This is a genomic window from Paraburkholderia sp. USG1 (assembly GCF_031570135.1).
Taxonomy (GTDB): domain Bacteria; phylum Pseudomonadota; class Gammaproteobacteria; order Burkholderiales; family Burkholderiaceae; genus Paraburkholderia; species Paraburkholderia dioscoreae.
The window spans coordinates 57,011-111,368 of sequence record NZ_JAMWXW010000029.1 but is presented as its reverse complement, the minus strand read 5'-3'; the positions used below and the strand labels follow the sequence as shown (position 1 = coordinate 111,368).

Genomic DNA, 54,358 nt, shown 5'->3' with positions numbered 1-54,358 from the left:
AGCCAGAAGCCGCGAGGACGCTGGTATTTGAGTTCATATCGTTGATTTATCAGTGAGTTATGCGATGAAGTTTACAGGGACGATGCCTCGTTTACAAGCTCTTTGGGGCTTAAGTTGAGAGCATTGCCCCGCACAGGGGCAACGCTAATAGACCACCATGAATGCAAGTAAAGGCCAACACCCAAGGAACACAAACACACAAACACACAAACGCCGAGCAGGCCCAAAAACCTTACCCCTCACTCCCGACTGGCAACATCCCGCCGCCCATCGGCGCCACCCGAATTCCCCGCTCCATCATCAGCCGTCTGCGAAGACTGCTCCCCCCAAACAACCGCATTATTCACCGCATACAACCGGCAAGGCGCCGAACTCTGCTTCTGACAATTCGCCACGGCCACCGACATCGGATCATCGCCACCTTCAGCCCAGGACCAGGCCCCCGTGTCAGACACGGCAAACGCCCGGCTAGGATACTGATGCAGGAAATTCCGATACCCATTACGCCCAGCTTCATCGACGAACGGCACGGAGTCGACCGCATCGACGGCGGCAAACCCGCTCGCCTTCGGCGTGGAAGGATCCGCCACGCGATACTGCACGCCAGTCGGCATGCCCACACGCGCAAGGAAAGCCTCGACAGCCGGCCACCACACGTGCACGCCGTCACGGTCGCCGACCAGCCGGTGCGCGTCGTTCTTGTAGTTACCGAAATCCACCATCTTCGTGCTCGCGCCATGCGCCCCATACGCGGCGTACATGCCCGCCACCAGCGGCGCGTTCCAAACCGAATCGTTATCGCCATACATCCACAGCGACGGCACCCTGGTCTTCTCGCCGTATGCGCCGAATGCGCGCGTCAGGTTGCCCTGCCAGTCGCTGCAGGCATCCTGCCGCAAACCGCCCGAGAAATTGATCAGCGCCCTCACGCCCGGCGCGGCTTCCGTGCCGTACGCCATCGTCGCCAGGCCGCCGTGTGAGGTGCCGGCCACCACGATGTGGGTAGCGTCCACGTAAGGCTGCTTCGACATGAAGTCGATCGTTGCGGCAACGTCGCCGGCCTGGCCGATGCCGTTCTTTTCAACGTCGCAACCGTCCTGCTGATAGACGCCGTCCGAGTGGCCGAAACCCTGGCGGTTCGGCGCCACCACCACGTAACCGCGGCGCACGAACTCGCGTGCGAACGGCAGCGGGTCGCTGCGTTCCTGAGTACGCGGGTCGCCGGGAATCTTGCCGTGGTTGAAAACGATCATCGGAAACGGGCCTGCGCCGTCCGGCTTGTAGATCGTCGTTTCGAGGGTGACCGTGCCGGCTGCGTCGACCGGCACGCGGATGATCTGTTCGTTAAGACCTGCGGTGGGCAGATAGACGTCGTCGTCGAGCGCAATGCGCGGCACGCGCGCGCGGGTCAACGGTCCCGCCTGGGTGTCGGCGAGCGGGTCGGCGTGCGCGAGCGCAACCGTGCAGGTAGCCGCTGCACAGATCACCGCACACTTCGTCAGAATCTTGCTGAACACCATTGACCCACCCGCCTCAAAAACTTGCCCTGAACACCGTCATGCCTGTTTGTCGAAAGTCATTTCTGACATTTGCCTTTCGGTCGGGTTTCGACAAACAAAAGCACACTCGCGCACGGAGTGCGCCAAAGGCGTACGCACGCTAATCGAGATCGCACGGGATAAACCCAAACGGCCGACGCGACCCCACGCGCCGATGATGAGCGTCACGCCTGCTGCCTGAAGCCGCCGCCGGACCCACACACTGTCTGGTGCCCGGCAGGGCGCCCTGCGCAATTTGCGGAGTCGGTATGAATCGGCTCTCGCAACGTGACGTCATGAAGCTACGGCCTCATCCTGGCACGACAATTTTGTTTTGTGCAATCAAGGAGAACCCGCGACGCAAAATTTGCCGCGCGCCGATTTGCCGCCTCCGGCCGTTCAATGCGGGGCTCGCGGGTGTTTGGCGCAACGAAGCAATCAGGCGCAGCGCGGGCGTTGTGGCATTGAGCCAACACGAAAAAATGCCCCGCTATCAGGGCCATATGTGAGCGCGGCGTAGGGACGCGCGTCGTCGCGTAAGGGGCGGGAAGGCTTATTCGCTGACGTCGCCGTCCACGTAGCGCCAGCGGCCGTCTTCGCCGCGCACGAAGCGGCTCAGCTCGTGCAGCCGGTGCGCGCGGCCGCCCACCTTGTAACGCGCGACGAATTCGACCGTCGCGTGATGAGCATCGGTTTCGGTGAACGCCTTGATCTGCAGTCCGAGCCAACGCGGCGCATCGGAGGCTGCCGGGTCCACGTCGAGGTCGGCGGGACAGGTGTGAGCTGCCCAAGTGGCGCGCAGATAATCCGTTGCACCCACAACATACGCGCTATAGCGCGAACGCATCAGTTCAAGGGCTCGTGGCGCCGCTTCGCCGCCGTCGATATAGCGGCCGCAGCATTGCGCGAAGCGGGGCGCCCTGGCGCCGCTGCGCTGATCGGGCGCGGCGCCGCCGCAGGGACAATCGGAAGGTCGTTGTAACGGCAACAGTTGCTTATTCATCAGTCTTTCAGCCAAGACCGCGCGCGATCAGGATTTTCTGGATGTCGCTGGTGCCTTCATAGATCTGGCAGACGCGCACGTCGCGGCAGATCCGCTCGACCGGGAAGTCGCTCAGATAGCCGTAGCCGCCATGAGTCTGTAAGGCAGCCGAACAGATGCGCTCGGCGGCTTCGGAGGCGAACAGCTTGGCCATCGCGGCTTCGGTGAGGCAGGGTTGGCCGGCGTCTTTCAACGAGGCTGCATGCCAGATCAACTGGCGTGCAGCCTCGAGTTGCGTCGCCATGTCGGCGAGGCGGAATTGTACGGCCTGGTGCGAAAAGAGCGGAACGCCGAAGCTCTCGCGCTCCTTCGCATAGCTCAGCGCGGCTTCGAACGCGGCGCGCGCCATGCCGACGCTTTGCGCAGCGATACCGATGCGGCCGCCTTCGAGCCCCGACAGCGCGATCCGGTAGCCTTCGCCTTGCGCGCCGATCAGGTTGGCGGCCGGCACGCGGCAATCCTCGAAAATGATCTGCGCGGTATCCGACGAATGCTGGCCGAGCTTGTCTTCAACTCGCGCGACGACATAACCCTGCGTATCGGTGGGCACGATAAACGCGCTGATGCCGCGCTTGCCCGCGGCTTTGTCGGTCACGGCCATGACGATCGCGACATGGCCGTTCTTGCCGCTCGTGATGAACTGTTTGACGCCGTTCAGCACGTACGTGTCGCCCTTGCGTGTCGCGGTGGTGCGCAGCGCGGAGGCGTCGGAACCGGCTTGCGGTTCGGTGAGGCAAAAGGCGCCGAGCATTTCGCCGCGCGCCAGCGGCGTCAGCCAGTCGCGTTTCTGCGCGTCGTTGCCGTAGGTCAGCAGGATGCTGCACACCGGGCAGTTGTTGACGGAGATGGCTGTCGACGTGCCGCCGTCGCCGGCTGCGATTTCTTCGAGAATCAGCGCGAGCGCCAGCGCGTCCATGCCGGCGCCGCCGTATGTTTCGGGCACCAGCACGCCATACGCGCCGAGTTCCGCGAGCTGGCGGTGCACGTCTTTCGGAAACGTGCGTTCGCGGTCCCATGTCGCCGCATGCGGCGTGATTGCTTCACGGACGAACGTGCGCAGTGCATCGCGCACCATCAGGTGATCCTGATCAAGCACCATACGTGTGTCTCCTGTCGACCAGAGTTGCGCTTCAGCGCTTACTCTGGTCCCATGCACGGCGGTCGACCAGAGTTGCGCTTCAGCGCTTACTCTGGTCCCATGCACTCGTTGCAGTCGACCGGAGCCGGCGCTTTACCACCAACTCCGGCCCCATACAAGCCTCTACTCACCAGTCGAGTAACGTACCGTCGTACTGATAGAAACGCCCGTTGAATGCTTCATGCGCGGCCGCCGCCTGCGCGAGCACTTCGCGCATGCCGGTAACGCTGCGCGCCGGATCGATCGCAGCCTGCGCGCCGCCCATGTCGGTGCGAACCCACCCTGGATGCAACGAAATGCACACGGCGCGCTTTGCCTCCAGCGACGCGACTTTCAGCGCATCGTTCAGCGCCGCCTTGCTCGCGCGATACAGCCAGCCGGTCGCGCCGCTCGCGTCGCCGATGCTGCCCATCTTGCTCGAAATCACCGCGAATACGCCGCCGGACTCTTCGACGAGCGGCAGCAGGATCGGCATCAACTGCATCGGTCCGCGCACATTGGTGTGCATGACGTGGTCGAAGTCTTCGGCGGTGATCGTCTCGATGCCTTCGGTGCGCGGGCCGTAGACGCCGGACACCAGGATCGCCGCATCGAGCCGCTCACCGTCGAGCTTCCAGCCGAGCGCGGCGATTTCCTCGGGCATGCTCACGTCGAGTGCGAACGTTTCCGCGCCGAGTTCGTTCAACGCGTCGAGCGCGGCGCCGTCGCGGGCGGTGGCGAGCACGCGCCAGCCGCTCTTTTTGTACTGCCGCACAAACTCCTGGCCGATGCCACGCGACGCACCGACGATCAACACAGTCTTCATCGAACACCTCAAGCCATCAAAACAGAGCGCCGCGAAAACGCGCGTTACACCAGTTCGATACCCATTGCCGTTGCTTCGCCGCCGCCGATGCACAGCGTCGCGACGCCGCGCTTGCCGCCGCGTTTCTTCAGCGCACCGATCAGCGTGACGAGAATGCGCGCGCCCGACGCGCCGATCGGGTGGCCGAGCGCACAGGCGCCGCCGTTCACGTTGACCTTCTCGTGCGGCAGATGGTGCTCCTTCATGGCCGCCATCGTCACGACGGCAAAGGCTTCGTTGACTTCATACAGATCGACTTCGTCGGCGCGCCAGCCGTTCTTCTCGAACAGCTTGCGAATCGCCCCGACCGGCGCGGTGGTGAACTTCGCCGGTTCCTGCGCGAAGGTCGAGTGGCCGACCACGCGCGCAATCGGCTGGACGCCCAGGCGCTTCGCCGTCGACTCACGCATCATGACGAGCGCGGCCGCGCCGTCGGAAATCGACGACGAGTTCGCCGCCGTCACCGTGCCGGTTTTGCTGAACGCGGGCTTGAGCGTCGGAATCTTCTCGATGTTCGCTTTGAACGGCTGTTCGTCGCGATCGATGGTGACTTCGCCCTTGCGGCTCTCCACCTTCACCGGCGCGATTTCCCAGCCGAACGAACCGTCCTCGTTCGCGCGCTTCGCACGAGCGAGCGACTCGACGGCGAACGCGTCCTGCGCTTCGCGCGTGAAGTCGAACGAAGCCGCGCATTCCTCGGCGAAGGAGCCCATCAGACGGCCTTTTTCGTAGGCGTCTTCGAGACCGTCGTAGAACATGTGGTCGATCACCTGGCCGTGGCCCATGCGCATGCCCGCCCGCGCTTTGGGCAGCAGATACGGCGCGTTCGTCATGCTTTCCATGCCGCCCGCAACGATCACGTCGACGGAACCCGCAGCGAGCATGTCGTGCGCGAACATTGCCGCGCGCATGCCGGAGCCGCACATCTTGTTCACCGTGGTGCTGCCGGTGGCGAGCGGTAAGCCGGCGCCGAGCGCGGCCTGACGCGCGGGCGCCTGGCCGAGGCCGGCGGGCAGCACGCAACCCATCACCACTTCGTCGATCTGTTCGGGCTTCAGGCCGGCGCGCTGCACGGCCGCCTGGATTGCCACCGAACCCAATTGCGGCGCGCTCAGCGTGGCGAAGTCGCCCTGGAATGCCGCCATTGGCGTGCGGGCCACGCCCACGATGACGATCGGATCAGCTTTTGTCCCGCTCATGTTTGTCTCACTCATGTTTAAGCTCCTTGATGACGCCTTCGACAATGGCCGGCACGTCGCCGAGCTGCGCCGCGTCGGCGGCCACCACGTCGTTGTCCGCGTTGTGTGCGCCGCCGGCCGACACTGCCCCCACGCACTTCTGATAGGTTGCATCGAGCGCGCCCGGCTCGCGGATCGTCATGCCGAGATTGCGCACCTTGCCGTCATGCACGCCATACGCCCAGCCGTGTACGGTCAACTCCTGGCCGCGGGCCCACGCATCGTTGACGATGGTGGTGCGGCATACGTTCATCACCTGTTCGATCGCGTTCAGTTCGACCAGACGCCGGTGACGCGCCTCGCCGAGCGGCCATTCCTCGATCAGCGCCGCATGCTTGGTACGCACGTCCTGCACGTGATGCAGCCAGTTGTCCGCGAGACCCACGCGGCGGCCGTGCAGCGCCGCGCCGACGCCCGAGCAGCCGTAGTGGCCGACCACCATGATGTGCTTGACCTTCAGCAGATCGACGGCGAACTGGATGACCGACAGACAGTTCAGATCGGTATGCACCACCACGTTGGCGATGTTTCTGTGCACGAACACTTCGCCCGGCGGCAGGCCGATGATCTGGTTCGCCGGCACGCGCGAATCGGAGCAGCCGATCCACAGATACTCGGGCGTCTGCTGATGAGCGAGACGCGAAAAATACTCAGGGTCTTCGGACAGCTTGCGGGCGACCCACGCTTCGTTGTTGTCGAACAGATGCGAGAGCGGATTGTCAGGAGGCGAAGCGTTAGTGTTCATGGTGCGTCTGAGTGGTTGCTCGACCGCTTGACCGGTCGATGTCGTTACATAAGATTAGGACGAGGCATTCAACGCTGCGAGCAGCGTATGAGTCTCATGCCGCCCGCACGCTGCGCCCGGCATCCGGCGCGGTCGATGCAGCGCCGGCGGCGTCGGCAAAGCGCTCCGGATAGCGCATGCAGAAGCGCACGCTGCCGTCGTACGGGAAAAAGTCGGCCAGTTCGCCTTTCAATAGATGATCCTTGTGCCGTTGCCATAGCGCAGGATCGAAGAAGTCCGCGTGATGCCGCATGAAGGAACGGCGCACGCGTGGGTCGCCGAGCAGAAACGTGCCGTACGTCTCCGGGAAAATGTCGTGCGGGCCGACCGAGTACCACGGCTCGCCGGACATTTCGTCTTCCTCGTTGCGTGGCGCCGGCACCGCGCGCACGTTGCAGTCGGTCAGATATTCGATTTCATCGTAGTCGTAGAACACCACGCGGCCGTGACGCGTGACGCCGAAGTTCTTGTACAGCATGTCGCCCGGAAAGATGTTCGCCTGCATCAATTCCTTGATGGCATTGCCGTATTCCTTGATGCCGTGTTCGACGTCCTCGTCGTTGCCGTTCTGCAGGAACAGATTCAGCGGCACCATGCGGCGCTCAATGTACATATGGCGAATCACCAGGCTGTCGCCGTCGTGTTCGATCAGCGACGGCACTTCTTTTTCGAGTTCACGCACCAGCGCTTCGTCGAGCCGCGAGACCGGCAACGCGACGCTCGAATATTCGAGCGTGTCGGCCATGCGGCCCAGGCGGTCGTGCCGTTTGACGAGCTGATACTTTTCCTTGATCTGCGCGCGCGTGGTTTCCTTCGGCGGCGGGAAGCTGTCTTTGATCAGCTTGAACACGTACGGAAACGACGGCAGCGTGAACACCAGCATCACGAGCCCCTTGATGCCGGGCGCAATGATGAACTGATCGCTCGAATGCGACAGGTGATGCAGCAGGTCGCGATAGAACAGATTCTTGCCCTGCTTCTGCAAGCCCACCGACGTGTAGATTTCCGCTTTCGGTTTGCCCTGCATGATGGTGCCGAGAAATTCGACGTAAGCGGACGGCACTTCCATATCCACCAGGAAGTACGAATGCGAGAAGCTGAAAATGATCAGCAACTGGTCGCGCTTGAGCAGCACCGTGTCGAGCGCGAGCACGCCCGGCTTCACATGACGCAGCGGCACCGCGAACGGCATCAGCAGATCGCCGTTGATGATCCGCCCAATGATATACGCCGACTTGTTCCGGTAGAACAGCGACGAGAGCACGTGAATCTGGAAGTTGGGCGCTTCGTCGAATACGCCGAACGCGTCCTGAATTGCCTGCATCACGCAGCCGACGTCGCGTGTCAGGTCTTCAAACGGCGGCTCCAGCTGGAAGTTCGTGACAATGCGTTCGAGCGTTGCCGCGAGCCCATCCTTGCCGGGATAGTACGCACGGTAGGTCGGCTTCGCGGCCGGTTCGTCGTTCTCGATGTACTCGGTCGAGATGGCCGGGCGCACGAAAATGAAATCGTTGTTGAAGTACGAGCGGTGCAGGATCTTGCAGCACACCGAATTGAAAAACGTCTCCGCGCATTCGGGCTGGCGGTGCGTGGTCAAAAGGCCGATGTAGTGCAGCTTGATCTGCTGCCACACTTCGTCGTCGATATTTTCCGCGTCGTATTCGTCTTCGAGCAGTTCGACGCATTCCTCGACGCGCTCGTCGTACGAGGTAATGCGATCGCGCGCGAGTTTTTGCAGACCGTGCCAGTCGGACTGCTCAAAGAGCGTCTTGGCGTGGATCGCGGCGTCGCGAAAAATCCGGTAATGCCGGTCGAATCCTTCGAGCATCGTCTGTGCGACGTCAAAGCCGATTTGCGACGACAGCAGTTTGGGGAAGTGATTCATGTCGACCGTGCATTCGTCTCATGTCGTGAAGACACCCGTGATTGTATCGCCCGGGTGGGCCCGCGACGCGTCGCGCCGCCAATGTTCATGCCGGCCTGGCTTCGCGTGTGCCGGTCTCCAGCAGCGCGCGCGCCTGGGTTTCGTATTGCGCGAGGTCTTCGAGTGTCGCGTTCAGGTCTTCCAGTTGACGCTCCAGCACTTCGCGATGACGCGCCACCGTGGCGAGGAATGCGTGCAATTGCGGCACCGTGTCCGTCGGCGACTCGTACACGTCCAGCAGATCGCGAATCTCCGACAGCGTGAAGCCGAGCCGCTTGCCGCGCAACGTGAGCTTCAGGCGCGTTCGGTCGTGGCCCGAATAGACGCGCCGCAAGCCGCTCGATCCTTCACGGCTCGGTGAGAGTAAACCCTGATCTTCGTAGAAGCGGATCGCGCGCGGCGTGACGTCGAATTCCCGCGCGAGCTCGGTGATCGTGTATTGCGTGTTCATCGGGGCATTCCGTGGCCAGGCAGAAAATCGGATTGAACGATAGAATCAACGTTTACGTTATCGTCAACTTGAGTTGAACGCAACCAGGCGCGGTACGGCCGCAGTACGGCACCAGCACACCGCAACCACGCCGCAATCACGCCAACCGGCATCGCACACCTCGCCATGCCGGACGGCCGACGGAGGAAGACACCCACAATGAATGCACTCGAACACCAACTCGACTACCCGTTCAACGACGCCTTGCCGGACCCGGGTCACGCAATGGAAGTCGCGCCAGGCGTGTTCTGGCTGCGCATGCCGCTGCCGTTCGCGCTGGATCACATCAACCTCTGGCTGCTGCGCGACGAAATCGACGGCCAGCAGGGCTGGACAGTGGTGGACTGCGGCATTGCTTCGGACACGATCAGGGAGAACTGGGAGAAGGTGTTCGACTCGGCGCTCGACGGCCTGCCGGTGCGGCGCGTGATCGTCACGCATTGCCATCCCGATCACATCGGACTTGCGCACTGGATCTGCACGGGCGGCGACAAAAAGCGCTGGGACGTGCGGCTGTGGACAACGCTCGGCGAATACATGCAGGCCCGCGTGATGGCGGCCGGCGAAGGCTCGAATGCGGGCGGCGAGGGCGCTGCGCGGCACTTCGCGCGGCATGGTGTGACGGACGAGGAATCGCTCGAAAAACTGCGCAGTCGCAAGAGCTATTACTCGAGTCTCGTGCCGGAGATTCCGGGCCAGTATCGCCGCCTGCGGGAAGCGGACGGTGTGAAGATCGGCGGCAAGACGTGGCGCGTGGTGACCGGTTTCGGCCATTCGCCGGAACACTGCGCGTTGTTCTGCGAAGAGACCGGCGTGCTGATCTCCGGCGACATGGTGCTGCCGCGCATTTCGACCAATGTGTCGGTGTTCGATATGGAACCGGAGGGCTCACCGCTCGCGCTGTATCTGGAGTCACTCGGCCGCTACGAGACGATGCCGGAAGATACGCTCGTGCTGCCGTCGCATGGCAAGCCGTTTCGCGGCGTGCGCACGCGTATCCGGCAATTGCGCGAGCATCACGACGCGCGTCTGGCGGAAGTGCGCGAAGCGTGCGCGGAGAAACCGCAGAGCGCGGCGGATATCGTGCCGCTCATGTTCAAGCGCCAGCTCGACATTCATCAGATGACGTTCGCTATGGGCGAAGCTTTGGCGCACCTGCATTTGCTGTGGCTTGCGGGCGAGTTGAAGCGTAAGCAGGATGCGGATGGCGTGATACGGTTTTGGCCTGCGTGATCGCGGGTGGTGCGCAGATAAAAAGCCCGGTGCTGACGCAACCGGGCTTTTTCTTGCACGTTCAAACGCAGAAACGATTACTGCACCGATACCGTCCCGAAGTTCTGCCGTCCAAACGGACTCACGTGATAGCCGCTCACGTTCGTTCGCGTGATCGCAGCCGCAGTCGGATATCCCAGCGGAATCCACAACGCCTGATCGTGAATGACCTGCTGCGCCTGTTCATACGCTTTCGCGCGCTTTGACTGATCCGGCGTCGCCTTGCCGTCCGCAATCAGCTTGTCGAGATCCTGATCGCAGAAACGCGCGAAGTTAATGCCCGACTTGACCGCGTTGCAGCTGAACAGCGGCGAGAGGTAGTTGTCGGGGTCGCCGTTGTCGCCCGCCCAGCCCATGAATAGCGAGTCATGCTGGCCTTGCTTGGCCTCCTTGATCAACTCGCCCCACTCGATCACCTTCACCTCGGCCTTCACGCCGATCTTCGCGAAGTCGGCTTGCAGCAGTTCCGCGCCGGCCTTCGGATTCGGATTCAGCACGCTGCCGTTCGGGCGCACCCAGATGGTCGTTTCGAAGCCGTTCGGATAGCCCGCGTCGGCGAGTAGTTTCTTCGCCTTTGCCGGGTCGTACGGCCACGCCTTCACGGACTTGTTGTAGCTCCACGTGTTCGGCGGATACGGGTTCACGGCCGGCGTCGCCGTGTTGTCGAACACGGTCTTCAGATACGTGGTGCGGTCGAACGCCATGTTCAGTGCCGCGCGCACCTTCTGGTTGTCGAGCGGCTTCTTCTGCGTGTTCAACGCGACGAACGCCGTCATGAAGGCGGGCGTCTGCACAATGGCGAGCGACTTGTCGCTTTTCGCTTCGGCAAGATCCTGCGGCTTCGGCGACAAGGCGATCTGGCATTCGCCTGCTTTCACCTTTTGCGCCCGCACCGTGGCGTCCGGCGTGATCGCATAGATCAGGCGGTCGATCTTCGGCTTTGGACCCCAGTAGGTCGGGTTCACGTCGTAGCGGATTACGGCGTCTTTCGTATAGCTCTTCAGTTCGAACGGACCCGTGCCGATCGGCTTCGAATTCAGGTCGGCCTGCTTGCCGGCCTTGAGCAACTGGTCGGCGTATTCAGCCGAATAGATCGAGGCGAAACCCATTGTGAGGATCGACACGAAGGTTGCGTCCGGCGCGTTCAGTTCGAACTTGACGGTGTTGTCGTCGACCTTGCTGATGGATTTGATGAGCTTCGGCAGGCCCATCGACTGCGCATGCGGGAAGCCGCTCGCGCCCGCCACCTTGTGCCACGGATTGCTGTCGTCGAGCATGCGCTCGAACGTGAAGACGACGTCGTCGGCGGTAAGCGGGCGGGTGGGCTTGAAGTAGTCCGTGCTCTGGAACTGCACGTTGGGGCGCAGGTGGAACGTGTACGTGAGGCCGTCGGCACTCACGTCCCACTTGTCGGCCAGCGCGGGCACCACTTTCTTCGCGGCCTCGTCGTACGAGACCAGCGAGTTGAAGATCACGTCGGCCGATGCATTGGTCGTGACGAGCGAATTGAACTGCACGACATCGAAGCCGTCAGGGCTCGACTCGGTACAGACGGTCAGCGGTTTGGCGAGCACGAGCGCGGGCGCCGTGAACAGTACGGCGGCTGCGAGCAGTTTGAAGCGCATAGGATCTCCCATAACGAGCGCAGTCAGGCAGTGCGTCTGGTTGTGTGGTTATGTTCCGTTGACGAGAAATGGGCGGCTGTCCGGCGTAGCCGCCTTCTTTATTGTGATACGTTTCCGGCGCTGGCGCAGGGTTGAGGGAACCGCCTACGCGCGCGTCGGCCTTCGCGAAAGCTTATCGAAGGGTGGTTGCGCCGACAACAACATAATCCGCATATTCATATGGAAGGGTTGGCCGGCCTCGCGGCGCGGAGCCTGCGTTCATGCCGCCGCGGCGCGCCGCAGCAGGTACGCGATGCCTTCGATCGCACGCACGCCGTACCACGACACCATTTCCCCATCGATCAACTCGATGCGCTTGCCGGCCAGCCGCGCATCGCGTTTCAGTGTGTCGCAATGGGTCTGCGTAAAGCGATACGGCTCGCTGGAGAGCAGGACGCGCTCGACATGGGCGAGCCACGGCGCGCTGTCGAAGTCGAGCGTCGGGTAACGTCCGGCGCCTGCCGCACCGCCTTGCACGTCAGGCAGCGTGTGCCAGTTGACGAGCCGCAGCATCGCGGAGATATAAGTATCGCGCGCCACGGTCATCCAGGGCTCGCGCCAGATCAGATACAGCACGTTTTGCGGCGTGAACGCATGCGCGGCCGCCTCGTGCAGACGGGCTTCGAGCGCTTCGCTCAGACGCTCCGCTTCCCGCGCGCGATCGAAGATCGCGCCCAGTAGCGTGTAGAGCGCCAGATTGTCCCGTGGTGTCTGCGGATGAGTCACGACGATATGCGGCACGAACCCGCGCAATTGCTCGACGGTATCACGCTCGTTTTCGTCGATATTGACGATCAGATGGGTGGGGCGCAACGCACGAATAGCATCGAGATGCACGGCCTTGGTGCCGCCGACCTTGCGGACTTGAGGCACCTTGTCATGGGGATGCACGCAGAAACCCGTGCGGCCGACAATCTGCCGGTCCAGACCGAGCGCGAACAGCAGTTCGGTGATGCTCGGCACCAGCGAGACGATACGTGCTGCGGATCCTGCTGGTTCGTGCGCGACGCCGGCTGCATCGACCGCACCCGGTTGCATGGCTTACTCGGCCTCGGCGGCGGTGCGCGGCTTGCGCGGCGCGCGCTCGAACGCACGGTCATAGAGCCAGCGCGGCAGCACATGCAGCAGCATGGCCACGATGCGCATCTGCCAGGGGAACACCGCGAAGGCCGTTTGACGCTCGATTGCCTGCGCCACCTTCACGGCGAAACGGTCGGCATCCATCAGGAACGGCATGGTGTACGGGTTGTGCTCGGTCATGGGCGTGCGGATATAGCCGGGCGCAATGGTGACCACGCCGACGCCGTGCGGCCGCATTTCAACGCGCAACGCTTCCAGATACTTGAGCGCCGCCGATTTCGACGCGCTGTACGCGCCGGAGCCCGGCAAGCCGCGCACGCCGGCGACGCTGGCGATCCCCACCAGCGTCCCGTGTCTCGCGGCGCTCATGGCGGCGGCGAACGGCTCGAACGTGGCGACCATGCCGAAGTAATTGATATCCATCACTTCGCGGAAGGTGCGCAGATCGCCGTGGCCGGTGACCGCACCGCGGCTGATGCCGGCGTTGGCGATCACGACGTCCGGCAGGCCGTGCTGCGCGATGAATTGCGCGGCCGCCTCGGCGAGCGCTTCGGCGTCGCGAACGTCGACGGAATAGATCGAGACGGTATTCTGCGGATGGGACTGCTGGAAGGCGGCGAGGGCTTCGCCACGGCGGGCAACGAGGCCGAGAATCGCGCCGCGCCGCGCATATTCGGCGGCGAGCGCGAGGCCAATGCCGCTCGAGGCGCCGGTAATGAAAACCTTCAGCGGTGAACTCATTCCGGCGCTCGGGCTTTACATCTTCTTGGCGCGGACTTGCGCGACCAGGTAATCCAGCACCTGGATCGTGCCCGGCAGGCTGTTGGTGGCGGCGGGGCCGGTTTCATACTTGCCTTGGACTGCCAGCGTCGGCACGCCGTCGATCTTGTAGTCTTCCAGCAGTTTCTTGTCTTTCTGCAGCGCGCTTTGCGTGGAGAACGAGTTGTACGCGTCCATGTACTTCTTCGGATCGACGCCGTTCTTCGCGAGGAATTTGGCCTGATCTTCCGGCGTCAGCAGGTAGTTCTTGTTGACGTGGATTTCATTGAAGACCTTCGGCGTGAGTTGCGTGGCGAGGCCGAGCGCGTCGAGCGCGTGGTACATCCTGGAATGCGGAATGAAGTCGTCGCGGAAGGCGACCGGCACGCGCTTGAACACCACGTCCGGAGCCTGCTTCTTCACCCACGCTTCGAGGTACGGGTTGAATTCGTTGCAGTGCGGGCAGCCGTACCAGAAGAATTCGGTGACTTCGATCTTGCCGGCGGGCACGTCGGTCGGCTGCGCCGTGGGCAGCACGGTGTAGTCCTTGCCCGACACCGGCGCGGCGGGCGAAGCGTGCGCCGTGGCGGCAACGAGCCCTAGCGAGAGGAACAGAATGCTCAGCAGTTTTTTCATGTTGTGTTGACCCAGGTAGGCGTAAAGCAGTGGCGCCACGCAAATGCCCGCCACCGTCTTCAAGATTCGGCGTTGGACGGTTTCAGCCGTCCGTCGTGCTTGTGACACGCGCCGCGCGCCGATAGTTCGGCGGCGGCGCGTCCCGGCAAATCACCGTTTGTTTCTTTTTGCTTATTGTTTCGTGAAGCGGATCACCGCGGTATCCACGCCCGCGTCGGACAGACGCTGGCGGCTCGAATTCATGTCTTCGAACTTCGAGAACGGCCCGATACGCACGCGGTAGTACGTGACGCCGCCGGCATCGCGCTGCGTGACCTTCGATTCGAAGCCCTGGAAGGCGAGACGCGCGCGCTGCTGTTCGGCGTCTGCCGCGGTCTTGTACGCGCCGACTTGCAGGAAGTAGCCGGTGTTCGCGTCGCCCGCTGCCGGCGCCGCACCCGAACCGGGCCTGGCGTTGGCGGCGGTGGACGAACCACCCTTAGGCGCCGCGCCCGCCGCGGTGGCGGCCGGTGCGCTTGCGGCTTGTGGCTTCTTCACCGGTGCGGCGGCCGTGCCGTTGCCGTTGTCCTGCGCGGGCTTCGGCGCGACCGCCGTGCCGTTCGCGTTGCCGGCGTTGCCGTTGGCGGGCGGCACTTCGACGATCTGGGGCTCTTCCAGCATGCCCGACTGCGTTTGCGCGTTGGTCTGGCCCGGCGCGGTGTTCGGCGGCGCCGGCTGCGCGGCTTGCGGCACCGGCTGACCCGGCGTCTTGCCTTGCAGCGGACGGTTCGGGTCGTACTGCGGCTGGCTCGCGCCGGAATCGGACGCCGCGGGCGGCGCCACCTTCGAGACGAATGGCGTGGGCGCACGGGTGATATACAGCGCCACCACTACCGCGATCGCAAGGCCGACGATCAGGCCCAGCACGATGCCGAGAAAAGTCCCCCCGGTTTGTTTCGATTGCTTTGTTGTGCGGCGTGGTTTTGCCATCGTATGAATCACCTGCAAAAAGAATCCTGGAACGGCCGTCGATTATAACGACGGCCGCATGCATGTTGCGCCGGAGGACTTACATCTTGACGGGAGCGGAGACGCCGATCGTCGCGAGGCCGTTGGCCAGCACCTGACGCGTGGCCGCGAGCAGCGCCACGCGTGCATTGCGCTCGGCCGCATCGTCGACCAGCACGCGCTCGGCTTTGTCATTGTAGAACGAGTGGAATTCCCCGGCGAGGTCGCGCAGATAGAATGCGACCGCGTGCGGCGCGAGTTCGTCGGCGGCATGTTGCAGCATGTCCGGGAATTCGGCGAGCTTGTTCAGCAGGGCCATCGCGCGTTCGCTGGTGAGCGGCGTGACGTCCACGTCCGCCAGCGTGCTTTCGTCCGTGTTGTAGCGCGCCTTGCACTCGGCGATCACCGAGCAGATTCGCGCGTGCGCGTACTGCACGTAATGCACCGGATTCTCGTCGTTCTGTTTCAGCGCGAGGTCGATGTCGAACACGAACTCCGTGTCCGCCTTGCGCGAGGTCAGGAAAAAGCGCACGGCGTCGCGGCCGCGGCGAATCGTTTCCTCGTCGATCAGATCGACATCGACTTCCGAGCCCGGCGTCGCGCCGCCCGACCATTCGATCAGGTCGCGCACCGTCACGTAGCTGCCGGCGCGCTTGGAGATTTTCACCTCTTCGCCGTTGCGCATGACCGTGACCATTTTGTGAAGAATGTAGTCGGGATAGCCCTTCGGAATGCCGATGCCGAGACCTTGCAGGCCGGCGCGCACCCGCGCGATCGTGCCGTGGTGGTCCGAACCCTGAATGTTGATGACCTTGGTGAAGCCGCGCTCCCACTTGGCGACGTGATAGGCGACGTCCGGCACGAAGTACGTATAGGTGCCGTCGGTCTTGCGCATCACGCGGTCCTTGTCGTCGCCGTCGTCGGTGGTGCGCAGCCACAGCGCGCCTTCCTGCTCGTAGGTCTTGCCGGCGGCGATCAGCGCCGCGACAGTCTTCTCGACACGGCCTTCCTTGTACAGCGACGATTCCAGGTAGTACTGGTCGAACTTCACGCCGAACGCCTGCAAGTCCATGTCCTGCTCGCGGCGCAGATACGCCACGGCGAAACGGCGGATCGCTTCGAGATCTTCGACGTCGCGCGCGCCGGTGACCGGCTCGCCGTCGCTCGCCGCCACGGTGACGCCGTTCAGATAGTCTTTCGCGATGTCGGCGATGTACTCGCCGTTGTACGCCGAAGCCGGCCAGCCTTCGTCGCCGGGGGCGAGGCCGCGGGCGCGCGCCTGAGTGGACAGGGCGAGCGTCTGGATCTGCACGCCGGCGTCGTTGTAGTAGAACTCGCGGTGCACGTCCCAGCCCTGGCTGGCCAGCACATTCGAGAGCGCGTCGCCGAGCGCGGCCTGGCGGCCGTGGCCGACGTGCAGCGGGCCGGTTGGGTTGGCCGAGACGAACTCGATCAGCACATGCTTGCCGGCGTCGCGTTGCGAGCGGCCGAAGCGCTCTTTTTCAGCGAACACGGCGGCGATCACCGCCTGCTTGGCAGCGGCGGTGAGGCGCAGGTTGATGAAGCCGGGGCCGGCCACTTCGGCGGCTTCGACGAGGTCCCGGGCTCCCGGTTGCGCGAGCAGCGCGTCGACGATCTGTTGCGCCAGCTGGCGCGGATTGGCGCGCAGCGGTTTGGCGAGTTGCATCGCCACATTGCATGCGACGTCGCCGTGCGCGGCGACCTTCGGGCGCTCCAGCGTGATGGTGGGCGAGACGAACGCGGCTTCGGTCGCGCCTTGCGAAGCAAGCGCGACCTGCTTCACCGTGTCGGCGAGCAGTGTTTCGAGGGTATGTTTATGTGCAGGCAGCATGCTTGTTGCGAGTCCAGTGAGGCAATCCGGTGATGCGGAAGAGGCGCCGGCCGCGCGAGGCCGACCGGTTCGTCAGAAGCGTGGAAAGCGGCACGCAACCGCTACGGCGTATCCGGCGCGCCGGTTGCGCTGAGTGCGACAGCAGGCACGTTGTCTGCGGCACGCCAGACGCAGTGCGCGGCGCCCTGCCGTGGCGTTCATTGCCGCGGCTGACAGCGGTATGACGCGGGGCGCGGCCAACCGGCCCAGCCATGCTACTTGTGCTTCGCCGCGTGCGGCGCATTGCGGCACGCTTTTCCGTCCAGACGGATTTTAGCAGGTGCTAATATGTTCAATGAGATGCCCAGCAAGGGCCGTGGCCGCCACGCCTGATCGGCGAGCCAACGTAACGCGCGCTGGCGGCTGTCTTTGAGCCGCTCGCGCGCCAGTCCAACATAACGAAAAAGGGAACAGTCATGCTGATTACTTTCAAATGCCGCGCCTGCCCGGACGTGATGATGCTGGAAAATCTTGCGCAGTTTCTGGTCGGCATCGTCGGCAAGCGGCTGGGTGAACGCGGTGTCATCACTCACGACGAACTGAGCCCGGCCATCGAGAAACTCGAAGCAGCAATTTCCGTCGACAAACAGGAACGTGCCGAACACGACGGCCATTTCCACGAAGGAGAAGACGGCCACGAGCATCATGAGATTCCGCCGGGCCTCGCGCAGCGCGCGTATCCGTTCCTCGACATGTTGCGCGCGGCGCAGAAGGAAAACGCGGATATCGTCTGGGGTCTCTGATTCCGGGTTGGCCTGCCGGTGGCGCCCGGCGGTCCGAACCTTGACACACCAATGACAAAGAGCCCGCTCGTGCGGGCTCTTTGTCATTCAGAGATTCGAACCGGCTGGCGTTGCCGTGCTGCTTACTGGCTGGCGGCGTCCGCCGGAGCGGCTGCGGGAGCCGACGCACCTTTCTTCACTTTCTTCTTCTTCGGCTTCTTGACGTGTTTCACCGTGGGCGGCGAATACGAGCTGACCGAACTGGAGCCGCCAGGGGCGGCGGTCTGGGCCAGCGCCACCGAGGCGCCCAAGGCAAGCGAAACAGCGGTCAACAACAGCGTCAGCTTCTTCATACGATTTTCTCCGTTGACGATTGCAATTAATGAGCCGACGCGTTTTGGCCGCGTCTGGCGGGGTCAAGCCGCCTCAGTCTACAAAGACGAAAATTACGTTGCCGCAAATATTCAGTCTTTCTGGCCCGATATAGTGGGTTTCCCGCCACGCCTCGCCGCCCGGTGCTTACAGCAAAGGCGCCAGGGCCCGCTCCGCGTCCGTTTTCGACAGTGACATGCGCCTCGCGTAGTCTTCCAACTGGTCCTGGCCGATCTTGCCGACCGAGAAATAGGTGCTGTCCGGATGCGCCAGATAGAAGCCGGAGACGCTCGCTGCCGGCAGCATGGCCAGCGATTCGGTCACGCTCATGCCGATTTCGGTGGCATGCAGCACGTTGAACATATCGCGCTTCACCAGGTGATCCGGGCAGGCCGGATAGCCGGGCGCCGGGCGGATGCCGCGGTACTTTTCCGCGATCAGTTCTTCGTTGGAGAGCGTTTCGGTATTTGCATAACCCCACAGGTCGCGCCGCACGCGCGCGTGCAGTGCTTCGGCGAAGGCTTCGGCGAAACGGTCGGCGAGCGCCTTCAGCATGATTGCGCTGTAGTCGTCGTGGTCCTTTTCGAACTGCTTTTCCTTCACGTCGACGCCGAGTCCCGCCGTCACCGCGAACATGCCGATGTAGTCGGCCACGCCCGAGTCTTTCGGCGCGATGAAGTCGGCGAGCGACCGGTTCGGCCGCATCACGCCGTCCACCACCGGACGCACGCTTTGCTGGCGCAGATTGCGCCAGGTGAGCGCCACTTCCGAACGCGATTCGTCCGTGTAGATTTCGATGTCGTCGTCGTTCACCGTGTTGGCCGGCAGCAGCGCGATCACGCCGTTCGCCTGCAGCCAGCGGCCCTGGATCAGGCGCGCGAGCATCGACTTGCCGTCCGAGAACACGCGCCGCGCCGATTCGCCGACAATCTCGTCGTTCAGAATGGCCGGATAGGGGCCTGCCAGATCCCACGTCTGGAAGAACGGACCCCAGTCGATATAGGTCGCCAGCTCGGCCAGATCGAAGTTCCTGAACACGCGGCGGCCGATGAACTTCGGCTTGACCGGCTGATAGCTCGCCCAATCGACCTTGGTCTTGTTGGCGCGGGCTTCGGCCAGTGTGACCATAGGCAGCGCTTTCTTGTTGGCGTGCTGGTCGCGGATCCGGTCGTAATCCGACTTGAGTTCGTCGAGGTACTTCGCCGCGCCCTCGTCGGACAGCAGGCTCGAAGCGACGGAAACCGAACGCGACGCGTCCGGCACGTAGACCACCGGCCCTTCGTAATGCGGCGCGATCTTCACTGCGGTGTGCACGCGCGAGGTGGTGGCGCCGCCGATCAGCAGCGGAATCTTCTTGATGCGGAAGTAATCGTCGCGCTGCATTTCCGACGCGACGTACGCCATCTCTTCGAGGCTCGGCGTGATCAACCCGGAGAGCCCGATGATGTCCGCGCCTTCGACCTTCGCCTTCGCGAGAATGTCGTTGCAGGAGACCATCACGCCCATGTTGACCACTTCGAAGTTATTGCACTGAAGCACCACCGAAACAATGTTCTTGCCGATATCGTGCACGTCGCCCTTCACCGTGGCGATGACGATCTTGCCCTTCGCGCGCACGTCGGCGCCGGCTTCGGCGAGCTGCTTTTTCTCTTCCTCGATGTACGGAATCAGATGCGCGACGGCCTGCTTCATGACGCGCGCCGACTTCACCACTTGCGGCAGGAACATCTTGCCCTGACCGAACAGGTCGCCGACGATGTTCATGCCGTCCATCAACGGGCCTTCGATCACATTGATCGGACGGCCGCCTTCGGCGGCGATCTTCGCACGCACTTCCTCGGTGTCTTCGACGATGAAGTTGGTGATGCCATGCACGAGCGCATGCGACAAGCGTTTCTCGACCGGCTGGTTGCGCCACTCCAGATTCTCTTCCTTCTTCGCGGCGCCGGTCTTGAACTTGTCGGCGATTTCGAGCAGCCGGTCGGTGCCGTCTTCACGGCGGTTCAGCACGACGTCTTCCACGCGTTCGCGCAACTCCGGATCGAGGTCGGCATACACGCCGAGCTGGCCCGCGTTGACGATGCCCATGTCCATGCCCGCCTGGATCGCGTGGTAGAGGAACACGGTGTGGATCGCTTCGCGCACCGGATCATTGCCGCGGAACGAGAACGACACGTTCGACACGCCGCCGCTCACCTTCGCGTACGGCAGGTTCTGCTTGATCCAGCGCGTGGCGTTGATGAAGTCGACCGCGTAGTTGTTGTGCTCTTCGATACCGGTTGCGATCGCGAAGATGTTCGGATCGAAGATGATGTCTTCCGGCGGGAAGCCGACTTCGTTGACGAGGAAGTCATACGAGCGCTTGCAGATCTGCGTCTTGCGTTCGAACGTGTCGGCCTGGCCCTGTTCGTCGAAGGCCATCACCACGGCGGCCGCGCCGTAGCGGCGAATCAGGTTGGCGTGGTGGCGGAACGCTTCTTCGCCTTCCTTCAGCGAGATCGAGTTGACGATCGCCTTGCCTTGCACGCACTTCAGACCCGCTTCGATCACTTCCCATTTCGACGAGTCGATCATGATCGGCACGCGCGCGATATCCGGTTCCGATGCGATCAGATTCATGAAGCGCACCATCGCCGCTTTTGAATCGAGCATCGCCTCGTCCATGTTGACGTCGATGATCTGCGCGCCGTTTTCGACCTGCTGGCGCGCGACCGCGATCGCTTCGTCGAACTGGTCGTTCAGGATCATTCGCGCAAACGCCTTCGAACCGGTCACGTTGGTGCGCTCACCCACGTTGATGAAGAGCGTCCCGGACGTGACGTTGAACGGTTCGAGGCCGGAAAGGCGCAAGGTGTGATCGGTCATGGCGTATGTGCTCGATTGCTGCGATTAAGTGCGTCGTGTTCGATAGCGGACATGCGGCGGCGGCTCAGAGGCGCTGCTGGGCTCAGGCTGCGGCGCGGTATTGCGTCGGCCATTGGCGCGGCTTGACTTCGGCCAGCGCCTGCGCAATCGCCGCAATATGCTCAGGCGTCGTGCCACAGCAGCCGCCGGCTATATTCACAAGACCGGCCTGTGCGAATTCCTTCAGCAAACCAGAGGTATCCGCAGGCAGTTCGTCAAAGCCCGTATCGCTCATAGGATTCGGCAAGCCGGCGTTCGGGTAGCACGACACATACGTGTCGCAGAGCTTGGCCAGTTCGGCGATATATGGGCGCATCAAAGCCGCCCCCAGCGCGCAGTTCAAACCGAACGTGAGCGGCTTGGCGTGCCGCAGCGAGTTCCAGAAGGCTTCGACTGTCTGGCCCGACAGAATGCGGCCCGAAGCGTCGGTGACGGTGCCTGAGATCATGATCGGCAGACGCTCGCCGGTGTCTTCGAACAGTTCGTCAACTGCAAACAGCGCCGCCTTCGCATTGAGCGTGTCGAAAATCGTCTCCACGAGGAACAGATCGACGCCGCCGTCGAGCAACGCCTTGGCCTGCTCGTAGTAGGCCGCGCGCAGTTCGTCGAATGTCACGTTGCGCGCGCCCGGATCGTTCACGTCGGGGGAAATGCTCGCGGTCTTCGGCGTCGGTCCGATCGCGCCGGCGACGAAGCGCGGCTTGTCGGGCGTCGAATACTTGTCGCACGCGGCGCGCGCCAGTTTCGCCGACTCGAGATTCATCTCGACGGCGAGCGCTTCCATGCCGTAGTCCGCCTGGGCGACCGTGGTCGCGCCGAACGTGTTGGTTTCGATGATGTCCGCGCCCGCCGCCAGATACTGCTCGTGGATCTCGCTGATGATCTGCGGCTGCGTGATGGACAGCAACTCGTTGTTGCCTTTGATGTCGCGCTCGTAGTCCTTGAAGCGCTCACCTCGATAGCGGGCTTCGTCGAGCTTGTAGCGCTGGATCATCGTGCCCATTGCGCCGTCCAGGATCAGGATGCGCGACTTGAGCAGCGCGGGCAGCGCCGCGCCGCGCGTGTAGGCGGCGTCGGGACGGACTGGCGTGGCGGTTTGGGCGGGCTGGTTCATGGCGGACGAGGGCTTGCGCCGGCTTTTTCGGGAAACCTGTCATTGTAGCCGCTGCCGGACGAAACCGCCCGGCGCGCGGGCCGGGCGACTGTCCTGGATGTGCGGGCGCGCTGCATGGGAAAGGACGGGAAAATAGCGAAGCGGCGTCACAAAGAAAACGGCCCAGCGAGGCAAAAGCCTGCTGGGCCGCTTCACAATTGCCGACCGACTTGTAAAAGCCGCCGGGTTGCCCGCTAAGGGGGCCTGACGGCGCGGCCGATGTATGTCGCCAAAAACGTTAAGTCAAACCCTTCGCTTAGTGAAGAATCACAGGTTGATGCATCAGGCTGTCGAACTGACCGAGGAATTCGTCCACTTCGTCCAACGACGGTTCCTCTTCGATCAGCTTCTGCACGTGCTCGCGAAAACGCGCCGCCATTGCTCCGTCGATATAGATCTCGCGTTGCATGTTCTTGTCGACGATCTCATAACCCCCTGACTTCATGGCCAGAGGACCTTCCTGCGGCGGAAACTCGACGACACAATAATTGGGGCTGTTGTAGATCATTTGCATGGCGACACTCCTTATTTCCGTTGGCTCCTGGCCAGTCCTGCACCGTAGGTGGAGCGTATGGTTTGGAATTCAAGGGGTGGGTCCGGATTGATGCTTGTAAAAGTTCCGAACCTACCGGTTAGACCGGCCTTTCAAGAAACGTTTCAAGCAGTGCAGCAAAACGGTGAGATTGCTCGACGGGGGCGAGATGAGCGGCATCCAGCAGTTCGAAACGTGCGCCTTCGATGGCGTCTGCGATCGCCTGCGTAGCAGCAGGCGGCGTGCCCGTGTCGTGGCGGCCCGCCACGGTCAATGCTGGGCATCGGATTGTTGCCAGCTTACTGCGTACGTCGAAATCGCGCAGGGCTTCGCACACTTTGGCGTAGCCTTCTGACAACGTCTGCATCAATACGTCGCGGATTGGCTCGACGGCTTCGGGGTGCGCGGTCTGAAAGTCGGGCGTCAGCCAGCGGTTCAATGTCGCGGGCACGAGCGGCGCCATACCGTCGCGGCGGGCCGCCGCAGCACGCTGATCCCAGGTGGCGCGGGCTTCAGGCAGCGTGACGGCGCCGCTGTCGGCGATCGTCAAGGTGTCGACGCGCGTGGGGTGATCGAGCGCGAATTGCTGCGCGACCATGCCGCCCATCGACATGCCGACCAGGTGCGTACGGGGTGCATCGAGCGCGTCGAGCAGCGCGGCGAGATCGTGCGACAGATCGGCGACGCTGAAGGACTCGCCGGATATCGCGGTCTTGCCGTGGCCGCGCAGGTCGTAGCGCAATACGGTGTAGTCGTCGCGGAAATAGCCGGCGAGCTGGTCCCAAACGGACAGATCGCCACCAAGCTGGTGGACGAATGTCAGCCACGGGCCGCCGCCCTCGTTGCTCAGCACATAGCGCGTCTCGATGCCGTTGATGTTCACTTGCATGCGGGCTCCTTTGAAGAGGAACGCAGTGGAAGGGACCATTCGCGCACGCCGTGACCCTGCCGGACTGCACGGCTGATCGTATATACGCAGCGCCGACGCGAACGGTTGCAGTAATGTGTTGCGAGTGCGCGTTGGCGCGGAAGTTTCGCCGATCTGATCGAGACCCCGCCCGGAGTGTGGCTTTCAGGGCTTGATGATGCCAGGCGTATCGGCGGGGCTGGTCGAATCGACTGGTGAAGAGGGCGCGGCACCGGGCGTAACTGCCGGTGAGGCCGAAGGAGACGATCCGCTCGAATTGTCAGGGGACGCCGCGCCGGCATCGCCGTTACTGTCCGGCGGGCTGCCGGCGTTCCCGGCATTGAGCTTGCCACGCCACACCAGTTCGAATTGCGTGCCGTTCGGTTCCGTCTGAACGATGCGCGCGGGCAGCCAGCCGAGCGACGGCGCGAGCCACACGTCGATGCGGCGCAAGTCGCCGTCACGGCGGGGCAGGCGCTTGAAATGGCGCGTATCGAGGAAACCCCGGTCCGTGCGGATGGTTTCGTCGCCGATCGTCTCGACCGGCCAGTTTTCGCCGCTATCGTTATCGACCACGAAGAACTGCCGCGTCACGCCGGGCTTGTAGGCGGCCGGGTCGCCGCGCACGAGGCTGGCCAACTGCATCACCATGCTGAAGCGGTCCTGCGCGCCGTCGGGCAACGGCAGTGCGGCCGGGGTGCGCGTAAAGGCGATTTTCCTGTCGGTGCGATTGAAGATCGCGATGTCTTCCGCGCGGCGGCCGCGCTTTTCGATGTACTGGTCCGGCGCGAGGCCGAATGCGTCGATACGGCCGTGGCTCGAATATACGAATGCGCCGACAAAAGGCAGCGGCACCGAGACGACCATCTCATAGCTTTGCGCGCTGCTGGTCCAGTGGATCGTGCCGGGTTGATTGCGCACGCCGTTGTAGAACGTGTCGTATTGCAGTTCGCCGGATGGCGGGATGGAGAACTTCACGCCGGGCGACGCCTGCGGCGCACTTGCGGCCGTGGGCGCGCCAGCCGTGCTCGCGGCGGCGTTGGGAGCCGCATTGGGGCTCGCTGCGTCCGGCGCGCTCGCCACGGCGTCCGATGCTGCGGCAGGCGCCGCCGGCGCGGCTTGCCTGGCCGGTTGCAGCGCCGTCAACACATGTTCGCGCGGCTTGCGCGCCACGGCCCGGCGCGCGGGCGCCGGTTCCGGCGTGGGTGACGCGGCGGCGGCCGGTTTGCGTTCGACACGTTCCGGCGTCAGCAATGCGACCTGCACGGGCACACGCTCGTCGTCCGAGGGATTGAGCGTTGCGCGATTGCGCTCGACCCATTGCGCGGCAATCCAGTGCAACACGGCCACGATCAGCAGCACCGCGATCCAGCGCCCCGCGCGCAAACCGGTGCGCCGCCCGCCGGGCGGCGTGCGATCGGAACGGCGGGCGGCGGGAGCGGAGGACATCGGCAAATGAATGTGTGGGCAAGGACAGCGTCGGGTTTGAATGCCAGCGGATGTGGGCTGCGGCGATTGGCAAAGAGGCGCGAGGCTTGATCTGCGAGGCCGGTTGCGAACCGGTTCGACCGTACTGTCGCAAGCGATGTTCCGCGTCGATGAAAAGAGAAAGAGAAAGGCCGCACGCGCGATGCGCCGCCGCGCCACGCCTTCGATGCTTTCCACCCGGCTCGTCAGCCTTTCGCGTCAGAGCCGGCGACCGCACCGCGCCCACCGTGCGCTATCACACCTGTTCGTCACGTGGCGCCGCACTATACCCCAGCTCGTACGAGAGCTTTTGCGCGCATTCGCGCAACGCCGTATCGATCTCGCCACCCCAGCGAATATCGAACGCGCCTTCATGACCGAGCGCGACGAGGCCGAGCGCCAGTTCGCCGGTCGAGTCGAACACCGGCATGGAGAACGCGTGTATGGTCGGCAGCAACATGCCTTCCACGCGCGCCGCCTGGTGCTCGCGCACTTGCGCGAGCACCCGTTCGACTTCGTCCCGCGTGCGTGGGGCGCCCGTCTGCGACGAGCGGCGCGAATCGGCCAGTTCGCGTTCAAGCATGGCGGCGGTCTTGCTCGGCGGCAGATACGCGGCGAACAGCAGGCCGGTGGCGGAACTGAGCAGGGGCATTACATCGCCGAGTTTCAGCGACGCTTTTGCCGGATAGCTCGATTCCATCCAGTGCACCATGGTCGGCCCCTGGTTGCCCCATACCGCGATGCCCACCGTGAGATCGAGCCGGTCGCGCAACTCGGACAGCGCGATGCGCGCGAGCTTGACGCCGTCCACGCGAGCAAGCCGCGCAAGTCCCAGTTGCAGGGCAAAACCGCCCAGTTCGTAGCGGCCCGACAGGGCGTCTTGCGAGACCACGCCGAGACGCAGAAAACTCACCAGATAACGGTGCGCTTTTGCCGGGCTCATGCCGGCGCGCTGGGCGAGATCGCGCAGCATCATGGCGCGCGGTTCGCGGGTCAGGACGTCGAGCAATCTGAAGCCGACTTCGATGGACTGGATGCCCGAACGCAGCTTTTCCTCGCCGGTCTCGACGCTTTCGTCGTCGGATTCGGGCGTGTCGAGCGGTTCAGTGGCGTCGGCGTCGGTGCGGATCGCGCCGGAGCGGGCAATTGGAGGCATGAGCAAGGCGCATGGAGCGCATTCAAAGGTGACGCATTTAAAGGTGATACCTGGATGAGGCAGGCGCGGGCACTTGGGCCGTGTCGATTCACCATCGTAGAATAGATTCCCTCTATCGTCACTAACACGGTTCGCTCATCTATGAAACTTGCCACGCTGAAGGACGGCACGCGCGACGGTCAGCTGATCGTCGTGTCCCGCGACCTGCACACCGCGGCCATCGCCGACGCGATCGCGCCCACGTTGCAGCGCGTGCTCGACGACTGGGCCTTCTACGCGCCGCAACTGCACGACCTGTACGACGCGCTCAATCAGGGCCGCGCGCGCAACACCTTCGCTTTCGACGCCAGGGAGTGCATGGCGCCGCTGCCGCGCGCGTTCCAGTGGGCCGACGGCTCGTCGTATGTGAACCATGTCGAACTGGTGCGGCGCGCGCGCGGCGCGGAAATGCCGCCGGAGTTCTGGACCGATCCGTTGATGTATCAAGGCGGCAGCGACGACTTCATCGGACCGAAGGACGACGTGCTGTGCGCGTCCGAAGCATTCGGCATCGACTTCGAAGCGGAAGTCGCGGTGATCACCACCGACGTGCCGATGGGCGTCACGCCCGACCAGGCGCTCAGGAGCGTGCGTCTGATCACGCTGGTCAACGACGTCTCGCTGCGCAATCTGATCCCGGCCGAACTCGCGAAAGGCTTCGGCTTTTTCCAGAGCAAGCCGGCCACGTCGTTCGCGCCGGTCGCGGTGACGCCCGACGAACTCGGCGAACACTGGCGCGACGGCCGCGTGCACCGGCCGATGATCGTCCACTGGAACAATAAGAAAGTCGGCCAGCCGGACGCCGGCACCGACATGGTGTTCCACTTCGGCCAGTTGATCGCGCACGCGGCGAAGACGCGCAACCTGCGCGCGGGCGCGATCGTGGGTTCGGGCACGGTGTCGAACAAGGACGCCAAGCGCGGCTATTGCTGTATCGCCGAGAAGCGCTGCCTCGAAACCATCGAGCACGGCGCGCCGCAAACCGAGTTCATGAAGTACGGCGACACGGTGAAGATCGAAATGTTCGACGAGGCGGGCAAGTCGATTTTCGGTTCGATCGACCAGGGCATCGCACCGCTGGACTGACGCACCGCGATCGCGCCGAACGCGGCGCCCCGGTCGAACCCAGCGCGTGCCGGATTCGAAAGGGTTTCGCCCGATACCGCGACGAGTGCGCGCGGCTACACTGACTGGCGCGGCGGCATACCCCGGGGCTGGCTGCGGGTTCATCGCAGGAGTGCCGCGAAGCAGCGTATGAATGGCACGTGAGCCGCGCACGAGCGAGTCCATCGGCAACACATCAAAAACGAAAACCGACGTGAGGAGACAGCATGCTGCAAATCGAATCCCTTAAGCCTGGAACCGGGCGCGCCCGCGCGTCGAATCTGCGTGTGAATCATTCACGTGACCGGATCGCGCGTCGGGCCGTGGCGTTATGCGCGGCGCTCGCCAGCCTATTGCCCGGCATTGCGCTGGCGCAGGTGAAAATCGGCCTCGTGCTGTCGCTGACCGGGCCGGCCGCGTCGCTCGGCATTCCCGCGCGCGACACGGTCGCGCTGCTGCCCAGGCAGATCGGTGGGCAGAGCGTCGAATACATCGTGCTCGACGACGCGTCCGATACCACGCAGGCCGTGCAGGACACCAAGAAGCTGATCTCCGAGAATCACGTCGACGCGATCATCGGTTCGTCGATCACGCCGAATTCGCTGGCGATGATCGACGTGGTCGCCGAAGGTGAAACGCCGATGATCTCGCTGGCGTCGTCGGCAAAGATCATCGAGCCCGTGGATGCGAAACGCCGCTGGGTCTTCAAGACGCCACAAACCGACGCGATGATGGCGTCGGCGATCGCCGAACACGCCAGCTTGCACGGCGTCAAAACCATCGCGTTCATCGGCCAGGCCGACGCGCTCGGCGAAACCTTCTACACCGAGGTCGCGAAGTTCGCGCAACTGCATCACATCAATATGGTGGCGAGCGAGCGCTTTAATCGCACCGATCCGAGCGTAACCGGCCAGGTTCTCAAGATTCTGGCGACGCATCCCGACGCGGTGGTGGTCGGCGCGGCCGGCACGCCCGCCGCACTGCCGCCGAAGACGCTCCGGGAACGCGGCTACAAAGGGCTGATCTATCACAATCACGGGGTCGGCAATAACGACTTTCTGCGCGTGTGCGGCGCCGATTGCAACGGCACCTTCCTGCCGGCGAGTCCGGTGCTGGTCGCCGCGCAATTGCCGGCGGATCATCCGGCCAAGCGCCTCGCGCTCGATTACATCGCGCGCTTCGAAGCGGTGCGCGGCGCGGGCAGCGTCTCGGCGTTCGGCTCGTACACGTGGGACGCGGGCATGCTACTCGGCCATGCCGTGCCGGTCGCGCTGAAGGCGGCTGCGCCGGGCACGCCGGAGTTTCGCCGCGCATTGCGCGACGCGCTCGAGTCGACGCGAGGTCTTGCCGATACCAACGGCGTCGTCAACATGAGTGCCACGGATCATCTCGGGCTCGATCAACGGGCGCGTGTGATGGTCGAAATCAGGAATGCGAAGTGGGTTTATCAGCCGCGCTGAATGAAAGGGCGCATGCGCTTCTCGGGAAAACGCCGGGCTGTTTCAGGTTTTCTCGCTCCGCAGAAAGCCCTTTGGGGGCTTAGCGAAGCTCCGGGTCTGCAGGCGCTCCCGATGAACGCAGCCCGGTCCAACAGACACACCGACACCGACATACGGATTGCTGATCATGTCTCAGACACCACACGGTAACAACGCGTTTTACGCGCACTATCAATCGCTCCAGTTGCATCGCCATCCGCACGGCGTGCTCGAAGTCGTGATGAACGGCGAGGGCGCCAACAAAAGCGGACTCGCCACGGCCAACGCGCGCATGCACTTCGAGCTCGCCGAAATCTGGCGCGACATCGACCGCGATCCCGACACGCGTGTCGCGATCATTCGCGGTGAAGGCAAAGGATTTTCGGCCGGCGGCGACCTGCAACTCGTCGAAGACATGGCGACCGATTTCGACGTGCGCGCGCGCGTCTGGCGCGAGGCGCGCGATCTGGTCTACAACGTGATCAATTGCAGCAAGCCGATCGTATCGGCCATGCACGGGCCGGCGGTGGGCGCGGGGCTCGTCGCGGGCCTGCTCGCCGACATCTCGATCGCGGCGAAGACGGCGCGCATTATCGACGGTCATACGCGTCTGGGCGTGGCCGCGGGCGATCACGCGGCGATCGTCTGGCCGCTCCTGTGCGGCATGGCGAAGGCCAAGTATTACCTGATGCTGTGCGAGCCGGTGAGCGGCGAAGAGGCGGAGCGCATTGGGCTCGTGTCGCTGGCCGTCGACGAAAACGATCTGCTGCCCAAGGCTTTCGAGGTCGCGCAGAAGCTGGCCAGCGGCTCGCAAACGGCGATTCGCTGGACCAAATACGCGTTGAACAACTGGCTGCGTTCGGCGGGGCCGGCGTTCGACACGTCGCTCGCACTGGAATTCATGGGTTTTGCCGGGCCGGATGTACGCGAAGGCGTGAACTCGCTGCGCGAGCGCCGCGCGCCGGATTTCGGCGGCGCCGACCCGTGGCGCGGGCAGCCGTCCGGCGGCGGCGCAGCGGGCGGCGAGCCCTCGTGATGCTACCTCCCGCGCGGTATGATCGAATCAGACGCGCGCACAACGGCGCCCCTTTCTCACCTTATGCAGCGAGGCGACAAGCATGACTACTCCTGACACCACGCCGCCTTTCCCCGGGTTTCCCGGTTTTCCGCCCGCCGAAATGCTCGAGCGCATGTGGGGCATGATGCGCATGTCGCCGTTCGGCTCGGCTTTCTCCGGCGCGCAACCGAGCGGCGGCCTCGGACCCTCGCTCTCGATGATGTCCGACATGATGGCGCCGCTCACGAATGTCGAAGAACTCGACAAGCGCATTACCGACATGCGCGCGGTCGAACAATGGCTCAAGCTGAATCTGAGCATGTTGCAGTCCGCGATTCAGGCGCTCGAAGTGCAACGCGCGACCCTCGCGACATTGCGGGCGTTCGGCGCCTTCGCACAGTCGTCGATGGCGCAGCCCACGGCGGCATCCGCAGCGCCGAGTCCCGCGCCGGCGACGGGCTGGCCGCATCCGGCGGCGCCGACACCGGCGGCGGCCGCTTCGGCGAGCGCCGGATCATCGGCCGAAGAGCCATCCGGCGACGAAGAGCAAGCGCCCGCAACGCCGCCATTCGACGCGTCCGCGTGGTGGAATCTGCTGCAATCCCAGTTCAACCAGATCGCCCAGTTTGCGATGACGCAGCCGGCGGCTGCGGCGGGCAGCCCGGCAACGGATTCCACGCCAGGTGACGAGGCGGCTTCGGCATCCGCCGGCGAGCCGACGGGCGATGCGCGGCGGGCGCCCGCGCAAGGCTCAGAGCACACAGCCACGCGGCCGGCAGCGAAACGGGCATCGACTTCGGCGAAGCGTGCGAGCGGCACAACCAGCACGAGCAGCACGAGCAGCACGAGCAGCACGAGCGCCAGCCCGAAAGCCACGAAAAAACCTGTCTGAAGCGAGCAATGAAACACGGCGGCGCGACCCGCCGCCCTGGCGCCGGATGCCAGGACGAATTCGCGTCTGTCATGGTTTTGACCCCGATCTTCGACACACTCCGCGAATCTCGCGTTTTCTTGCGGAAGGTCAGGCAGGCACCGGAATTGCGCCTCCTACGGTGCGGGTTCCGTCAGGGCAGCGTGCTATCATTGTGTAAGCTTTATTTGGCTTTTGGGCGTGCGTTGAAAACAATCAATCCAACCGCCCTTGCTCCATTCACCGCCGGCACGACCGGCGCAGGGCTGGACGGTGCGGTTTTCATCGCAAACTGGCTCGACCTCAGGCACGGGTATCCCTCACCCACGGTTGGCCGCGCAGCGCGTAACAAACGGCTGGGCGCATGCGCAAAACGCCAGGACTTCTTTGCCGCCACGTGCATCTGGGCGGCCGATTACCGCGTAAAATTGAATGCTTGGCCGGCAAAATGGCGCGCACCTGGTGCGATCCGTTCGTCGTGAGCAAAACGTACTACATGTAGTAGTAACAGACACAGACAGTATGCGCAGAACAGGGGTGGGACTATGAACACCATGCTTTATCCGGAACTTTATAAATCGCTCGAATCCGTTCGATGGGACATGGAGAAAGACATTCCCTGGGACAAGTTCGATGCATCGCTATTGACCGACGAGCAGGCAGCGACGATCAAGATGAACGCGATCACCGAATGGTCGGCGTTGCCCGCCACGGAAATGTTTCTGCGTGACAACCACCACGACAGCGATTTTTCCGCGTTCATGAGCGTGTGGTTCTTCGAAGAACAGAAGCATTCGCTGGTGCTGATGGAATATCTGCGCCGCTTCAAACCGGAAATGTGTCCGACCGAAGAAGAACTGCACGCTGTGCGCTTCGAATTCGATCCGGCGCCGCCGCTCGAAACGCTAATGCTGCACTTCTGCGGCGAAATCCGCCTGAATCACTGGTATCGCCGTGCTGCCGAATGGCACACCGAGCCGGTCATCAAGCACATCTACGAAACCATCTCGCGCGACGAAGCCCGTCACGGCGGCGCATATCTGCGCTACATGAAGAAGGCGATGGCGCAAACCGGCGACATCGCGCGTGCCGCGTTTGCGAAGATCGGCGTGCTGATGGCATCGGCTCGCCGCACGGAAAAGCCGTTGCACCCCACCAACCTGCACGTGAACCAGGCGCTGTTCCCGCGCGACACGATTCAATCGCGTCTGCCGGATCCGGAATGGCTCGAGCGCTGGCTCGACGAACAGATCCGTTTCGACGACGGCTGGGAAAAGAAGGTGGTCGAGCGCATTCTGCACAACCTGTCGATTCTTTTCGAGCGCACGTTCAATACGGCGCAGGAACTGAACCGCTACCGCAAGGAAGTGGTTGCGCGTCTGCAGGCTGAGCAGAAGTCGGCTGAACAGCCGGCTTGATGGCCGCGAGCGCCTGACTCCGGTTCGCGGCGCTCGCCGCGAGCGGATGTAAGAGTTTGAAGAAAGGTCCGGCACGCGCGAGCTTGTCGGGCTTTTTTGCTTCATGCCGTGTATCGTGACGGCACTTCCCTGTTTCTTTCCGACTCCGTCATGGCTGCTACTTTTGAACGCAAGATCCTTACGCGCGATGCACTCGTGACGCTGCGTCCTTCGCTGAGCACGCCGGTGGTGTTTACCAACGGCGTGTTCGATATCCTGCATCGCGGGCATGTCACGTATCTCGCGGATGCCAAGGCGTTGGGCGCGTGTCTGATTGTCGGCGTGAATTGCGATGCATCGGTTCGCATGCTCGGGAAAGGCGACGACCGGCCGATCAATAACGAGGCTGACCGGATGGCCTTGCTGGCGGCACTAGAGAGCGTCGACTACGTGGTGTGCTTCGGCGAGAAAACGCCCGTCGAGTTGATTTCGGCGCTTCGGCCGGATGTGCTCGTCAAGGGCGGCGACTACGACATGGACGCGTTGCCCGAGTCGGCCATTGTGCGAAGCTGGGGCGGCAAGGCGCTGGCGATCCCCTTCGAGCATGACCGCTCGACCACGGCATTGCTGAACAAAGTCCGTACACAAGGCTAACGGCTGAATGTCGTATCAATGGCGCCACGCTTAAGGTGACGCATCGAGCCGGCTTCTAGAATCTCTCCTGCTTGCTGTGCGACGGCCGGCGTTACTGCGCCAGCGAAGATGCCGCGATCGGCGCTACCGGTGCCGGGCCGCCCACCACTGCCTGATCGGCGGCCTCGGCTGCCGTGACCGGTTGCACCTTCAACCATTCCGGATGAACCTGGCGGTTCAGATGGTTGGGCTCGCGTCCGCCGGCTGTGGGCGTCGGGCCGAATACGCCGCGCACCGCGACGAATGCCAGCATGTTGGCAAGAAACAATATGGCGATCAGCCAGCGCAGCATTGTTGGTTTTCCCCGTCCAGAAGTTGAGCCGCCGTTGTCCCGTGGTTATTCCGCCGCTATCCATGTGGTCGCGATTCAGGTTCCACGTTCCACCGCGCGCCCGGCAGCAATCAGCGCAAGACCGGACAGCACGAGCGAATCGTGGCGAGTATGCGGCACTTTCAGTGCGCTCGCCACTTCGTCTACCGCGCCGCCGCTGACCACGAGCCGCACCGGCACCTGCCACTCGTCCTGCAGATCGCGCCACATGCGCTCGACCAGGCCCGCTTGCGCCAACGTGCAACCGGCGGACAATGAGCGCGGCGTATCGGTTGCAAAGAACGGGCCGCGGCGTGCCGCGTCACGCGTACTGCCGCCGAGCAGGCCGCGGGCCGCGCTGGCGTCGAGCGTTGGCAGTTGTGCCGTGTGCTCGCCCAGCGAGCGCATCATCAAAGTCCAGCCAGGCGCGATCAGACCGCCGACAAAGCAGCCGTCCGCGCACAATGCCTCGAGCGTGGTTGCCGTGCCGAACGTCGCGATCAGGAGATGTTCGCCCGGAAACGCCGCGTGCGCGCCGATCAGGCCGGCCCAGCGGTCGCTGCCGAGCGTATGCGGCGCAGCGTAGCTGTTGGTCACGCCGCATTGCTGCGCGCAGGCGCGGATCGTCGTGAGCGGCAACTGTGGCCAGCGCGCTTCGAGCAACGCGGCAATCCGCTTCGCGACGCTTTCGCCCGCCACGTTCGACAACCATGCACCGCCCGGCGTGGGCAGGTTCAGCCAGTCCGGCTGATGCTCGCCGCCGTGCGTCAGCGCGCCGCTCGCGATCTGCGAACCGCCTGCCTGCACCAGTGCCCACTTGATGCGGCTATTGCCCGCGTCGATCAGCAAACAGGGCGCGCCGCTCGTCATGCAGCACCGTCGGCGAGACGCAGGGAGACGTCGCCGGTCGCCACAGTCTGCCGACCGCTTGGGGTATCGAGCAGCAACTGACCCTGCTCGTCGACGCCCGCTGCCACGCCGCGCATCTGCTCTTCGCCTTGTTCCAGCAATACGACTTCGCGGCCCGCGTACGCGTGCACCGCGTTCCAGCGCGCCTGGAACGGCGCGAAGCCTTCAGCGCCGAAGCGCTGCAAGGCTGGTTCGAGCGCGTTCAGCTCGGCGGCGAGTGTGTCGGTGAGATTGGCGTTGGGCAGCGCGCGCTGCAGGGCGGTCGGCATGGTGCCGCGCGCTTGCGGCGGCGTAGCGGCGTTCAGCGCGCCCACTTTGGCGGCGAGTTCGTCCGCGCCCTTGACGTTGGTGCCGATGCCGATCACCACCGCGCTGGCGTTTTCCGTGCTCCACGCCGTTTCGATCAGGATGCCGGCCAGCTTGTCGCCTTCGAGCAGGACGTCGTTCGGCCACTTCAGCGCGATCTGGCCGGGGCCGGCGACCGGCAGCGAGCGCAGCCCGTCGACCAGCGCGACGCCCACCGCGAGGCTCAGACCCGCGAGTCCTTCGAGCGGACGCGGCAGCACGCACGCCACGGAAAACAGCAGCGCATTGCCCGGCTCCGCATACCACGGACGGCCACGGCGGCCGCGCCCGGCAGTCTGCAGATACGCGACCCGCACGATCGGCCGCGGCAGCGCGCCGGCCTTGCGTGGCAGCGCCTTGACGCGGGCCATCAGGTCGGCATTGGTCGAGCCGGTTTCCTCGACGATTTCGATCGGCCAATCGTGCGCGTGCGGGCCGAACAGGGCGACGGCGCGCTCACGGTCGATGCGCCAATCGGCTTGGGTCGCAGCTACGGCAGCGGCCGGCGGGGGAGTTCTGGAAGCGTTCATGGCTCATATTGTAGCGACAGCGAAGCCGGTGAGCCCACGTGGACGGTTCATCGGCCGCGCCTTCGTTACAATGGCCCCTAATCCGATAACCAGATTCAGCGATCCTTGAACTACGACACTCCGCCCGGCCTCGAAGTCGCGGCAGGCAGCCAAGGCAAGATCGTCCGGCTCTCGGGCCAGTGGACGGCGCTAGCGCTCGCGCGCGATCGGGCTACCGGGCACGTGATTCCCCTGTTGCTGTCACTGGTCGGCGCCGAAGGCATCGGCGGGTGGGATCTCTCGCGCATCGACCGGATGGACCACGTGGGCGGCCAGGCGCTGTGGCGCGTGTGGGGCCACAAGATGCCGGCGGACACCACGCTCACCGATACGCAACGCGACATTTTCGAGCGCATCGCCCTGCTCGACACCGTGCGCGAGACGGCCGAGCCGGTGATCAAACTCGATCCGTTCACGCGGCTGGGGCTCGCGATCTTCTCGTTCTTCGAGCATCTGTACGGCGGCGTGGCCATGCTCGGGCGCGTCGTGCTCGATCTGCTGGCGATCGCGCGCAAGCCGAAGATCACGCCGTGGACCGAGATTTCCGCGAACGTCTACAACGCCGGCACGCAGGCCTTGCCGATCACGGCGCTGGTCGCGTTCCTGATCGGCATCGTGCTGAGCTATCTGTCGGCGCAGCAACTGCGGCTTTTTGGCGCAAACCAGTACATCGTCAATATTCTCGGCCTCTCGGTGATCCGCGAACTCGGACCGGTGCTCTCGGCGATTCTGGTGGCGGGCCGCTCGGGTTCGGCGATCACCGCGCAGATCGGCGTGATGCGCGTGACCGAAGAACTCGACGCCATGCGCGTAATGGGCATTCCGCATGGCCTGCGGCTGATCCTGCCGCGCGTGCTTGCGCTCGGCGTGGCGATGCCGCTGCTCGTCATGTGGACCAACATCATCGCGCTGACCGGCGGCGCGCTGGCCGCCAAGATCGTGCTCGGCATCGACATGAGCTACTTCGCGCGGGCTTTGCCGGGCGTGGTGCCGGTGGCGAATCTGTGGATCGGGCTCGGCAAGGGCGTCGTCTTCGGCATGCTGATCGCGATCGTCGGCTGTCACTTCGGTTTCCGTATCAAGGCCAATTCGCAGAGTCTCGGCGAAGGCACGACGACCTCGGTGGTCACCTCGATTACGATCGTGATTCTCGCGGACGCCGTGTTCGCGATCCTCTTTCAGAACGTGGGGCTTGGATGATCGCGCCACTTACTCAGGCCGTGCGCGGCCAGCCCGTGCCCTCGATCGCCGAACCGGTGATCGAAGTGATCGACGTGACCAAGCGCTATGGCCGCAACATCGTGCATCAGCATCTGAATCTGGAAGTGCGGCGCGGCGAGATCATGGCGATCGTCGGCGGCTCGGGTTCCGGCAAGACAACGCTGGTGCGGCAGATTCTCGGTCTCGAGCAGCCTTCGGCCGGCACCATCAAGCTGTTCGGCGAGGATCTCGCGACCATTTCGCCGGAGACCGCGCTGCTGATGCGCAGCCGCTCCGGCATGCTGTTTCAGCGCGGCGCGCTGTTCTCGTCGCTCTCGGTGTTCGACAACATCGCACAGCCGGTGCGCGAACTCGGCAAGGTGCCCGAAGACCTGTTGCGCGATATCGTGATGCTCAAGCTCGAAATGGTCGGCCTGCCGTGCAAGCATGCGTCGAAAATGCCGTCGGCGCTGTCGGGCGGCATGATCAAACGCGTGGGCATTGCCCGCGCGATCGCGCTCGAACCGGAGCTTCTCTTTCTCGACGAGCCGACCGCCGGGCTCGATCCGCAGGCGTCCGATGAATTCGTCGAGCTGATCTCCGCGCTGCACCGCGCGCTCGGCCTGACGGTGGTGATGGTCACGCACGATCTCGACACGATGATCGCGCTGTCCACCCGCGTCGCGGTGCTGGCCGATCGCAAGGTGCTGGTCGCCGCGCCGGTCGAAGAAGCGGCGGCGGTCGATCATCCTTTCATCCGCGAATATTTCCTCGGCTTGCGTGGGCGGCGCGCATTGCAGGCGTTGCCGCCGGAGCGCCGTGCGAAGCTGCCGCGCGCGGCGCTCGAGCCGGCGTCGTCCGAATTGCCGCTGTGAACCAGGGAACCTGACAATGGAAAACAAATCACATGCCTTCTGGGCGGGGCTCTTCACGATCGTTCTGCTGGCGGCAATCGCGGTGGCGGCTTTTTTGTTCAACGTCGACCGTTCCGTGCGGGTGCCGTACGATCTGATTGCGCGCACCAACGTCACGGGCCTGTATACCGACGCCGCGGTGCGCTACCGAGGGCTCGACGTCGGCAAGGTGCAGTCGATCAAATTCGATCCGGATCATCCGGGGCAGATTCTGATCCGTATCCTCGTCGACACGCACGCGCCGATTACCCATTCGACATTCGGCAGCCTGGGTTTCCAGGGCGTGACGGGCATTGCCTTCATCCAGCTGGACGACAATGGGCGCGACACGTCGCCGCTGCCGTCGTCCGCCAAACAGGTGGCGCAGTTGCCCATGCGCCCTGGCTTGCTCGATCAACTGCAGCAACGCGGCGACGTGCTGCTGCGTAAACTCGAAAAAGTCGCAAGCGACGTCGACAATCTGTTGTCGCCGGAAATGGCTGCGCAGTTGCAAGGCACGGCGGCGAGCCTTCAGAAAGCCGCGGACGGCGTCGCCACGTTGACCCAGCAATTCGCGCCGGCTGCTGGCAAGTTGCCAGGCACGATCGACCAGCTGGATCGCACGCTCGCGTCGACCAATCAGCTGATCACCGGTCTGAACCGTCCGGACGGCCCGTTCGAGACCAACCTGAACAAGGTCGGCACGGCGGCGCAGCAGGCCGGTGACGCGCTGACTTCGATGAACGGCTCGTTGCAGGAACTGTCGGCGCGGGTCGGCTACGACACCTTGCCACGCGTCAATTCGCTCGCTGAAGACGTGCGCTCCGCGGTGCGCTCGGTGGACCGCGCAGCCGATACGTTCAGCACCAGCCCGCGCAGCGTGCTGTTCGGCGCTCCGGCTGCGGCGCCCGGCCCTGGCGAAGCAGGGTTCACGTGGCCCGCCGCTCGCGCCGCCAGATGATTTCGAAGGTTTGAAGAAAGGAAGATTGTCATGTCACGCTCGATTCACCGATTGTTGTCCTCGAGCGCCGCGCTAGCGGTGCTGCTCGCATTCGGCGTGCTGGCCACGGGCTGCGCCGGCACGCCCGCGGCCATTTCGGACATCCGCTACGATTTCGGGCCGCCGGCTCCGGCGGCGTCCGCGGGCACGTCGCCGGCCGTGAAGGTGCTGGATGTGACCGCGCCGGACGTGCTCGAGTCCGACAAGCTGATGTACCGCCTCAGCTACGCGGATGCACAGCAGACCGCGTCCTACGCGAACAGCCACTGGACCATGATGCCTTCGCAGTTGCTGACCCAGCGTCTGCGTGGCGCGCTCAGCTCGCGCGGCACGGTGCTGACGGGTGCCGACGGCGTGTCCGCGCCGGTGCTGAAGGTCGAGCTGAGCGAGTTCGAACAGGTCTTCGACAGCCGGTCCGAAAGTCATGCCGCAGTCACCGCGCGCGCCACGCTCACGCAGGGCAGCAGGGTGATCGGCCAGCGCACCTTCATCGCGCGCGCGCCGTCCAGTTCGGGGGACGCCGCCGGTGGCGCCCAGGCACTCGCCACCGCCAGCGACGATCTGGTCGCGCAGATCGGCGCGTGGCTCGGCGTGCAGGCGCTGGTCGCCGCGCAATGACCAGCTCGCAGCGCACGCAACGGAGCGCTGCATGAGCGAACGACCCTGGCTGCGCCGCCCGTCGGTGCTTGCCCGGCAGGCGCTGGTGCTCTATACCGCGCTGATCGTCTATGGTTCGTGGTATCCGTTTTCGGGCTGGCGCTCGCTCGGTCTCGGTCCGTTTGCCTATCTGTCCGATCCCATGCCGCAGTACCTGACGGCGTTCGACGTCGTCACCAACGTGCTCGGCTATATGCCGTTCGGTGCGTTGGTGGTGCTCGCGGTCTACCCGCGCTGGCGCGGCACGCTGGCGGTCGCGCTTGCCTTCGTGCTCGGCGGCCTGCTGTCCGGCGTGATGGAAGCCGTGCAAACCTATCTGCCGACGCGCGTCGCCTCAAACCTCGATCTCGCGGCCAATGCGCTCGGCGCGCTGCTCGGTGCCGCGATCATGTCGCCGGCAACGGGTGCGCTGCTCGATCGCGGTTTGTTGCGGCGCGCGCGGCTCGTGTGGTTCGAGCGTGATCGCGCCGCGCTCGCATGCCTGGTCGCAGCATGGCCGTTCGCGACGATGTATCCGGCGCCGCGCCTGTTCGGTCTCGGCAACTGGCCGCGCGCGCTATGGCTGCGTTTCGATTCGACGACGCAAGATGCCTTGCTCGCGTGGACGCCGCCGGGCTGGCACGTCGGCACCTGGCCGGCTCTCGCCGCCGCCTGGATGCCCGACGACGTTTGGGAGGCCGTGCTCACCACGCTCAACCTGTTCGCCGCGCTCGCACTGGCGTCGTTGCCGGTGCGCCGGCATGCGCCGCGCGTGCGTCTGTTGCTCCTGTTTATCTTCGTGACCTTGTGCGTGAAGGTCGGCGCGACGTTTCTGCAGTCGCAGTCCGGTCTCGCGTTCGACTGGGCCACGCCCGGCGCGCTCGCGGGGCTCGTGTGCGGCACCGCGGCCGCGCTGTTTGCGCTGCGTCTGCGGCGCCGGTCGCGCGCGGCACTGGCAGGCGGCGCGCTGACGGTCGCGCTGGTGTTCGTCAATCTGTTGCCCGTGAATCCATATTTCGACGCCGTGCTCGCCGACTGGCGGCAAGGGCGTTATCTGCACTTCAACGGTCTGGCGCACTGGCTCGCCTGGATCTGGCCATATGCGGCTTTGGTATGGCTGGCATATGTCGTCGAGCAGGCGTGGCTCAAGCGGCGCATGGCGCGCGCGTGAAGCTGGTGTGAAGCGGGCGGGACGCGCACGTAATACGCACGCGAAACGCACGCGAGGCGCAGCCGCCATCAGCGACCACCAGTCCTGCTCGTTATAATCGTTCGCACAACAGGCGCGCCGCTGTGCATGCAGCGCCATTCTCACCCTGGCAGTTTCGGCCCCCGGACATCATGGATTCCTTCTACAAGTACCACGTCTTCTTCTGTCTCAATCAGCGCGAGCCCGGCGCCGAGCGCCCGAGCTGCGCGAACTGCAATGCGCAGGAGATGCAGGAGCATGCGAAAAAACGCGTGAAGAAACTCGGTCTCGCAGGTCCGGGCCAGGTGCGCATCAACAAGGCCGGTTGCCTCGACCGCTGCGAGCTCGGGCCGACGCTCGTCGTGTATCCGGAAGGCGTCTGGTACACGTACGTCGACGAGAGCGACATCGACGAAATCGTCGACTCGCATCTCGTGAACGGCAAGATTGTCGAGCGTCTGAAAATCGATCAATAAGCCTCGCCATGAACGCATATACGAAGAAATATCTGATCGACGGCCCGATCGGCAAGATCGAGGTCGCAGTGGATCTGCCCGACGAGACGCGCGAAAGCGGCGCCGCGCCGCGTGGCATTGCGCTGGTCGCGCATCCGCATCCGCTGTTCGGCGGCACGATGGACAACAAGGTCGCGCAGACGCTCGCGCGCACGCTCGTGCAGTTGAACTACGCGACCTATCGCTCGAATTTTCGCGGTGTCGGCGAGACGCAGGGGGAGCATGACGCGGGCATCGGCGAGCGCGACGATCTGCGCGCCGTGCTCGATCACATGCGGGCCGAACCGGGTCAGGCCGATCTGCCCCTCGTGCTGGCGGGCTTTTCGTTCGGCACGTTCGTGCTGTCGCACGTGGCCGCGAAACTGCGTGAAGAAGGTCAGGAGATCGAGCGAATGGTGTTCGTCGGCACCGCAGCGAGCCGCTGGGACGTGGCCCCCGTACCGGAGAACACGCTCGTGATTCACGGTGAAACCGACGAGACGGTTCCCATTCAATCCGTTTACGACTGGGCACGACCGCAGGAGTTGCCGGTTGTCGTGATTCCGGGGGCGGAGCATTTTCTGCATCGCAAGCTGCACGTTCTGAAGCGGATCATCGTCGACGCGTGGCGGTGAGTGGCGCGCGGCATGCGTTTTCCGAGGTACAGGTACGCACAAACGCAAATTTATCGCCGCCTCTCGCGCAAAGTTGCCGGGAGAGCACGCGTATAATGGCGACTCTTTTTTGGGCGCAGCGCCGCCCATCCGGCAGTTCGCGCGACGCGTAGTATCTTTTCGCCGCAGCGGTGCCGGATGCAGGGCGTGCTGCGCGAACCGATCGCGTGGCCGGAAGTCCAATGGGCGCCGTGCCGTTTTTACGGCCGGACGCTCGCCGACCGGCTCTTCCAAACAATGCGCCCTGCGCGCGATGTATTTTTCTGCACGAATCGACCCTATGCGTTTCTCCACCTCCGGCCGCACGTCATTCCCTTCTTCTGTTGCTTCCTTCGTTTCCCCTACGCTTGCGCGTGCCGTCACTCTCGGCATTGTGTTGCCGGCTACGCTCGCCGCCAGCACGGCGTTCGCGCAAGTGCCGCCGCCGGCGGTGAACGCGCGCTCGTGGGTGCTCGTCGACGCCACCAGCAACCAGGTGCTCGCCTCGGGCAATGCCGACGAGCGCGTGGAACCCGCATCGCTTACCAAGCTGATGACGGCGTACCTCGTCTTCGAAGCACTGCAGACGAAAAAAATCAATATGGACCAGACGGTCATGCCGAGCGAAGCCGTGCGCCGCGTGCGGACCGACGAATCGCGCATGTTCATCGAAGCGAACAAGCCGGTGACCGTGCACGATCTGGTGTACGGCATGATCGTCCAGTCGGGTAACGACGCCGCGATCGCATTGGCCGAACTGGTCGGCGGCAGCGAGTCGCAGTTCGTCAACATGATGAACACGGAAGCGCAGCGCCTCGGCATGAAGCACACGCATTTCGCCGACGTGAACGGCATGCCCGACCCGCAGCACTACACGACCGCGGGCGACCTCGCGATCCTGTCGGCGCGTCTGATTCGCGACTTCCCTGACTACTACAACATCTTCTCGGTCAAGGAATTCACGTACAACAAGATCAAGCAGCCGAACCGCAACCGCCTGCTGTGGATCGACCCGACGGTAGATGGTCTGAAGACCGGCCACACGCAAGCCGCCGGCTACTGCCTGATCGCGAGCGCGAAGCGTTCGCTGCCGGGCACGACCGACGCGTCGCGCCGCCTCGTCTCGGTCATGATGGGCGAGACCAAGGAACACGACCGCGTGCAGGACAGCCTGAAGATGCTGAACTACGGCTACAGCGCGTACGACACGGTGCGTCTGTACAAGGCGAATCAGGTGGTGGGCACGCCGCGCGTCTACAAGGGTGCGCAGGACACCGTGCAGATCGGCGTGAAGAGCGATCAGTACATCACGGTGCCGAAGGGCATGGGCGACAAGGTGAAGCCGCAGATCGAGCAGATCGATCCGCTGATCGCGCCGCTCGCGAACGGTCAGCAGGTCGGCACGGTCAAGCTGGTCGCCGACGGCAAGGTGCTGGCGCAGTTCCCGGTGGTGGCCTTGCAGGCCGTGCCGCAAGCCGGGGTGGTCGGCCGCGTGTGGGATTCGCTGATGCTCATGTTCAACAAGAAGAAGTAAGAGCCTGATTGCGATGACCGCTGTTTCCGATGTTTCGTCCGATCCGATTGTCTATCTGAACGGCGAGTTGGTGCCGTTGTCCGAAGCGCGTGTGCCGGTTCTTGACCGCGGCTTTATTTTCGGCGACGGTATTTATGAAGTCGCGCCGCTGTACGCGCACCCCGCGCATGCGGGCGGCCGTACGCCGTTCCGTTTCCAGCAGCATCTGGCGCGGCTCGCGCGCTCCGTCGACAGGATCGGCATTGTCAATCCGTTCGACGACGCCGGCTGGCGCGCGCTGATCGCGCAGGTGGTCGCGGCGAACGAGGCGGACGGCGGTTTGCGCGCCGATCAGGACGCGATTGCCTATATTCAGGTCACGCGCGGTGTCGCGAAACGCGGCCATGCGTTTCCGGCCGACATCCAGCCGACCGTGTTCGTGATGGTCACGCCGCTGAACCTGCCGGACGCGGCGCAGCGCGCGCAAGGCGTGCGTTGCGTCACCGCTGAAGACCGCCGCTGGCTCAATTGCGACATCAAGTCGGTGTCGCTGCTGGGCAACGTGCTGATGGCGCAATACGCTGCGGAGAACGACGCGTTCGAAACGATCCAGTTTCGCGACGGCATGCTGACCGAAGGGTCGTCGTCGAACGTGTGGGTGGCGAAGAGCGGCGTGTTGTCCGCGCCGCCGCGCAGCCACAAGATTCTCGAAGGGATTCGCTACGGTCTGATCGAGGAACTGGCGGGCGAATGCGGTATCCGTTTCGAAGCGCGCGAGATTAGCGAAGCCGAACTGCGCGCGGCGGACGAGATCATTGTCAGTTCGGCAACCAAGGAAGTGCTGCCGGTCACACGGCTCGATAGCCAGCCGGTCGGCGAGGGCAAGCCGGGTGCGGTCTTTGCAGCGCTGTACGCGGCTTATCAGCGAGCCAAGGCCCAGGAAGCGCGCGAGGCGAAGCAAGGAGTAGAGAATGAGTCCCGTGAACGAATCACTGTTTGAGTTTCCTTGCGATTTCCCGATCAAGATCATGGGCAAATCGCATCCCGAGTTCGCCGAGACGATCGTCACGGTGGTCCAGCAGTTCGACAATGAAGTCGACGTTTCGCGAGTCGAGATGCGGCCTTCCAGCGGCGGCAACTACACGGGCCTGACGGTCACGGTACGCGCCACAAGCCGCGAGCAGCTCGATGACATCTACCGCGCGCTCACCGGCCACCCAATGGTGAAGGTGGTGCTGTAAAGCCTGGCCCGGCGCCTTGTTTCACGGCGTGGCGCGCAATGCGTCCGCCGCCATATCGGCGCTTGCGGCTGGCCCCACCTCGCAAGCCCGGTCGAAAAGCTGCCTGAAGCGTCCCACCTCCTCGAACACCCAGTCGCGGAATGCCCTGACACGGGCGGTTTCGAGCATCTGCGGCGGACAGATGAAGTAGTACTGCCACGGGCTCGGCCCATCCACGTCGAACAAGCGCACGAGGCGGCCTGCCGCGATTTCGTGCATGGCCAGCGAGCGGCGCGTGAGCGCGACGCCCTGGCCGTCGATGGCCGCCTGCAGCAGATTCGACGAATCCTGGTAGAGCACGCCGCGCTTCGGTTCGGGCCAGTCGGTGAGGCCTGCGGCGTCGAACCAGGGGCGCCAGAGTTCGTCGTCGGAACGCAATAGCGGAACCTTGGCCAGATCAGCGGGCGTTTTCGGCAGCTTGCCGCCATTGAAGTCCGGCGCGCAGGCGGGAAAGAAGATCTCCTCCAGCAACAACTCCGAATGTAGCCCCGAATATTTGCCGAAGCCGAAACGGATCGCCACGTCGACGTCGTCGCGCGCGAAATCGGTTAGCGCGTTGGTGGACAAGAGTTCGAGATCCCACTGCGGATGCGCCTCGATAAAGCTGCCGACGCGTGGCGTCACCCAGCGCGCCGCAAACGACGACAACATGGACACCACGAGCCGCCGCTCGCGGTCGCCCGCGCGGATCTGGCGGGTGGCGTCGGCGAGCGCCATCAGCGCGGCGCGCACATGTGTGGCGTAGCGCCGGCCGGTCTCGGTGAGCCGCACGCGCTTGCCGTCGCGCGCGAACAGCGAGACGCCGAGTTCAGCCTCCAGCGCGCGGATCTGGTGGCTGACGGCGCCGTGGGTGACGAAGAGTTCGTCGGCGGCGCGCGAGAAGCTCTCGTGACGGGCGGCGGCCTCGAATGCCTTGATCGCGTTCAGCGCGGGTAGTTGCCGAAGGTCCATGACAAAATTTCTCACATAGAGATGAAAATAGATCGTTTTGCTTAAACCCTTGCTACGCCTAGGATTGTAGTCACGAAACGATTTTTGGCGAGGGCATCATGCAAGAAATTTCCTCTAGCATCGCGTTTGAAATCCGCAGCGGCGAAACGGTTCCCCTGAAGGTGGCGCGCAGCACGAGACTGGTCGTTCGCGGCGGTGCGGTATGGGTCACGCGCAGCGACGATATCGAGGACTACTGGCTGCAACCCGGTCATACGCTGCGGCTTCGGCGCGGCGAACGGCTGTGGCTGAGCGCTGAAGGCAACACGCAGGCAAGAGTGGCGTTTTCAGTGCCCACGCGTTGCGACGAGCGCGCGCTGAACTGGTTCGCCCGCATCGGCGAACGGCTGGTGGCACGTGTGCGAGGCGGTTGGCGTACCGTTTGACTGGCGCCGCCAGCGCGTTGGTTTGGCCGAATGGCGCTGCACCAAGGTCTGGCCGCGCCGCTGGCGCCACGGCGCGGCGGCGTTTGGCATTGCCGGCGCCGCCGCCGCGCCACGGCGATTTGCCCTTCCAGGCGCGGCAATGCGGCACCGACGCGATGCTTCCACGTGCCGACTCCCGGCGGGGATTCCCAGATTTCGGTAAACTGACGGGATCATGTGTGCCGCCCCGGTTTCTCCGACCCTCTTACCCGCTACGGCGTCGCTCACGCTGCGCTGGCGCGGCACCGAACCCTACGAAGCCAGTTTCGAAGCCATGCGCGCGTTCACCGACGCGCGCACCGTCGACACCCCCGACGAAATCTGGTTGGTCGAACATCCCCCCGTTTTCACGCTGGGCCAGGCGGGCAATCCCGCCCACCTGCTGGCCGCTGACAGCGGTATTCCTCTGGTCAAAGTCGACCGGGGCGGGCAGATCACGTATCACGGCCCCGGCCAGGTGGTTGCCTACCTGCTGCTCGATTTGCGCCGTCGCAAATTGATGGTGCGGGAACTGGTCACGCGGATCGAGCAAGCCGTGATCGACACGCTTGCGGCGTATAATCTCGCCGGAGAACGAAAGGCGGGTGCCCCCGGTATCTATGTGGCGCCCGGGCTGGCCGCCGGGTCGCACGCAGGCGCCAAGATCGCGGCGCTGGGTTTGAAAATCCGCAACGGCTGCAGCTATCACGGCGTGAGTCTGAACGTGAACATGGATTTGCGACCGTTTCTCGCCATCAATCCATGCGGCTACGCGGGGCTCGAAACAGTCGATATGGCAACGCTCGGCGTAACCGCCGGCTGGGACGACGTGGCCCGTACCTTTGCATCATGTCTCACCGCAAACCTCGACGGCAGTCCCGCGGCCGTCGCCCAACCACAGGCCGGTGCACTTACCGCCTGACTGGACCGAACGAATGACTGACGTTACCGCGAACCTCGCAGCTTCTCCCTCCCCTGATGCCGTGCCGGCTCCCGCTGCCTACGACGCCACCGCGAAGCAGAAGGCGCAAGCCAAGACCGCCCGTATTCCCATCAAGGTCATCCCGATCGAAAAGCTGAAGAAGCCGGACTGGATTCGCGTGAAAGCGGCCACCGGCAACTCGCGCTTCTACGAAATCAAGCAGATTCTGCGCGAGCACAATCTTCATACGGTATGTGAAGAGGCGAGTTGCCCGAACATTGGCGAATGCTTCGGCAAGGGCACCGCAACCTTCATGATCATGGGGGACAAGTGCACGCGCCGCTGCCCGTTCTGCGATGTCGGCCACGGTCGCCCGGATCCGCTCGACGCCGACGAACCGGGCAATCTCGCGCGCACAATCGCCGCGCTGAAGCTGAAGTACGTGGTGATCACCAGCGTTGACCGCGACGATCTGCGTGACGGCGGCGCGGCCCACTTCGTGGAATGTATCCGTCAGACGCGCGAGCTTTCACCGGAGACGCGCATCGAAATTCTGACGCCGGACTTCCGCGGCCGTCTGGATCGCGCGCTCGGCATTCTGAATGCCGCACCGCCCGATGTGATGAACCACAACCTCGAAACGGTGCCGCGCCTCTACAAGGAAGCGCGTCCGGGTTCGGACTATGCGCATTCGCTGAAACTGCTGAAGGACTTCAAGGCACTGCATCCTGACGTGGCCACCAAGTCCGGTCTGATGGTCGGCCTCGGCGAAACCGAAGAAGAGATTCTGCAAGTGATGCGCGATCTGCGCGAACACGACGTGGATATGCTGACGATCGGCCAGTACCTGCAGCCGTCGGAACACCATCTGCCGGTGCGCTCGTACGTGCACCCGGACACGTTCAGGATGTACGAGGAAGAAGCTTACAAGATGGGTTTCACGCACGCAGCCGTGGGCGCGATGGTTCGTTCGAGCTACCACGCCGACTTGCAGGCGCATGGAGCCGGCGTGGTCTGAGTATCTTCGCTAGCTAGCTGTCTGTCAGATTGGGAAAAGCCTGCATGTGTTGCAGGCTTTTCTCTTTTGGGCGGTCAAACATTGAGTGTTGGAATCACACGCGGTTGATCCGCACCTGCGAGTCACCGGTAATACCGTGCGAGCAGCATGCAGATCGAGGCCATCGTTCCGCCGATGATGGAAAAAGGAATGGCGAGTTCGATGATGCGATAACGCAGCTCACGATTCTCCATGATGTGGTCGATCAGATTGGGCATTTGAGTTCTCCCTGTTAGACGGGCTTAAAAGTATAGCTCAGACATTTTTAAATTAGTTAGGTTAACGAATAATGAGATAGAGCGAAAGTGGCACCTATCGTTGCGGTCATGATCACTGATGTCCACATCAATCTCCGCTCCGTCCTCGACCGTGCGTATCGCAATCCCCTTCGACGACTGCCTGTAAAAGCGCGAAAAGCTCAACAGGGGAAGCAGCGCAAAAGGCGCACACACCGGCACGCCGACGTTGAAAAACAACCAGCTAAGCCGGCTAAAAAATTCGATCATAGGAATGCGAAGTTTTGCAACGCAAAGATGATCCTGCCTCGGTCGGCTAGAGTCAATTTGCCGAATGGCCAGCTTGCGCACGGGCGCCGCGAGCCGCATCATTCGCTGGAACCGTTCGACTGCCCGCAGCAACAGTCGCCGCTAACCAACCCAGCGTGAAAAGCAATGCTAAAACAGCGTGATTAGCAATCGCGGATTAATTAGAACCGGCCGCGAACAAACTGCCTATAGTCGAAAGCCTCCCGAACCTTACCTACTCAAGAGGCTTTCCGATGAACCGCTTCCGCCGTTCGCTTGCCGCGTTTGCTACGCTGCTCGCACTGTCCGCGCCGTTTGCTTCCGCGGCGCGCGCCGACACCAAAGAAGTCGTGATCGCGTATCAGGACATGGTGGTGCCGTGGCGCTACGCACAGGCCACCGGCGAAGTGGAGAAAGCCACCGGCTACAAGGTCACCTACCGCAAGCTCGGCAGCGGTGCCGACGTGATCCGCGCGCTCGCCTCCGGCTCGGTGCAACTCGGCGAAGCCGGCTCGAGCCCGATCGCGGCAGGACTGTCGCAGGGCGTCGATATTTCGCTGTTCTGGATTCTCGATAATATCAACGACGCCGAAGCGCTGGTCGCTCGCGACGGCTCCAATGTCACGAGCGTCGCCGGTCTCAAAGGCAAGAAGATCGGCGTGCCGTTCGTGTCCACCTCGCACTTTCATACGCTGGTCGCGTTGCAGAGCGCCGGTGTGAATCCGTCCGACGTCAAGATCGTCAACCTGCGCCCGCCTGAAATCGCGGCGGCGTGGGAGCGCGGCGATATCGACGCAACGTACATCTGGGATCCCGTGCTGGCCAAGGTCAAGAAGAACGGCAAGGTGCTCATCACGTCAGGGCAGGTCGCGCAGCAGACCGGCAAGGCGACCTTCGACGGATTCGTGGTTGATCGCAAGTTCGCGAGTCAGAACCCCGAGTTCGTCGCGCGTTTCGTGAAGGTGCTCGCCGCGACCGACGCGAATTATCGCGACCACACCTCCGCATGGACGGCCACGTCGCCGCAGGTCGAGGCGGTCGCCAAAGAGTCCGGCGCCAACGCGCAGGAAGTGCCGGCGAGCCTCGCGTTGTATGCGTTCCCGACGCTGGCCCAGCAGGCTTCGAACGCATGGCTTGGCGGCGGCGCGCAATCGGGCGCGGCGAAGTCGCTGGCTGCCACCGCGGCGTTTCTGAAGACGCAAGGCACGATCCAGAATGTGCTGGCCGATTACTCGACCGGCGTCGATCCGCAGTTCGTACAACGCGCGGCGCACTGAGCGTCGCGCGCTGTCTCCAGTCAGCATCACGAGGTCCGGCGATGAGCGGTCTTGAAATACGGCAATTGCAAGTCGCCTATGAAGGCACGCGCGGCGCGGCGCCGCATGTCGCGCTGGCCGATGTCGATCTGCGCATCGAGCCCGGCGAGTTTGTGGTTGCGCTGGGTGCGTCGGGTTGCGGCAAGACGACCTTGCTCAACTGCATCGCGGGCTTCATCCAGCCGACTGAAGGCGAGGTGCGGCTGAACGGCGAGCCTGTTCTCGGGCCGGGCGCGGACCGCGGTGTGGTGTTCCAGAAATATGCGTTGATGCCGTGGCTCGACGTGCTCGACAACGTCGCGCTCGGCTTGCGTTTTCAGCGCGTATCCAGGGCGGAGCGCGAGCGCATTGCGCTCGAGATGCTGAAGCTCGTCGGACTCGAGAGGCATGCGCGCTCGCGGGTCTATGCGCTGTCGGGCGGCATGCAGCAGCGCGTGGGGATCGCCCGCGCGCTGGCAAGCGATCCGCAAGTGCTGCTGATGGACGAACCGATGGGCGCGCTCGATGCCATGACACGCGAGTCGATGCAGGAACTCGTACTCGACGTCTGGGGGCGCACGCGCAAGACGGTGTTCTTCATTACGCACAGCGTCGAAGAGGCACTCTTTCTCGCGACGCGCCTCGTCGTCATGACGCCGGGTCCGGGCCGCATCGCCGATAGCTACGACTTGCCGTTCGCGCAGCGTTTTCTGCAGACGCGCGATGCGCGCGCGGTCAAGTCGTCGGCGGATTTCATCGAATGGCGCGAGCGGCTGGTGCGCCGCCTGCATGAGCGCAATCAGGAAGAGGTGGTGTCGTGACGGCTTCGCGTGAATCATTAGGCAATGTGGCGCTCGCCGAGAGGGGCAAGCGGCCACCGCGGACCGTGCGCCCCGTACGCGGCTGGCGTTTGCCCGGCGAAGGGCCGACCGCGGCACTCAGTGCGGTCTCGGTCACGACGCTCGCGGCGTTGTGGTGGCTTGCCACTCATCTGCGCTGGTTGCCGCCGCTATTTCTGCCGACGCCCGAAGCCGTATGGGCCGCGTTCATCGATGCGTGGCATGGCCGCATTCAAGGTGGCTTGCCGCTCTCCGAGCATCTCGCCTGGAGTGCGTTGCGTGTGTTCGGTGCGTTTGCGCTCGCTGCGGTCACGGCCGTGCCGGTCGGTATCCTGATGGGAGTGAGCCGGGTCGCGCGCGGCCTGCTCGATCCGCCTTTGGAGTTCTACCGGCCACTGCCGCCGCTCGCTTATCTGCCGCTGGTGGTGATCTGGTTCGGCATCGACGAAACGGCGAAGATCGTCGTGATCTATCTCGCCTGCTTTGCGCCGATTGCGATGGCCGCGCGTGCCGGCGTGCGCAGCGCGACCATCGAGCAGATTCATGCGGCGTATTCACTGGGCGGCAGTTTCTCGCAGATCGTGCGGCATGTGGTCTTGCCGGCGGCGTTGCCGGAGATTCTGACCGGCCTGCGTATCGCTATCGGTTTCGGCTGGACCACGCTGGTTGCCGCCGAAATGGTCGCGGCCACCGCGGGGCTGGGTCAGATGGTGCTGAACGCCTCGAGTTTTCTGCGCACCGACGTGGTGGTGATGGGCATCGTGCTGATCGGGCTGATCGCGTGGTTCTTCGATCTGGGCATGCGTGCGCTGGAGCGGCGGCTCGTGCCGTGGAAGGGGCGGGTGTAGCGCGGCGGCTGCCGCTCAGCTTCAGGCTCAAACGCAAGCCCGAGCCCGAGCCCAAGCAAGCTTAGGCAAACAGCTCGATCACCGGCCAGCCGCGTTCCGTGGCGACGGCGCGTAAGCGCGGATCGGGATTGGTCGCGACCGGATGGGTGACGCGCTCCAGCAAGGGGACGTCGTTGATCGAATCGCTATAGAACCAGCTCTCGTGGAAATCCTGCAGCCGATGCCCGAGCGAAGCCAGCCAACTCTCGGTGCGCGCGATCTTGCCTTCGCGGAAGGTGGGGGTGCCGACAGCAGTTCCAGTGAAGCGCGCCGATGGATCGCCGCCTTCGGTGCCGAGCTCGATTCCCAGCAGATGCTCGAAACCGAGCGCCTTGCCGATCGGCTCCGTGATGAACACGTTGGTGGCGGTGACGATGCAGCAAAGATCGTCTGCGTCCAGATGGCGTTGCACGAGTTCACGCGCGGCGGGCAGGATGGCCGGTGCAATCACCTGCTGCATGAACTGCGCGTGCCACGCGTCGAGTTGCTCGCGCGAGTGGCGGGCGAGCGGTGCCAGCGTGTAGTTCAGATAGGCAGCCATATCGAGCGTGCCGGCCACATACTGCCGGTAGTAATCGTCGATTTCCTGCGCGTGCCGCACGGCGCCTTCCACACCCAGTCCAGCAATGAAGTGGGCCCACGCCTGATCGCTGTCGAGCGGCAGCAACGTGTGATCCAGGTCGAACAGCGCAAGGTTGCGGCTCATCCAGAGTCCTCGTGTTTAAGTGGTCGTGTGGTCGAACTCCATGCATGACTGACCATGAGCCGGCACACAGCAATCCACAGCTTTGCACGAGCGTATATTTAAACGCACAAAATTACAATATGGCAAAAATGTGCAACACTACTGTCATATACGCCCCGGTGCCGGTTCGCGCGGCACGCGGTTCGGGTCATGGCAGCAGGAACGGATGCGCAGTGCCTTATGTTGATTCTCCTAAACCTTCTGGCTGGTGTAGCGCTCCTCGTGTGGGGTTCACACATTGTGCGCACCGGCATCCTGCGGGTTCTCGGCGCCGATCTGCGCAGCGTGCTGGGGCGCAGCACCAGTAGCCGCTGGCGGGCGTTCCTCTCGGGCGTCGGCGTCACGAGTCTCGTACAGAGCAGCAATGCCACCGCGGTAATCGTCACGTCGTTCGCGGCGCAAGGACTTTTACCGCTCACCAGCGGTCTCGCGATCATGCTCGGCGCAGACGTCGGCACCGCATTGATGGCGCGGGTTCTCACACTCGATCTATCCTGGTTGTCGCCGATCCTGATTCTGCTCGGCGTGCCGCTCTTTCTGTCGCGCAAGCAGACCCGTCTCGGCCAGGCCGGCCGCACGCTGATCGGCCTCGGGCTGATCCTGCTGGCGCTGCGTCTGATCGTCGAAGCCGCCCAGCCCATGATGCAAGGCGCCGGCGTGCGCGTAATGTTCGGTGCACTGACCGGCGACACCATGCTCGACGCGCTGGTCGGCGCCGCGTTTGCCATGCTGTCCTATTCGAGCCTTGCCGCCGTGCTGCTGACCGCGACGCTTGCCTCATCCGGTGTGATTTCTTTGAAGGTGGCGCTGTGCCTCGTGATCGGCGCGAATCTCGGCAGCGGCCTGCTCGCGCTCCTCGGCACCGTCGCACAGAACGCGGCGGCGCGGCGGCTCGCGTTGGGCAGTTTTGCGTTCAAACTGGCCGGCGCATTGCTGATCCTCCCGTTCGCCTCGCTGCTCGCGCGCGGATTGCCGGTGTTGATCGCGAATCCGCGTGAAGCAACCGTCGGATTTCACCTGATCTATAACGCGCTGCGTTGCTGCGCGTGCCTGTCGCTGATCGATCCGGTGGCGCGCATCTGTGTGCGTGCCTTGCCCGACCGGCCGGTGCCGAACGGCGAGCTACGGCCGCTCCACCTGGATACCGCCGCGCTGTCCACGCCTACGCTCGCGCTCGCGCACGCCGCGCGCGAGGTGCTGCGGATCGGCGACATCGTGCGCACCATGCTCGACAATGTCGCGGACCTGATCCATCACAACAATCTGGACAAGGCGCGAGAAACGGTCCGCATGGACGACGACGTCGACGAGCTTTACGCCGCGGTCAAAACCTATCTGACGCTGATCTCGCGCGAGCAGCTCGACGAAGCCGATAGCCGCCGCTGGACCGACATCATTTCGTTGACGATCAACCTGGAGCATGCGGGCGACATCATCGAGCGGATCGTGGGCGACATCGAGGAAAAGAAGATCGCTCACCGGCTGTCGTTTTCGGAGGAAGGGCTGGGTGAACTGGACGACTTGCAGGCACGCCTCGTCAGCAACCTGCAGCTCGGCCTGTCGGTGTTTCTGAACAACGACTTGCGGTGTGCCGAGCGGCTGCTGGCGGAGAAGGAGCGCTTTCGCGATCTGGAGCGCGCCTATTCATACCGCCATCTGGACCGGCTCGCCGGGCAAACCTTGCGAAGCATCGAGACCAGCGCACTGCATCTCGATCTGATCAGCGACATGAAGCGGCTCAACTCACTATTCTGCTCGACCGCCTATCCGGTGCTCGACGCAGCCGGCGCGTTGCACGACACGCGCCTGCGCAAGCGCGTGCTCGATACCATGCACGTGAAGGAATAGATCTCACGCCTCGCATCGAGGCCCGAGTACAGGCCCGAGCCCTAAGCGAGAACGATCTCTTCGAGCTTCTTTTTCAGTGACGCAAAATCGGCGGCTTCGGCCGCCTTTTTGTTGGTGACGAGCACGTCGATCCGATCGACCGGGCAGTAGGAGATACGGCTGCGCTGGCCGATCTTGCTGTAATCGGCGAGGATCACCACGCGGTCAGCGTTGGCGACCATGGCGCGCGCCACTTCGGTTTCGGCATGGTCGTAGTTGGTCGCGCCATGCCGGTGATCGACACCGACAGGCGACAGCAGCGCGAGGTCTGCGCGATAGCGCTGGATGTCGAGCACGGTGGTGGCGCCGGTGGTCGCCATGGCGCGGTCGCTGATCGAGCCGCCGAGCAGGATGACTTCGTTGGCGGCTTCGGTTTGATCGACCGCGCCGCGCATCTTCAGCGCGACGTCGATCGAATTGGTGACGACGGTGAGGTTCGCGAGTTTCGCCAGTTCTTCGGCCAGCGCGGCGGTGGTGGTGCCGGCGTCGATGAAAAGTGTCTGGCCGCTCGCGATCAACCCTGTAGCCGCTTTGGCGATGGCGGTTTTGGATTTGACGCGCATGTGCACGCGCTCGGCGATCGGCGCTTCGTCGGCGGGCTTGATCGCGCCGCCGTGCACGCGGCGCAGTTCACCGAGC

54 protein-coding genes (1 of these 54 only partly in view) are annotated in these 54,358 nt (G+C 63.8%); 26 read left to right on the top strand and 28 right to left on the bottom strand.

Annotation, left to right across the window (positions count from 1 at the left end):
- Window positions 1-239: 239 nt before the first annotated feature.
- The 8 genes from NE850_RS30550 to NE850_RS30515 all read right to left on the bottom strand — a co-directional run bounded on the left by NE850_RS30550 (window position 240) and on the right by NE850_RS30515 (window position 8,959).
- Window positions 240-1,520, bottom strand: coding sequence for a dienelactone hydrolase family protein (locus tag NE850_RS30550; RefSeq protein ID WP_165184323.1), 1,281 nt, complete (start codon window positions 1,518-1,520; stop codon window positions 240-242).
- 571 nt (window positions 1,521-2,091) lie between these two features.
- Window positions 2,092-2,541 (bottom strand): YchJ family protein, encoded by a 450-nt coding sequence (locus NE850_RS30545; protein WP_007179551.1) that lies wholly within the window; start codon window positions 2,539-2,541, stop codon window positions 2,092-2,094.
- A gap of 7 nt (window positions 2,542-2,548) precedes the next feature.
- Window positions 2,549-3,679, bottom strand: coding sequence for an acyl-CoA dehydrogenase family protein (locus NE850_RS30540; protein WP_310699805.1), 1,131 nt, complete (start codon window positions 3,677-3,679; stop codon window positions 2,549-2,551).
- A gap of 166 nt (window positions 3,680-3,845) precedes the next feature.
- The gene (locus tag NE850_RS30535) at window positions 3,846-4,523 is read right to left on the bottom strand and encodes an SDR family oxidoreductase (RefSeq protein ID WP_007179549.1); all 678 of its coding nucleotides are present in this window, start codon (window positions 4,521-4,523) and stop codon (window positions 3,846-3,848) included.
- Between the two features lie 44 nt (window positions 4,524-4,567).
- Window positions 4,568-5,776, bottom strand: coding sequence for an acetyl-CoA C-acetyltransferase (locus NE850_RS30530; protein ID WP_007179548.1), 1,209 nt, complete (start codon window positions 5,774-5,776; stop codon window positions 4,568-4,570).
- Window positions 5,769-6,545, bottom strand: coding sequence for a carbonate dehydratase (gene can / locus NE850_RS30525; RefSeq protein WP_007179547.1), 777 nt, complete (start codon window positions 6,543-6,545; stop codon window positions 5,769-5,771). The genes NE850_RS30530 and can overlap by 8 nt, the downstream gene beginning before the upstream one ends.
- A 94-nt stretch (window positions 6,546-6,639) precedes the next feature.
- The gene (aceK, locus tag NE850_RS30520) at window positions 6,640-8,469 is read right to left on the bottom strand and encodes a bifunctional isocitrate dehydrogenase kinase/phosphatase (RefSeq protein ID WP_007179546.1); all 1,830 of its coding nucleotides are present in this window, start codon (window positions 8,467-8,469) and stop codon (window positions 6,640-6,642) included.
- An 85-nt stretch (window positions 8,470-8,554) separates the two neighbouring features.
- A complete protein-coding gene (locus NE850_RS30515; protein WP_310699804.1) occupies window positions 8,555-8,959 on the bottom strand; it encodes a MerR family DNA-binding transcriptional regulator in 405 nt (134 codons plus the stop codon).
- Window positions 8,960-9,157: 198 nt separating this feature from the next.
- Here NE850_RS30515 and NE850_RS30510 point away from each other — a divergent pair, with 198 nt between their 5' ends.
- A complete protein-coding gene (locus NE850_RS30510) occupies window positions 9,158-10,231 on the top strand; it encodes an MBL fold metallo-hydrolase (protein WP_310699803.1) in 1,074 nt (357 codons plus the stop codon).
- Between the two features lie 77 nt (window positions 10,232-10,308).
- Here NE850_RS30510 and NE850_RS30505 read toward each other — a convergent pair whose 3' ends face one another.
- From NE850_RS30505 to argS, 6 genes are all read right to left on the bottom strand, one after another.
- Window positions 10,309-11,895 carry an ABC transporter substrate-binding protein gene (locus tag NE850_RS30505; RefSeq protein ID WP_007179543.1) on the bottom strand — a complete coding sequence of 529 codons (1,587 nt, stop codon included), beginning with the start codon at window positions 11,893-11,895 and terminating at the stop codon, window positions 10,309-10,311.
- Between the two features lie 258 nt (window positions 11,896-12,153).
- Window positions 12,154-12,972 carry a cobalamin-binding protein gene (locus NE850_RS30500; RefSeq protein WP_310699802.1) on the bottom strand — a complete coding sequence of 273 codons (819 nt, stop codon included), beginning with the start codon at window positions 12,970-12,972 and terminating at the stop codon, window positions 12,154-12,156.
- A gap of 3 nt (window positions 12,973-12,975) precedes the next feature.
- Entirely contained in the window at window positions 12,976-13,755 is a 780-nt protein-coding gene (locus NE850_RS30495; protein WP_007179541.1) for an SDR family oxidoreductase, read from the bottom strand.
- A 15-nt stretch (window positions 13,756-13,770) separates the two neighbouring features.
- A complete protein-coding gene (locus NE850_RS30490; RefSeq protein WP_035518424.1) occupies window positions 13,771-14,409 on the bottom strand; it encodes a thiol:disulfide interchange protein DsbA/DsbL in 639 nt (212 codons plus the stop codon).
- A gap of 171 nt (window positions 14,410-14,580) precedes the next feature.
- Window positions 14,581-15,396 carry an SPOR domain-containing protein gene (locus tag NE850_RS30485; RefSeq protein ID WP_007179539.1) on the bottom strand — a complete coding sequence of 272 codons (816 nt, stop codon included), beginning with the start codon at window positions 15,394-15,396 and terminating at the stop codon, window positions 14,581-14,583.
- A gap of 61 nt (window positions 15,397-15,457) precedes the next feature.
- Window positions 15,458-17,248, bottom strand: coding sequence for an arginine--tRNA ligase (argS, locus tag NE850_RS30480; RefSeq protein WP_007179538.1), 1,791 nt, complete (start codon window positions 17,246-17,248; stop codon window positions 15,458-15,460).
- 455 nt (window positions 17,249-17,703) lie between these two features.
- Here argS and NE850_RS30475 point away from each other — a divergent pair, with 455 nt between their 5' ends.
- The gene (locus NE850_RS30475) at window positions 17,704-18,030 is read left to right on the top strand and encodes a DUF1840 domain-containing protein (RefSeq protein ID WP_007179537.1); all 327 of its coding nucleotides are present in this window, start codon (window positions 17,704-17,706) and stop codon (window positions 18,028-18,030) included.
- Between the two features lie 122 nt (window positions 18,031-18,152).
- Here the strand turns inward: NE850_RS30475 and NE850_RS30470 are convergent, their stop codons facing one another.
- The 7 genes from NE850_RS30470 to NE850_RS30440 all read right to left on the bottom strand — a co-directional run bounded on the left by NE850_RS30470 (window position 18,153) and on the right by NE850_RS30440 (window position 26,500).
- Window positions 18,153-18,362, bottom strand: coding sequence for an acid-shock protein (locus NE850_RS30470; protein WP_165184330.1), 210 nt, complete (start codon window positions 18,360-18,362; stop codon window positions 18,153-18,155).
- A 166-nt stretch (window positions 18,363-18,528) separates the two neighbouring features.
- Window positions 18,529-21,246 carry a methionine synthase gene (gene metH, locus NE850_RS30465; RefSeq protein ID WP_007179535.1) on the bottom strand — a complete coding sequence of 906 codons (2,718 nt, stop codon included), beginning with the start codon at window positions 21,244-21,246 and terminating at the stop codon, window positions 18,529-18,531.
- Window positions 21,247-21,328: 82 nt separating this feature from the next.
- A complete protein-coding gene (locus NE850_RS30460) occupies window positions 21,329-22,399 on the bottom strand; it encodes a homocysteine S-methyltransferase family protein (protein WP_165184333.1) in 1,071 nt (356 codons plus the stop codon).
- Window positions 22,400-22,694: 295 nt separating this feature from the next.
- Window positions 22,695-22,952: a DUF3567 domain-containing protein gene (locus NE850_RS30455; protein WP_007179533.1), complete on the bottom strand. Its 258-nt coding sequence runs from the start codon at window positions 22,950-22,952 to the stop codon at window positions 22,695-22,697.
- Between the two features lie 118 nt (window positions 22,953-23,070).
- A complete protein-coding gene (locus NE850_RS30450; RefSeq protein WP_007179532.1) occupies window positions 23,071-23,859 on the bottom strand; it encodes an alpha/beta fold hydrolase in 789 nt (262 codons plus the stop codon).
- A 183-nt stretch (window positions 23,860-24,042) separates the two neighbouring features.
- Window positions 24,043-25,326, bottom strand: a complete 1,284-nt coding sequence (locus tag NE850_RS30445; RefSeq protein ID WP_007179531.1) for a DUF3108 domain-containing protein — start codon at window positions 25,324-25,326, stop codon at window positions 24,043-24,045.
- A 274-nt stretch (window positions 25,327-25,600) separates the two neighbouring features.
- Window positions 25,601-26,500 (bottom strand): IclR family transcriptional regulator, encoded by a 900-nt coding sequence (locus NE850_RS30440; RefSeq protein ID WP_310699801.1) that lies wholly within the window; start codon window positions 26,498-26,500, stop codon window positions 25,601-25,603.
- 141 nt (window positions 26,501-26,641) lie between these two features.
- Between NE850_RS30440 and NE850_RS30435 the strand changes: the two genes are divergently transcribed.
- The 7 genes from NE850_RS30435 (at window position 26,642) to rfaE2 (ending at window position 33,139) form a co-directional block, all read left to right on the top strand.
- Window positions 26,642-27,625 (top strand): fumarylacetoacetate hydrolase family protein, encoded by a 984-nt coding sequence (locus tag NE850_RS30435; RefSeq protein ID WP_007179529.1) that lies wholly within the window; start codon window positions 26,642-26,644, stop codon window positions 27,623-27,625.
- Between the two features lie 245 nt (window positions 27,626-27,870).
- Window positions 27,871-29,103 carry an ABC transporter substrate-binding protein gene (locus NE850_RS30430; protein WP_310699800.1) on the top strand — a complete coding sequence of 411 codons (1,233 nt, stop codon included), beginning with the start codon at window positions 27,871-27,873 and terminating at the stop codon, window positions 29,101-29,103.
- A 166-nt stretch (window positions 29,104-29,269) separates the two neighbouring features.
- Entirely contained in the window at window positions 29,270-30,157 is an 888-nt protein-coding gene (locus tag NE850_RS30425; protein ID WP_007179527.1) for an enoyl-CoA hydratase/isomerase family protein, read from the top strand.
- 82 nt (window positions 30,158-30,239) lie between these two features.
- Window positions 30,240-31,070: a PhaM family polyhydroxyalkanoate granule multifunctional regulatory protein gene (locus tag NE850_RS30420; RefSeq protein WP_310699799.1), complete on the top strand. Its 831-nt coding sequence runs from the start codon at window positions 30,240-30,242 to the stop codon at window positions 31,068-31,070.
- 8 nt (window positions 31,071-31,078) lie between these two features.
- On the top strand, window positions 31,079-31,570 hold the full coding sequence (locus NE850_RS30415; protein WP_035517734.1) for a hypothetical protein: 492 nt from the start codon (window positions 31,079-31,081) through the stop codon (window positions 31,568-31,570).
- 63 nt (window positions 31,571-31,633) lie between these two features.
- Window positions 31,634-32,506 (top strand): ferritin, encoded by an 873-nt coding sequence (locus tag NE850_RS30410; RefSeq protein WP_007179525.1) that lies wholly within the window; start codon window positions 31,634-31,636, stop codon window positions 32,504-32,506.
- Window positions 32,507-32,656: 150 nt separating this feature from the next.
- Window positions 32,657-33,139 (top strand): D-glycero-beta-D-manno-heptose 1-phosphate adenylyltransferase, encoded by a 483-nt coding sequence (gene rfaE2 / locus NE850_RS30405; protein WP_310699798.1) that lies wholly within the window; start codon window positions 32,657-32,659, stop codon window positions 33,137-33,139.
- Between the two features lie 91 nt (window positions 33,140-33,230).
- On the opposite strand, the gene NE850_RS30400 is transcribed toward rfaE2, so the two are convergent.
- From NE850_RS30400 to NE850_RS30390, 3 genes are all read right to left on the bottom strand, one after another.
- A complete protein-coding gene (locus NE850_RS30400; protein WP_007179523.1) occupies window positions 33,231-33,470 on the bottom strand; it encodes a hypothetical protein in 240 nt (79 codons plus the stop codon).
- Window positions 33,471-33,545: 75 nt separating this feature from the next.
- Window positions 33,546-34,358, bottom strand: a complete 813-nt coding sequence (locus NE850_RS30395) for a type III pantothenate kinase (RefSeq protein ID WP_007179522.1) — start codon at window positions 34,356-34,358, stop codon at window positions 33,546-33,548.
- Window positions 34,355-35,272 carry a biotin--[acetyl-CoA-carboxylase] ligase gene (locus tag NE850_RS30390; protein ID WP_007179521.1) on the bottom strand — a complete coding sequence of 306 codons (918 nt, stop codon included), beginning with the start codon at window positions 35,270-35,272 and terminating at the stop codon, window positions 34,355-34,357. Before NE850_RS30390 ends, NE850_RS30395 begins: the two co-directional genes overlap by 4 nt.
- 105 nt (window positions 35,273-35,377) lie before the next feature.
- On the opposite strand from NE850_RS30390, the gene NE850_RS30385 reads away from it, so the two are divergent.
- The 10 genes from NE850_RS30385 (at window position 35,378) to NE850_RS30340 (ending at window position 44,130) form a co-directional block, all read left to right on the top strand.
- Entirely contained in the window at window positions 35,378-36,511 is a 1,134-nt protein-coding gene (locus NE850_RS30385) for an ABC transporter permease (protein WP_007179520.1), read from the top strand.
- Window positions 36,508-37,386, top strand: a complete 879-nt coding sequence (locus tag NE850_RS30380; RefSeq protein ID WP_007179519.1) for an ABC transporter ATP-binding protein — start codon at window positions 36,508-36,510, stop codon at window positions 37,384-37,386. Before NE850_RS30385 ends, NE850_RS30380 begins: the two co-directional genes overlap by 4 nt.
- Before the next feature lie 16 nt (window positions 37,387-37,402).
- Entirely contained in the window at window positions 37,403-38,365 is a 963-nt protein-coding gene (locus NE850_RS30375) for an MlaD family protein (protein WP_165184343.1), read from the top strand.
- A 30-nt stretch (window positions 38,366-38,395) separates the two neighbouring features.
- A complete protein-coding gene (locus tag NE850_RS30370; protein ID WP_007179517.1) occupies window positions 38,396-39,022 on the top strand; it encodes an ABC-type transport auxiliary lipoprotein family protein in 627 nt (208 codons plus the stop codon).
- A gap of 31 nt (window positions 39,023-39,053) precedes the next feature.
- A complete protein-coding gene (locus tag NE850_RS30365) occupies window positions 39,054-40,211 on the top strand; it encodes a VanZ family protein (RefSeq protein WP_310699797.1) in 1,158 nt (385 codons plus the stop codon).
- Window positions 40,212-40,381: 170 nt separating this feature from the next.
- Window positions 40,382-40,705 (top strand): ferredoxin, encoded by a 324-nt coding sequence (locus NE850_RS30360; protein WP_007179515.1) that lies wholly within the window; start codon window positions 40,382-40,384, stop codon window positions 40,703-40,705.
- Window positions 40,706-40,713: 8 nt separating this feature from the next.
- Entirely contained in the window at window positions 40,714-41,358 is a 645-nt protein-coding gene (locus NE850_RS30355) for an alpha/beta hydrolase (RefSeq protein WP_007179514.1), read from the top strand.
- Window positions 41,359-41,677: 319 nt separating this feature from the next.
- The gene (locus NE850_RS30350; RefSeq protein WP_007179513.1) at window positions 41,678-42,910 is read left to right on the top strand and encodes a D-alanyl-D-alanine carboxypeptidase family protein; all 1,233 of its coding nucleotides are present in this window, start codon (window positions 41,678-41,680) and stop codon (window positions 42,908-42,910) included.
- A 13-nt stretch (window positions 42,911-42,923) separates the two neighbouring features.
- Window positions 42,924-43,889 (top strand): D-amino acid aminotransferase, encoded by a 966-nt coding sequence (locus NE850_RS30345; protein ID WP_310699796.1) that lies wholly within the window; start codon window positions 42,924-42,926, stop codon window positions 43,887-43,889.
- A complete protein-coding gene (locus NE850_RS30340) occupies window positions 43,861-44,130 on the top strand; it encodes a DUF493 family protein (protein WP_007179511.1) in 270 nt (89 codons plus the stop codon). Before NE850_RS30345 ends, NE850_RS30340 begins: the two co-directional genes overlap by 29 nt.
- A gap of 21 nt (window positions 44,131-44,151) precedes the next feature.
- Here NE850_RS30340 and NE850_RS30335 read toward each other — a convergent pair whose 3' ends face one another.
- Window positions 44,152-45,120: a transcriptional regulator GcvA gene (locus NE850_RS30335; protein WP_007179510.1), complete on the bottom strand. Its 969-nt coding sequence runs from the start codon at window positions 45,118-45,120 to the stop codon at window positions 44,152-44,154.
- Window positions 45,121-45,218: 98 nt separating this feature from the next.
- Between NE850_RS30335 and NE850_RS30330 the strand changes: the two genes are divergently transcribed.
- The 3 genes from NE850_RS30330 (at window position 45,219) to lipA (ending at window position 47,503) form a co-directional block, all read left to right on the top strand.
- Window positions 45,219-45,545 (top strand): DUF2917 domain-containing protein, encoded by a 327-nt coding sequence (locus tag NE850_RS30330; protein ID WP_007179509.1) that lies wholly within the window; start codon window positions 45,219-45,221, stop codon window positions 45,543-45,545.
- Window positions 45,546-45,759: 214 nt separating this feature from the next.
- Window positions 45,760-46,485: a lipoyl(octanoyl) transferase LipB gene (gene lipB, locus NE850_RS30325; protein WP_310699795.1), complete on the top strand. Its 726-nt coding sequence runs from the start codon at window positions 45,760-45,762 to the stop codon at window positions 46,483-46,485.
- Window positions 46,486-46,498: 13 nt separating this feature from the next.
- Complete coding sequence (lipA, locus tag NE850_RS30320; RefSeq protein WP_310699794.1) at window positions 46,499-47,503, top strand: lipoyl synthase; 1,005 nt, start codon at window positions 46,499-46,501, stop codon at window positions 47,501-47,503.
- 122 nt (window positions 47,504-47,625) lie between these two features.
- On the opposite strand, the gene NE850_RS30315 is transcribed toward lipA, so the two are convergent.
- Complete coding sequence (locus tag NE850_RS30315) at window positions 47,626-47,760, bottom strand: hypothetical protein (RefSeq protein ID WP_310699793.1); 135 nt, start codon at window positions 47,758-47,760, stop codon at window positions 47,626-47,628.
- A gap of 560 nt (window positions 47,761-48,320) precedes the next feature.
- On the opposite strand from NE850_RS30315, the gene tauA reads away from it, so the two are divergent.
- Genes tauA through NE850_RS30300 form a run of 3 tightly spaced genes read left to right on the top strand, consistent with a single transcriptional unit; the run spans window position 48,321 to window position 51,048 of the window.
- Window positions 48,321-49,343 (top strand): taurine ABC transporter substrate-binding protein, encoded by a 1,023-nt coding sequence (tauA, locus tag NE850_RS30310; protein WP_007179504.1) that lies wholly within the window; start codon window positions 48,321-48,323, stop codon window positions 49,341-49,343.
- A gap of 41 nt (window positions 49,344-49,384) precedes the next feature.
- Window positions 49,385-50,182: a taurine ABC transporter ATP-binding protein gene (locus NE850_RS30305; protein ID WP_007179503.1), complete on the top strand. Its 798-nt coding sequence runs from the start codon at window positions 49,385-49,387 to the stop codon at window positions 50,180-50,182.
- Entirely contained in the window at window positions 50,179-51,048 is an 870-nt protein-coding gene (locus tag NE850_RS30300) for an ABC transporter permease subunit (protein WP_165184357.1), read from the top strand. Before NE850_RS30305 ends, NE850_RS30300 begins: the two co-directional genes overlap by 4 nt.
- Window positions 51,049-51,109: 61 nt before the next feature.
- On the opposite strand, the gene NE850_RS30295 is transcribed toward NE850_RS30300, so the two are convergent.
- Complete coding sequence (locus NE850_RS30295; RefSeq protein ID WP_007179501.1) at window positions 51,110-51,793, bottom strand: HAD family phosphatase; 684 nt, start codon at window positions 51,791-51,793, stop codon at window positions 51,110-51,112.
- A 219-nt stretch (window positions 51,794-52,012) separates the two neighbouring features.
- Here NE850_RS30295 and NE850_RS30290 point away from each other — a divergent pair, with 219 nt between their 5' ends.
- Window positions 52,013-53,680, top strand: a complete 1,668-nt coding sequence (locus NE850_RS30290) for a Na/Pi cotransporter family protein (protein WP_007179500.1) — start codon at window positions 52,013-52,015, stop codon at window positions 53,678-53,680.
- 41 nt (window positions 53,681-53,721) lie between these two features.
- Here NE850_RS30290 and NE850_RS30285 read toward each other — a convergent pair whose 3' ends face one another.
- Window positions 53,722-54,358, bottom strand: the 3' portion of a protein-coding gene (locus tag NE850_RS30285; RefSeq protein WP_007179499.1) for a DeoR/GlpR family DNA-binding transcription regulator. 134 nt of this gene lie beyond the right edge of the window; the window shows 637 of its 771 coding nt (coding positions 135-771); its start codon lies beyond the right edge, outside the window — the gene reads right to left on this strand; the stop codon is at window positions 53,722-53,724.

Excerpts from the sequence above, each read along its gene's own strand:
- NE850_RS30400 (WP_007179523.1), bottom strand. The coding sequence starts at position 33,470 with ATGCTGCGCTGGCTGATCGCCATATTGTTTCTTGCCAACATGCTGGCA.
- aceK (WP_007179546.1), bottom strand. The coding sequence starts at position 8,469 with ATGAATCACTTCCCCAAACTGCTGTCGTCGCAAATCGGCTTTGACGTC.
- NE850_RS30420 (WP_310699799.1), top strand. The coding sequence starts at position 30,240 with ATGACTACTCCTGACACCACGCCGCCTTTCCCCGGGTTTCCCGGTTTT.
- NE850_RS30375 (WP_165184343.1), top strand. The coding sequence starts at position 37,403 with ATGGAAAACAAATCACATGCCTTCTGGGCGGGGCTCTTCACGATCGTT.
- NE850_RS30315 (WP_310699793.1), bottom strand. The coding sequence starts at position 47,760 with ATGCCCAATCTGATCGACCACATCATGGAGAATCGTGAGCTGCGTTAT.
- NE850_RS30440 (WP_310699801.1), bottom strand. The coding sequence starts at position 26,500 with ATGCCTCCAATTGCCCGCTCCGGCGCGATCCGCACCGACGCCGACGCC.
- NE850_RS30330 (WP_007179509.1), top strand. The coding sequence starts at position 45,219 with ATGCAAGAAATTTCCTCTAGCATCGCGTTTGAAATCCGCAGCGGCGAA.
- NE850_RS30510 (WP_310699803.1), top strand. The coding sequence starts at position 9,158 with ATGAATGCACTCGAACACCAACTCGACTACCCGTTCAACGACGCCTTG.
- NE850_RS30370 (WP_007179517.1), top strand. The coding sequence starts at position 38,396 with ATGTCACGCTCGATTCACCGATTGTTGTCCTCGAGCGCCGCGCTAGCG.
- NE850_RS30355 (WP_007179514.1), top strand. The coding sequence starts at position 40,714 with ATGAACGCATATACGAAGAAATATCTGATCGACGGCCCGATCGGCAAG.
- NE850_RS30390 (WP_007179521.1), bottom strand. The coding sequence starts at position 35,272 with ATGAACGCTTCCAGAACTCCCCCGCCGGCCGCTGCCGTAGCTGCGACC.
- NE850_RS30425 (WP_007179527.1), top strand. The coding sequence starts at position 29,270 with ATGTCTCAGACACCACACGGTAACAACGCGTTTTACGCGCACTATCAA.
- NE850_RS30470 (WP_165184330.1), bottom strand. The coding sequence starts at position 18,362 with ATGAAGAAGCTGACGCTGTTGTTGACCGCTGTTTCGCTTGCCTTGGGC.
- NE850_RS30360 (WP_007179515.1), top strand. The coding sequence starts at position 40,382 with ATGGATTCCTTCTACAAGTACCACGTCTTCTTCTGTCTCAATCAGCGC.
- NE850_RS30550 (WP_165184323.1), bottom strand. The coding sequence starts at position 1,520 with ATGGTGTTCAGCAAGATTCTGACGAAGTGTGCGGTGATCTGTGCAGCG.
- tauA (WP_007179504.1), top strand. The coding sequence starts at position 48,321 with ATGAACCGCTTCCGCCGTTCGCTTGCCGCGTTTGCTACGCTGCTCGCA.
- NE850_RS30295 (WP_007179501.1), bottom strand. The coding sequence starts at position 51,793 with ATGAGCCGCAACCTTGCGCTGTTCGACCTGGATCACACGTTGCTGCCG.
- NE850_RS30500 (WP_310699802.1), bottom strand. The coding sequence starts at position 12,972 with ATGCAACCGGGTGCGGTCGATGCAGCCGGCGTCGCGCACGAACCAGCA.
- NE850_RS30380 (WP_007179519.1), top strand. The coding sequence starts at position 36,508 with ATGATCGCGCCACTTACTCAGGCCGTGCGCGGCCAGCCCGTGCCCTCG.
- NE850_RS30460 (WP_165184333.1), bottom strand. The coding sequence starts at position 22,399 with ATGAACCAGCCCGCCCAAACCGCCACGCCAGTCCGTCCCGACGCCGCC.
- NE850_RS30395 (WP_007179522.1), bottom strand. The coding sequence starts at position 34,358 with ATGACGAGCGGCGCGCCCTGTTTGCTGATCGACGCGGGCAATAGCCGC.
- NE850_RS30450 (WP_007179532.1), bottom strand. The coding sequence starts at position 23,859 with ATGCAAGTGAACATCAACGGCATCGAGACGCGCTATGTGCTGAGCAAC.
- NE850_RS30290 (WP_007179500.1), top strand. The coding sequence starts at position 52,013 with ATGTTGATTCTCCTAAACCTTCTGGCTGGTGTAGCGCTCCTCGTGTGG.
- NE850_RS30335 (WP_007179510.1), bottom strand. The coding sequence starts at position 45,120 with ATGGACCTTCGGCAACTACCCGCGCTGAACGCGATCAAGGCATTCGAG.
- NE850_RS30495 (WP_007179541.1), bottom strand. The coding sequence starts at position 13,755 with ATGAGTTCACCGCTGAAGGTTTTCATTACCGGCGCCTCGAGCGGCATT.
- NE850_RS30490 (WP_035518424.1), bottom strand. The coding sequence starts at position 14,409 with ATGAAAAAACTGCTGAGCATTCTGTTCCTCTCGCTAGGGCTCGTTGCC.
- lipB (WP_310699795.1), top strand. The coding sequence starts at position 45,760 with ATGTGTGCCGCCCCGGTTTCTCCGACCCTCTTACCCGCTACGGCGTCG.
- NE850_RS30455 (WP_007179533.1), bottom strand. The coding sequence starts at position 22,952 with ATGCAAATGATCTACAACAGCCCCAATTATTGTGTCGTCGAGTTTCCG.
- NE850_RS30515 (WP_310699804.1), bottom strand. The coding sequence starts at position 8,959 with ATGAACACGCAATACACGATCACCGAGCTCGCGCGGGAATTCGACGTC.
- NE850_RS30445 (WP_007179531.1), bottom strand. The coding sequence starts at position 25,326 with ATGTCCTCCGCTCCCGCCGCCCGCCGTTCCGATCGCACGCCGCCCGGC.
- NE850_RS30530 (WP_007179548.1), bottom strand. The coding sequence starts at position 5,776 with ATGAGTGAGACAAACATGAGCGGGACAAAAGCTGATCCGATCGTCATC.
- can (WP_007179547.1), bottom strand. The coding sequence starts at position 6,545 with ATGAACACTAACGCTTCGCCTCCTGACAATCCGCTCTCGCATCTGTTC.
- NE850_RS30410 (WP_007179525.1), top strand. The coding sequence starts at position 31,634 with ATGAACACCATGCTTTATCCGGAACTTTATAAATCGCTCGAATCCGTT.
- NE850_RS30540 (WP_310699805.1), bottom strand. The coding sequence starts at position 3,679 with ATGGTGCTTGATCAGGATCACCTGATGGTGCGCGATGCACTGCGCACG.
- NE850_RS30475 (WP_007179537.1), top strand. The coding sequence starts at position 17,704 with ATGCTGATTACTTTCAAATGCCGCGCCTGCCCGGACGTGATGATGCTG.
- NE850_RS30345 (WP_310699796.1), top strand. The coding sequence starts at position 42,924 with ATGACCGCTGTTTCCGATGTTTCGTCCGATCCGATTGTCTATCTGAAC.
- rfaE2 (WP_310699798.1), top strand. The coding sequence starts at position 32,657 with ATGGCTGCTACTTTTGAACGCAAGATCCTTACGCGCGATGCACTCGTG.
- NE850_RS30430 (WP_310699800.1), top strand. The coding sequence starts at position 27,871 with ATGCTGCAAATCGAATCCCTTAAGCCTGGAACCGGGCGCGCCCGCGCG.
- NE850_RS30545 (WP_007179551.1), bottom strand. The coding sequence starts at position 2,541 with ATGAATAAGCAACTGTTGCCGTTACAACGACCTTCCGATTGTCCCTGC.
- NE850_RS30350 (WP_007179513.1), top strand. The coding sequence starts at position 41,678 with ATGCGTTTCTCCACCTCCGGCCGCACGTCATTCCCTTCTTCTGTTGCT.
- NE850_RS30535 (WP_007179549.1), bottom strand. The coding sequence starts at position 4,523 with ATGAAGACTGTGTTGATCGTCGGTGCGTCGCGTGGCATCGGCCAGGAG.
- NE850_RS30415 (WP_035517734.1), top strand. The coding sequence starts at position 31,079 with ATGAAACACGGCGGCGCGACCCGCCGCCCTGGCGCCGGATGCCAGGAC.
- NE850_RS30340 (WP_007179511.1), top strand. The coding sequence starts at position 43,861 with ATGAGTCCCGTGAACGAATCACTGTTTGAGTTTCCTTGCGATTTCCCG.
- NE850_RS30435 (WP_007179529.1), top strand. The coding sequence starts at position 26,642 with ATGAAACTTGCCACGCTGAAGGACGGCACGCGCGACGGTCAGCTGATC.
- NE850_RS30305 (WP_007179503.1), top strand. The coding sequence starts at position 49,385 with ATGAGCGGTCTTGAAATACGGCAATTGCAAGTCGCCTATGAAGGCACG.
- NE850_RS30365 (WP_310699797.1), top strand. The coding sequence starts at position 39,054 with ATGAGCGAACGACCCTGGCTGCGCCGCCCGTCGGTGCTTGCCCGGCAG.
- lipA (WP_310699794.1), top strand. The coding sequence starts at position 46,499 with ATGACTGACGTTACCGCGAACCTCGCAGCTTCTCCCTCCCCTGATGCC.
- metH (WP_007179535.1), bottom strand. The coding sequence starts at position 21,246 with ATGACCGATCACACCTTGCGCCTTTCCGGCCTCGAACCGTTCAACGTC.
- NE850_RS30505 (WP_007179543.1), bottom strand. The coding sequence starts at position 11,895 with ATGCGCTTCAAACTGCTCGCAGCCGCCGTACTGTTCACGGCGCCCGCG.
- argS (WP_007179538.1), bottom strand. The coding sequence starts at position 17,248 with ATGCTGCCTGCACATAAACATACCCTCGAAACACTGCTCGCCGACACG.